This is a genomic window from Streptomyces sp. Ru62 (genome assembly GCF_002920615.1).
GTDB lineage: Bacteria > Actinomycetota > Actinomycetes > Streptomycetales > Streptomycetaceae > Streptomyces.
The window spans coordinates 56170-112023 of the sequence record NZ_PQSU01000030.1 but is presented as its reverse complement, the minus strand read 5'-3'; the positions used below and the strand labels follow the sequence as shown (position 1 = coordinate 112023).

51 protein-coding genes are annotated in these 55854 nt (G+C 71.4%); 4 read left to right on the top strand and 47 right to left on the bottom strand.

All coding sequences use genetic code 11. The features are described 5' to 3' along the window. Positions 1–33 precede the first annotated feature (33 nt). The 14 genes from C3492_RS33575 to pyrR all read right to left on the bottom strand — a co-directional run bounded on the left by C3492_RS33575 (position 34) and on the right by pyrR (position 16682). Positions 34–2181, bottom strand: a complete 2148-nt coding sequence (locus C3492_RS33575; RefSeq protein ID WP_103816414.1) for a primosomal protein N' — start codon at positions 2179–2181, stop codon at positions 34–36. A 114-nt stretch (positions 2182–2295) separates the two neighbouring features. Next, positions 2296–3504 carry a methionine adenosyltransferase gene (metK, locus tag C3492_RS33570; RefSeq protein ID WP_103816413.1) on the bottom strand — a complete coding sequence of 403 codons (1209 nt, stop codon included), beginning with the start codon at positions 3502–3504 and terminating at the stop codon, positions 2296–2298. A gap of 249 nt (positions 3505–3753) precedes the next feature. Continuing rightward, a complete protein-coding gene (coaBC, locus tag C3492_RS33565; protein ID WP_103816422.1) occupies positions 3754–4956 on the bottom strand; it encodes a bifunctional phosphopantothenoylcysteine decarboxylase/phosphopantothenate--cysteine ligase CoaBC in 1203 nt (400 codons plus the stop codon). A gap of 125 nt (positions 4957–5081) precedes the next feature. Then, positions 5082–5354, bottom strand: coding sequence for a DNA-directed RNA polymerase subunit omega (gene rpoZ, locus C3492_RS33560; RefSeq protein ID WP_003982715.1), 273 nt, complete (start codon positions 5352–5354; stop codon positions 5082–5084). 53 nt (positions 5355–5407) lie between these two features. Then, the gene (gene gmk, locus C3492_RS33555) at positions 5408–5965 is read right to left on the bottom strand and encodes a guanylate kinase (protein ID WP_030644746.1); all 558 of its coding nucleotides are present in this window, start codon (positions 5963–5965) and stop codon (positions 5408–5410) included. Between the two features lie 60 nt (positions 5966–6025). Continuing rightward, positions 6026–6349 carry an integration host factor gene (locus C3492_RS33550; protein WP_003977346.1) on the bottom strand — a complete coding sequence of 108 codons (324 nt, stop codon included), beginning with the start codon at positions 6347–6349 and terminating at the stop codon, positions 6026–6028. A gap of 298 nt (positions 6350–6647) precedes the next feature. Beyond that, positions 6648–7493: an orotidine-5'-phosphate decarboxylase gene (gene pyrF, locus C3492_RS33545; protein ID WP_181140684.1), complete on the bottom strand. Its 846-nt coding sequence runs from the start codon at positions 7491–7493 to the stop codon at positions 6648–6650. Continuing rightward, a complete protein-coding gene (locus tag C3492_RS33540; RefSeq protein WP_103816412.1) occupies positions 7490–8596 on the bottom strand; it encodes a quinone-dependent dihydroorotate dehydrogenase in 1107 nt (368 codons plus the stop codon). The genes pyrF and C3492_RS33540 overlap by 4 nt, the downstream gene beginning before the upstream one ends. Positions 8597–8742: 146 nt before the next feature. After that, positions 8743–12051 (bottom strand): carbamoyl-phosphate synthase large subunit, encoded by a 3309-nt coding sequence (carB, locus tag C3492_RS33535; RefSeq protein WP_103816411.1) that lies wholly within the window; start codon positions 12049–12051, stop codon positions 8743–8745. After that, entirely contained in the window at positions 12044–13186 is a 1143-nt protein-coding gene (carA, locus tag C3492_RS33530) for a glutamine-hydrolyzing carbamoyl-phosphate synthase small subunit (protein WP_103816410.1), read from the bottom strand. The genes carB and carA overlap by 8 nt, the downstream gene beginning before the upstream one ends. Next, positions 13183–13743 carry a hypothetical protein gene (locus C3492_RS33525; protein WP_103816409.1) on the bottom strand — a complete coding sequence of 187 codons (561 nt, stop codon included), beginning with the start codon at positions 13741–13743 and terminating at the stop codon, positions 13183–13185. Before C3492_RS33525 ends, carA begins: the two co-directional genes overlap by 4 nt. Next, positions 13740–15026: a dihydroorotase gene (locus C3492_RS33520; RefSeq protein WP_103816408.1), complete on the bottom strand. Its 1287-nt coding sequence runs from the start codon at positions 15024–15026 to the stop codon at positions 13740–13742. Before C3492_RS33520 ends, C3492_RS33525 begins: the two co-directional genes overlap by 4 nt. A gap of 5 nt (positions 15027–15031) precedes the next feature. After that, positions 15032–16009, bottom strand: a complete 978-nt coding sequence (locus C3492_RS33515; protein WP_103816407.1) for an aspartate carbamoyltransferase catalytic subunit — start codon at positions 16007–16009, stop codon at positions 15032–15034. 91 nt (positions 16010–16100) lie between these two features. Continuing rightward, a complete protein-coding gene (pyrR, locus tag C3492_RS33510; protein ID WP_103816406.1) occupies positions 16101–16682 on the bottom strand; it encodes a bifunctional pyr operon transcriptional regulator/uracil phosphoribosyltransferase PyrR in 582 nt (193 codons plus the stop codon). Between the two features lie 263 nt (positions 16683–16945). Between pyrR and bldD the strand changes: the two genes are divergently transcribed. After that, positions 16946–17449 carry a transcriptional regulator BldD gene (gene bldD, locus C3492_RS33505; RefSeq protein ID WP_014671524.1) on the top strand — a complete coding sequence of 168 codons (504 nt, stop codon included), beginning with the start codon at positions 16946–16948 and terminating at the stop codon, positions 17447–17449. 155 nt (positions 17450–17604) lie between these two features. Here bldD and nusB read toward each other — a convergent pair whose 3' ends face one another. The 13 genes from nusB to C3492_RS33440 form a co-directional block, all read right to left on the bottom strand. After that, positions 17605–18039: a transcription antitermination factor NusB gene (gene nusB / locus C3492_RS33500; protein ID WP_014671525.1), complete on the bottom strand. Its 435-nt coding sequence runs from the start codon at positions 18037–18039 to the stop codon at positions 17605–17607. A 2-nt stretch (positions 18040–18041) separates the two neighbouring features. Next, entirely contained in the window at positions 18042–18608 is a 567-nt protein-coding gene (gene efp / locus C3492_RS33495) for an elongation factor P (protein ID WP_030644726.1), read from the bottom strand. A 49-nt stretch (positions 18609–18657) separates the two neighbouring features. After that, a complete protein-coding gene (locus C3492_RS33490; protein ID WP_103816405.1) occupies positions 18658–19764 on the bottom strand; it encodes an aminopeptidase P family protein in 1107 nt (368 codons plus the stop codon). 107 nt (positions 19765–19871) lie between these two features. Next, entirely contained in the window at positions 19872–20774 is a 903-nt protein-coding gene (locus C3492_RS33485; protein WP_103816404.1) for a Pro-rich N-terminal domain-containing protein, read from the bottom strand. 163 nt (positions 20775–20937) lie between these two features. Then, positions 20938–22029: a 3-dehydroquinate synthase gene (gene aroB, locus C3492_RS33480; RefSeq protein WP_103816403.1), complete on the bottom strand. Its 1092-nt coding sequence runs from the start codon at positions 22027–22029 to the stop codon at positions 20938–20940. Continuing rightward, positions 22026–22508, bottom strand: coding sequence for a shikimate kinase (locus C3492_RS33475; protein WP_103816420.1), 483 nt, complete (start codon positions 22506–22508; stop codon positions 22026–22028). Before C3492_RS33475 ends, aroB begins: the two co-directional genes overlap by 4 nt. Positions 22509–22540: 32 nt before the next feature. Next, a complete protein-coding gene (gene aroC / locus C3492_RS33470; RefSeq protein ID WP_103816402.1) occupies positions 22541–23725 on the bottom strand; it encodes a chorismate synthase in 1185 nt (394 codons plus the stop codon). Positions 23726–23888: 163 nt separating this feature from the next. Continuing rightward, positions 23889–24728: a shikimate dehydrogenase gene (locus C3492_RS33465; RefSeq protein ID WP_103816401.1), complete on the bottom strand. Its 840-nt coding sequence runs from the start codon at positions 24726–24728 to the stop codon at positions 23889–23891. Continuing rightward, on the bottom strand, positions 24709–26355 hold the full coding sequence (gene mltG, locus C3492_RS33460) for an endolytic transglycosylase MltG (protein WP_258056050.1): 1647 nt from the start codon (positions 26353–26355) through the stop codon (positions 24709–24711). The genes C3492_RS33465 and mltG overlap by 20 nt, the downstream gene beginning before the upstream one ends. 121 nt (positions 26356–26476) lie before the next feature. After that, complete coding sequence (gene ruvX / locus C3492_RS33455) at positions 26477–26941, bottom strand: Holliday junction resolvase RuvX (RefSeq protein WP_103816399.1); 465 nt, start codon at positions 26939–26941, stop codon at positions 26477–26479. A gap of 14 nt (positions 26942–26955) precedes the next feature. Beyond that, positions 26956–29628 carry an alanine--tRNA ligase gene (alaS, locus tag C3492_RS33450; RefSeq protein ID WP_103816398.1) on the bottom strand — a complete coding sequence of 891 codons (2673 nt, stop codon included), beginning with the start codon at positions 29626–29628 and terminating at the stop codon, positions 26956–26958. Continuing rightward, positions 29628–29975, bottom strand: coding sequence for a hypothetical protein (locus tag C3492_RS33445; RefSeq protein ID WP_103816397.1), 348 nt, complete (start codon positions 29973–29975; stop codon positions 29628–29630). The genes alaS and C3492_RS33445 overlap by 1 nt, the downstream gene beginning before the upstream one ends. Before the next feature lie 16 nt (positions 29976–29991). Beyond that, a complete protein-coding gene (locus tag C3492_RS33440) occupies positions 29992–30429 on the bottom strand; it encodes a DUF948 domain-containing protein (RefSeq protein WP_086011507.1) in 438 nt (145 codons plus the stop codon). 162 nt (positions 30430–30591) lie between these two features. Between C3492_RS33440 and C3492_RS33435 the strand changes: the two genes are divergently transcribed. Further along, positions 30592–32763 carry a regulator gene (locus C3492_RS33435; RefSeq protein WP_181140683.1) on the top strand — a complete coding sequence of 724 codons (2172 nt, stop codon included), beginning with the start codon at positions 30592–30594 and terminating at the stop codon, positions 32761–32763. Between the two features lie 21 nt (positions 32764–32784). On the opposite strand, the gene rpsD is transcribed toward C3492_RS33435, so the two are convergent. From rpsD to C3492_RS33410, 5 genes are all read right to left on the bottom strand, one after another. Further along, the gene (gene rpsD, locus C3492_RS33430) at positions 32785–33399 is read right to left on the bottom strand and encodes a 30S ribosomal protein S4 (protein ID WP_014671539.1); all 615 of its coding nucleotides are present in this window, start codon (positions 33397–33399) and stop codon (positions 32785–32787) included. Positions 33400–33705: 306 nt separating this feature from the next. Continuing rightward, a complete protein-coding gene (locus tag C3492_RS33425) occupies positions 33706–35061 on the bottom strand; it encodes a replication-associated recombination protein A (RefSeq protein ID WP_014671540.1) in 1356 nt (451 codons plus the stop codon). A gap of 43 nt (positions 35062–35104) precedes the next feature. Then, positions 35105–35761, bottom strand: a complete 657-nt coding sequence (locus C3492_RS33420) for a vitamin K epoxide reductase family protein (RefSeq protein WP_103816396.1) — start codon at positions 35759–35761, stop codon at positions 35105–35107. A gap of 217 nt (positions 35762–35978) precedes the next feature. Then, positions 35979–37241: a histidine--tRNA ligase gene (hisS, locus tag C3492_RS33415; RefSeq protein ID WP_103816395.1), complete on the bottom strand. Its 1263-nt coding sequence runs from the start codon at positions 37239–37241 to the stop codon at positions 35979–35981. Positions 37242–37254: 13 nt separating this feature from the next. Beyond that, entirely contained in the window at positions 37255–37962 is a 708-nt protein-coding gene (locus C3492_RS33410) for an MBL fold metallo-hydrolase (protein ID WP_103816394.1), read from the bottom strand. Positions 37963–38131: 169 nt separating this feature from the next. On the opposite strand from C3492_RS33410, the gene C3492_RS33405 reads away from it, so the two are divergent. Both C3492_RS33405 and C3492_RS33400 read left to right on the top strand, forming a co-directional pair. Then, entirely contained in the window at positions 38132–38968 is an 837-nt protein-coding gene (locus C3492_RS33405; RefSeq protein WP_103816393.1) for a peptidylprolyl isomerase, read from the top strand. Between the two features lie 177 nt (positions 38969–39145). Further along, on the top strand, positions 39146–40375 hold the full coding sequence (locus C3492_RS33400) for a DUF349 domain-containing protein (protein WP_103816392.1): 1230 nt from the start codon (positions 39146–39148) through the stop codon (positions 40373–40375). 87 nt (positions 40376–40462) lie between these two features. On the opposite strand, the gene C3492_RS33395 is transcribed toward C3492_RS33400, so the two are convergent. From C3492_RS33395 to pgsA, 15 genes are all read right to left on the bottom strand, one after another. Further along, positions 40463–43000 (bottom strand): bifunctional (p)ppGpp synthetase/guanosine-3',5'-bis(diphosphate) 3'-pyrophosphohydrolase, encoded by a 2538-nt coding sequence (locus tag C3492_RS33395; RefSeq protein WP_103816391.1) that lies wholly within the window; start codon positions 42998–43000, stop codon positions 40463–40465. 288 nt (positions 43001–43288) lie between these two features. Continuing rightward, on the bottom strand, positions 43289–43828 hold the full coding sequence (locus C3492_RS33385) for an adenine phosphoribosyltransferase (RefSeq protein ID WP_103816390.1): 540 nt from the start codon (positions 43826–43828) through the stop codon (positions 43289–43291). Continuing rightward, complete coding sequence (gene secF / locus C3492_RS33380; protein ID WP_103816389.1) at positions 43825–44937, bottom strand: protein translocase subunit SecF; 1113 nt, start codon at positions 44935–44937, stop codon at positions 43825–43827. The genes C3492_RS33385 and secF overlap by 4 nt, the downstream gene beginning before the upstream one ends. Before the next feature lie 3 nt (positions 44938–44940). After that, on the bottom strand, positions 44941–46725 hold the full coding sequence (gene secD, locus C3492_RS33375) for a protein translocase subunit SecD (protein WP_181140682.1): 1785 nt from the start codon (positions 46723–46725) through the stop codon (positions 44941–44943). A 142-nt stretch (positions 46726–46867) separates the two neighbouring features. Then, on the bottom strand, positions 46868–47371 hold the full coding sequence (gene yajC / locus C3492_RS33370) for a preprotein translocase subunit YajC (RefSeq protein ID WP_103816387.1): 504 nt from the start codon (positions 47369–47371) through the stop codon (positions 46868–46870). A gap of 188 nt (positions 47372–47559) precedes the next feature. Beyond that, positions 47560–48654: a Holliday junction branch migration DNA helicase RuvB gene (ruvB, locus tag C3492_RS33365; protein WP_103816386.1), complete on the bottom strand. Its 1095-nt coding sequence runs from the start codon at positions 48652–48654 to the stop codon at positions 47560–47562. Positions 48655–48679: 25 nt separating this feature from the next. Next, complete coding sequence (ruvA, locus tag C3492_RS33360) at positions 48680–49285, bottom strand: Holliday junction branch migration protein RuvA (RefSeq protein ID WP_103816385.1); 606 nt, start codon at positions 49283–49285, stop codon at positions 48680–48682. After that, entirely contained in the window at positions 49282–49821 is a 540-nt protein-coding gene (ruvC, locus tag C3492_RS33355; RefSeq protein ID WP_103816384.1) for a crossover junction endodeoxyribonuclease RuvC, read from the bottom strand. Before ruvC ends, ruvA begins: the two co-directional genes overlap by 4 nt. A gap of 125 nt (positions 49822–49946) precedes the next feature. Beyond that, on the bottom strand, positions 49947–50699 hold the full coding sequence (locus C3492_RS33350) for a YebC/PmpR family DNA-binding transcriptional regulator (protein WP_103816383.1): 753 nt from the start codon (positions 50697–50699) through the stop codon (positions 49947–49949). Between the two features lie 65 nt (positions 50700–50764). Then, positions 50765–51364 (bottom strand): pyridoxal 5'-phosphate synthase glutaminase subunit PdxT, encoded by a 600-nt coding sequence (pdxT, locus tag C3492_RS33345; protein ID WP_103816382.1) that lies wholly within the window; start codon positions 51362–51364, stop codon positions 50765–50767. A gap of 13 nt (positions 51365–51377) precedes the next feature. Next, positions 51378–52283, bottom strand: a complete 906-nt coding sequence (gene pdxS / locus C3492_RS33340; RefSeq protein WP_103816381.1) for a pyridoxal 5'-phosphate synthase lyase subunit PdxS — start codon at positions 52281–52283, stop codon at positions 51378–51380. A 115-nt stretch (positions 52284–52398) separates the two neighbouring features. Continuing rightward, positions 52399–52941 carry a hypothetical protein gene (locus C3492_RS33335; RefSeq protein WP_103816380.1) on the bottom strand — a complete coding sequence of 181 codons (543 nt, stop codon included), beginning with the start codon at positions 52939–52941 and terminating at the stop codon, positions 52399–52401. A 178-nt stretch (positions 52942–53119) separates the two neighbouring features. Beyond that, positions 53120–54283, bottom strand: coding sequence for a glycosyltransferase family 4 protein (locus C3492_RS33330; protein ID WP_103816379.1), 1164 nt, complete (start codon positions 54281–54283; stop codon positions 53120–53122). Beyond that, positions 54280–55188, bottom strand: coding sequence for a phosphatidylinositol mannoside acyltransferase (locus C3492_RS33325; RefSeq protein WP_103816378.1), 909 nt, complete (start codon positions 55186–55188; stop codon positions 54280–54282). Before C3492_RS33325 ends, C3492_RS33330 begins: the two co-directional genes overlap by 4 nt. Then, entirely contained in the window at positions 55185–55850 is a 666-nt protein-coding gene (gene pgsA, locus C3492_RS33320; protein WP_103816377.1) for a phosphatidylinositol phosphate synthase, read from the bottom strand. The genes C3492_RS33325 and pgsA overlap by 4 nt, the downstream gene beginning before the upstream one ends. Between the last annotated feature and the right edge of the window lie 4 nt (positions 55851–55854).

Here is a 55854-nt window from a genome sequence, read left to right as displayed (position 1 = left end):
TGCCGGGGACTTCGCCCGCTCGGCGTTCGCCCGTCACCCGATGTCCGGCGGATCGATCCGCACCCGGACCGCCTCCCCACTCCCCCGCGCCATCCGCGCCGCCTGGGCGGCCTTCAGGGCCGCGGCCAGTGCGGAGCCGCTGCCCGGTGGCACACGGACCAGCGCCCGGTCCCAGTGTTCGCCGGGCGGCGGAGCGCCGGGTCTGCGTGCTCCGCCGGGCGGGGGCGGCGGCAGCGGCACCGGCCCCAGCACCTCGGCGTCCGGCGGCAGGTCGACCGCCGCCAGGAACTCGGCGACGGCCGCGGGCGGCCCGGACACGGCCGCCATCCGGGACACCGGCGGGAAGCCCAGCTCGGCCCGTTCGGCCAGCTCCCGCACGGCATGCCCGACGGGGTCCCACCGCACCAGCGCCTGGACGGGCCGCAGGGTCGGCTCGGCCACCACGACCACCGTGCCGCCCTCGCTCTGGGGCCGCACCAGCGCCCCGGCCGCGATCCACCGGCGCAGCGCGTCCTCGCCGGCCCGCAGGTCGGGGCGTACGAGCATGGCCCAGCCGTCCAGCAGCAGGGCCGCCGCGTAGCCGCCCTCGGCGACCGGTTCGGCGCCCGGGGTGCTGACGACCAGCGCGGGTGTGTCCGGGACGGTGTCCAGCACATGTTCGCGCCCCGAGGTGCGCACCGGTACGGCGGGGAAGGCCCGCCCCAGCTCCTCGGCGGTCCGGCGCGCGCCCACGACCTGGGCGCGGAGCCGGAAGCCGCCGCACTCCGGGCAGTGCCAGGAGCCCTCCTCGCGCCCGCACCACCCGCAGCGCAGGACGCCCGCGTCCTGTCCCTGGAGCGGGCCGGAGCAGTGCCGGCACCGGGCGGGTGCCCGGCACCGGGCGCAGGCCATGCGGGGCGCGTAACCACGCCGGGGCACCTGCACCAGCACCGGCCCGTGCCGCAGCCCCTCACGGGCCGCCTGCCAGGCGAGCGTCGGCAGCCGTGCGGCGCGGGCGGCCTCGTCGCGGGCGAGGTCGTCGTCCCCGACCGTGCGGACGAGGGGCGCGGTCCGGCGCACCTGCTCCCGCCCGGCGACCAGCGGCCGGGCCCAGCCGCTCTCGACGAGCTGGGCGGCTTCCACGGTGCAGCCCCAACTCCCCAGCAGGAAGGCGCACTTGTCGAGTGCGGCGCGCAGCAGGAGGACATCGCGGGCGTGCGGCTGCGGGGCGTGCGGTTCGCTGTGGCTGTCGTCCCCGTCGTCCCAGATCGCGACGAGCCCCAGGTCCTGGACGGGCGCGAACATCGCCGCCCGGGTCCCGACGACGGCACGCACGGAACCGCGCCGCACCGCCAGCCACTGCGCGTACCGCTTCTCGGGCCCGGCGTCGGCGGTGAGCAGCGCGTGCCGGCCGGTGCCCAGCAGCGCGGTGAGCGCGGCGTCCACGCGCGCGGCGGAGCGCCCGTCCGGTACGACGACGAGGGCGCCGCGTCCGGAGGCGAGGGTGGCGGCGACGGCCCGGGCCAGCTCCTCGCTCCACAGCGGTCCCGGGAGCGCGTTCCACACGGCCCTGGGCGCCCCTGAGGAGGCCAGGGCGTCGAGGAAGGCGCCCCCGTGCTCGTACCGGGCCCAGGTGCCGTGGTCCGGCGCCTGGGGCGGGGGCAGCGGCTCGGGGGACGGGCGCTGCTCGGCACGGGCGCTGCGCGGGGGCACGGCCAGCTGGAGGACATCGGCGAGGCTGCCCGCGTAGCGGTCGGCGACGGCCCGGGCGAGGCCGAGCAGTTCCTCGCTCAGCACCGGCTCGGGCGACACGACCTGGGCGAGCGCGGCCAGCGGTCCGGAGTAGTCGGACTCGGCGCGACGCTCGACGAGGAAGCCGTCGATGAGTCCGCCGCCCTCCCGGCGTCCGTCGCGCACCCGGTGCCGCCCGGCCCCGAACCGCACGCGCACGCGCACCCCGGGCCGGGCGTCCGCGTCCAGCTCCGCGGGCACGGCGTAGTCGAAGTACCGGTCGAGGTGCAGCACGCCCTTGTCGACCAGCACCCGTGCGACGGGCAGTTCCTCGGCGAGCGCGGCCCCGCGCCAGGTGCGGGGCTTGGCCCGCGGCACCTTCGCCTTCCGCACGCTCTCCCGGATGAGCGCGAGCTGCTCCGGCGGCGCCCCCTCGGCCCCGCCGTCCCCCGACCCGTTCTCGCTGCTCACGCTTGCATTCTTGCAAACCCCACTGACAACGCGGCCGGTCCGCCGGTCGACGGCGACGACGGGGCCCGGCCCCCCGAAGGGAGCCGGGCCCCGGTGACAGCGGGTGGGCCGGGGCTACAGGCCCGCGGCCTTGCGCAGGGCGTCGACGCGGTCGGTGCGCTCCCAGGTGAACTCGGGCAGCTCGCGGCCGAAGTGACCGTAGGCAGCCGTCTGGGCGTAGATCGGGCGGAGCAGGTCGAGGTCGCGGATGATCGCGGCCGGACGGAGGTCGAAGACCTCGTCGATCGCCTTCTCGATCTTCTCCGGCTCGATCTTGTGCGTGCCGAAGGTCTCCACGAACAGGCCGACGGGCTCCGCCTTGCCGATGGCGTAGGCGACCTGGACCTCGCAGCGCGAGGCCAGACCCGCCGCCACCACGTTCTTCGCCACCCAGCGCATCGCGTACGCCGCCGAGCGGTCCACCTTGGACGGGTCCTTGCCGGAGAAGGCGCCGCCGCCGTGCCGGGCCATGCCGCCGTAGGTGTCGATGATGATCTTCCGGCCGGTCAGGCCCGCGTCACCCATGGGACCACCGATCTCGAAGCGGCCGGTCGGGTTGACCAGCAGCCGGTAGCCCTCGGTGTCCAGCTTGATGCCGTCCTCCAGCAGCGCCTTCAGCTCCGGCTCCACCACGAACTCACGGATGTCCGGGGCCAGCAGCGACTCCAGGTCGATGTCGCTCGCGTGCTGGGAGGAGACCACCACCGTGTCCAGGCGGACGGCCTTGTCGCCGTCGTACTCGATGGTGACCTGCGTCTTGCCGTCCGGACGCAGGTAGGGGATCGTGCCGTTCTTGCGGACCTCGGACAGGCGCTTGGACAGCCGGTGCGCCAGGAAGATCGGCAGCGGCATGAGGGTCGGCGTCTCGTCGGACGCGTAGCCGAACATCAGGCCCTGGTCGCCCGCGCCCTGCCGGTCCAGTTCGTCCTCGTCACCCTCGACCCGGGCCTCGTACGCCGCGTCGACACCCTGCGCGATGTCCGGGGACTGCGCGCCGATGGACACCGAGACACCGCAGGAGGCGCCGTCGAAGCCCTTCTTGGAGGAGTCGTAGCCGATCTCCAGGATCGTGTTGCGGACGAGGGTCGCGATGTCCGCGTACGCCTTCGTCGTCACCTCGCCGGCCACGTGCACCAGGCCGGTGGTGATGAGCGTCTCCACGGCGACCCGGGAGGACGGGTCCTCGCGCAGGAGCGCGTCGAGAATGGTGTCGCTGATCTGGTCAGCGATCTTGTCGGGGTGACCCTCGGTCACGGACTCCGAGGTGAACAGGCGACGGGACACAACGCTCCCTGTGGTTGCAGCGGCTGCTGGCTGATCATTTACGGTCGACGCGGGGCTGCGCCTGGCGTCGACCGTGAACAGTTTATCGGTCGCACTCGACCGGCGGGCCACCGTCTCGCCTCTCGGGAGCGCTGTGACCTGCGGCACGGGCATTCTGCACAATGGCGAGCGGCCTTGGCCAGCGCTGCCACGCCAGATTTCGGCATGGCGCAATTCTGATGTCGAGTTCGCCCGAACGCCTGCCGGGGGTTAGTCCAGACGCCGTACGACCAAGTCCCAGACGGTGTCGGCCAGGGCCTCCTTGGGACCGTGGGGCACCGGGGTCTCACTGCCGTCGGCACCCAGGACGACGGCCTCGTTCTCCTCGGAGCCGAAGGTCTTGCGCTCCCCCACCTCGTTGACCACGAGCAGGTCGCAGCCCTTGCGGGCGAGCTTGGCGCGGCCGTTGGCGAGGACGTCGTCGGTCTCTGCGGCGAAGCCGACGACGACCTGCCCCGGCCGGGCGCGGTCGGCGGAGATCTCCGCGAGAATGTCCGGATTTCGCACCAGAACGATTGGTTCCGGGTCCTGGCCGTCCTTCTTCTTGATCTTGCCGGCGGCGTAGACGGCCGGGCGGAAGTCGGCGACGGCGGCGGCCATCACCACGGCGTCGGCGTCCGCTGCGGCCTTGAGGACGGCCTCGCGCAGCTGCACCGCGGTGCCCACCCGGACGACGTCCACGCCCGCGGGGTCGGGCAGGCCGGCGTTGGCGGAGACCAGGGTCACCCGGGCACCACGGGCCGCGGCGGTGCGGGCGAGGGCGTAGCCCTGCTTGCCGGAGGAGCGGTTGCCGAGGAAGCGGACCGGGTCCAGCGGTTCGCGGGTGCCGCCGGCGGAGACGACGACGTGCCGGCCCCGGAGGTCGGGCTCGGTGACACCGCGGGCCAGCACCCGGCGGCACACCTCGAAGATCTCCACCGGGTCGGGCAGCCGGCCCTTGCCGGTGTCGACGCCGGTGAGGCGGCCGACGGCGGGCTCGATGACGACGGCGCCGCGGCGGCGCAGCGTGGCCACGTTCTCCTGGGTGGCCGGGTGCTCCCACATCTCGGTGTGCATGGCCGGGGCGAAGACGACCGGGCAGCGGGCGGTGAGGAGGGTGTTGGTCAGCAGGTCGTCGGCGAGGCCGTGGGCGGCCTTGGCGAGCATGTCGGCGGTGGCCGGGGCCACGACGACCAGGTCGGCGTGCTGGCCGATGCGGACGTGCGGCACCTGGTGGACGTCGTCCCAGACCTCGGTGGCGACCGGGTTGCCGGACAGCGCGGACCAGGTGGCGGCGCCGACGAAGTGCAGCGCGGAGGCGGTCGGCACGACGCGGACGTCATGGCCCGACTCCGTGAACCTTCTCAGCAGCTCACAGGCCTTGTAGGCGGCGATGCCACCGCTGACCCCCAGCACGACCTTCGGCTTGTCCACCATGGCTCCTCGCATTCGAGAATCTGCACCACCCATGACACACCACAGGCCCGGCAGGGGCCCCCGGCGTTGGCTGGGGGAATGACTGCCGGGCCTGTGGATAAGTCAATCGCGATCTGGAAGCACTACTGCGCCGGGCCCTCGACGGCCTCGGAGGTCAGCAGACCGGCGTTGATCTCGCGCAGGGCGATCGACAGCGGCTTCTCGTGAACGTGGGTGTCCACGAGCGGACCGACGTACTCAAGGAGGCCCTCACCGAGCTGGGAGTAGTACGCGTTGATCTGGCGGGCACGCTTGGCCGCGTAGATCACGAGGCTGTACTTCGAGTCGGTCGCCTCGAGAAGCTCGTCGATCGGCGGGTTGATGATGCCCTCGGGCGCGGTGATGGAAGAGGACACGCTCTACCTTCCGATGGATGGGAAAGAATCAGACATCGTGATCACAGTCACGATCACACAACGTCCATCAAGGCTAGCAGCTCGCGGGCCACGTCCTCGACGGAGGTGTTGACCAAGGTCGTATCGAACTCCGGCTCGGCCGCCAGCTCGGTCTTCGCCGCCGCCAGGCGGCGCTCGATGACCTCGGGCGGCTCGGTCCCCCGGCCAGTCAGCCTGCGCACCAGCTCCTCCCACGAGGGCGGAGCAAGGAACACCAGCTGGGCGTCCGCCATCGACTCGCGGACCTGCCGGGCGCCCTGGAGGTCGATCTCCAGCAGGACGGGCTCGCCGTTTTCCAGCCGCTCCAGCACCGCCGCACGGGGGGTGCCGTAGCGGTTGCCGGCGAACTCGGCCCATTCCAGCAGTTCACCGTTGGCGATCAGCTTGTCCATCTCCTCGTCGGTGACGAAGAAGTAGTGGACTCCGTGCTGCTCGCCGGGGCGCGGCTTGCGGGTGGTCGCCGACACCGAGAGCCAGACCTCGGGGTGTTCCTTGCGCATATGGGCGACGACCGTGCTCTTGCCGACCCCCGAGGGGCCGGAGAGCACGGTCAGCCGCGGACGTTCACTCATGCAGCGATTATTCCAGCAATCCCGGAGTACCCGGGACTCCCGGTCCGCCGGGAGGCGGACTCAGGAGCCGGTGCTGCCGAACTCACGCTCCAGGGAAGCGATCTGGTTGGAACCGAGACCGCGCACGCGGCGGCTCTCGGAGATGCCCAGACGCTCCATGATCTGCTTGGCGCGGACCTTGCCCACGCCCGGCAGCGACTCAAGAAGGGCGGAGACCTTCATCTTGCCGATGACGTCGTTCTCCTGGCCCTGCTTGATGACCTCGTGCAGGGAGGCGCCGGAGTGCTTGAGTCGATTCTTGACCTCGGCCCGCTCCCGGCGAGCCGCGGCGGCCTTTTCGAGCGCGGCTGCGCGCTGTTCAGGGGTAAGGGGCGGAAGAGCCACGCCTACGTCACCTCGGATGTCGAACTGTCGGATACGGACCGGTGAGGAACCTAGTCGCCCCACACCTGGGGAGCCACGAGCAACACGCTGCCCGTTCTCCCCCACTGCCTGAGGGGCGCGGGAGGTGCCCCCACTGCTCGGAGACTAGCGGGCAAGTCCGCCAGAGTCAGCGAGAACAGCGGAAAAGTCCTGGTCAGCCTCCGTCAGGCCGGACATTTCAGACATACTGCCCCCGATTTGAGGATGTATTCACACTCAAGTCGGCGTGATCCCGCTCAGCGGAGCATCCGGCCGGGGCTCAGACGCCGTCGACGGCCGCCCGGATCTCCCCCGCGAACCGCTCGGCAGCCTCCCGCAACGCGCTGACGTCGGGACCGTGACGCAGAACACCCCGGCTGACGTTGGGCACGACGTTGCGGACGGCCGCCCCGAAGACCCGGGGAAGATCGGCCGGGGTCGCGCCCTGGGCACCGATGCCCGGCGCGAGGAGCGGGCCGCCCATGGCGAGGTCGTACGAGGACAGGTCGCCGAGCGTGGCGCCGACGACCGCGCCGAAGGAGCCCAGCGGCTCCTCCCCCGCGTTCTCGGCCGCCAGGTGGGCCAGCATGGTCGCCCCGACGGTCCGGCCGTCGGCGCGGACCGCGTGCTGCACCTCGCCGCCCTCCGGGTTCGAGGTCAGCGCCAGCACGAACAGGCCGGCCCCGCTCTCCCGGGCGAGCGCGACGGCCGGGCTCAGCGAGCCGTAGCCGAGGTACGGCGAGACGGTCAGGGCGTCGGAGAAGAGCGGGGCGCCGGGGCGGAGGAACGCCTCGGCGTAGGCGGCCATGGTCGAGCCGATGTCGCCGCGCTTGGCGTCCGTCACCACCAGGGCGCCGGCCGCGCGCGCCTCTTCGACCGACTTCTCCAGGACGGCGAGGCCGCGCGAGCCGAACCGCTCGAAGAAGGCGCTCTGCGGCTTCAGGACGGCCACCCGGTCGGCCAGGGCCTCGACGACCGTGCGGCTGAACCGCTCCAGGCCGGCGACGTCGTCGTCCAGGCCCCACTCGGCGAGCAGCGAGGCGTGCGGGTCGATGCCGACGCACAGCGGGCCCCGCTCGTCCATGGCGCGGCGCAGCCGGGCGCCGAAGGGCTCCAACGGGCTCATGCGGGCTTCCTCACGTCGGCGCCGACCGCGTCGGCGAGGGTGGCGTACGGGCTGGTGCGCAGGCGGGCGGCGAGGCCCTTGTGGATCGCGCGGCACCAGAAGGGGCCCTCGTAGACGAAGGCGCTGTAGCCCTGGACCAGGGTGGCACCGGCCAGGATGCGCTGCCAGGCGTCCTCGGCGGTCTCGATGCCCCCGACGCCCACCAGGGTGATCCGGTCGCCCACGCGCGCGTACAGGCGGCGCAGGACCTCCAGGGAGCGCTCCTTGAGCGGAGCGCCGGACAGGCCGCCGGTCTCCTTGACCAGCGCGGCGGAGGAGCGCAGGCCGAGGCCCTCGCGCGCGATGGTGGTGTTGGTGGCGATGATGCCGTCCAGGCCCAGCTCCACGGCGAGGTCGGCGACCGCGTCGACGTCCTCGTCGGCGAGGTCGGGGGCGATCTTCACCAGCAGCGGGACGCGCCGGTTCGCGACCGTCCGGTCGGCGGCCTCGCGCACGGCGGTGAGCAGCGGACGCAGGTGGTCCACCGCCTGGAGGTCGCGCAGACCGGGGGTGTTCGGCGAGGAGACGTTGACGACCAGGTAGTCCGCGTACGGCGCGAGGCGCTCGGCGGACTTCACGTAGTCGGCGACGGCCTCCGCCTCCGGGACGACCTTGGTCTTGCCGATGTTGACGCCGACCACCGTCTTGAAGACCGGCTCACGCGTGGCCAGACGGGCCGCCACGGCCAGGGAGCCGTCGTTGTTGAAGCCCATGCGGTTGATCAGCGCGCGGTCCGCCACGAGCCGGAACAGCCGCTTCCTGGGGTTGCCGGGCTGCGGCTCCCCCGTCACCGTGCCGATCTCGACGTGGTCGAAGCCCAGCATCGACATCCCGTCGACGGCGACGGCGTTCTTGTCGAACCCGGCGGCGAGCCCGAACGGGCCGTGCATGCGCAGCCCGAACGCCTCCGTGCGCAGCTCCTTGTGGCGGGGCGCGAGGGCGGCGGCGACGAAGGTGCGCAGCACCGGGACGCGGACGGCGAGGCGGATCCAGCGGAAGGCCAGGTGGTGGGCCCGCTCCGGGTCCATCCGGCGGAAGACCAGACGGAAGAAGAGGTGATACATGGAGGTGTCCTCACACGGAGGGGGGACACCGTTTCCGGAGTCCCCCCTCGTCGGCGGCTAGGGGCCCGCGCCCCCGAAGGGGCGCGGCGAACTGCGCGACCGGCCACAGCCGGCCCGCAGTGTGGTGTCGGCCTCTTCGCGGAGCGCTAGTCGCGGGCCGCGGTCAGGTGTTCCGCGTGTTCCTGGAGCGAGCGGACGCCCACGTCACCGTGGTTGAGGGCGTCGATGCCCTGGACGGCCGCCGCGAGCGCCTGGACGGTCGTCAGGCACGGCACGGACCGCGCCACGGCCGCGGTACGGATGTCGTAGCCGTCGAGGCGGCCACCGGTGCCGTACGGGGTGTTGACGATGAGGTCGACCTCGCCGTCGTGGATGAGCTGGACGATGGTCCGCTCGCCGTTCGGGCCGGTGCCCTCGGACTGCTTGCGCACGACGGTGGCGTTGATGCCGTTGCGCTTGAGGACCTCGGCGGTGCCGGAGGTCGCGAGCAGCTCGAAGCCGTGCGCGACCAGCTCGCGCGCCGGGAAGATCATCGAGCGCTTGTCGCGGTTGGCGACCGAGATGAACGCGCGGCCCTTGGTGGGCAGCGGGCCGTAGGCACCCGCCTGCGACTTGGCGTACGCCGTGCCGAAGACCGAGTCGATGCCCATGACCTCGCCGGTGGAGCGCATCTCCGGGCCGAGGACGGTGTCGACGCCGCGGCCGTGGATGTCGCGGAACCGCGACCACGGCATGACGGCCTCCTTGACGGAGATCGGAGCGTCCAGCGGCAGCTCGCCGCCGTCGCCGTTCTTCGGCAGCAGGCCCTCGGCGCGCAGCTCGGCGATGGTCGCGCCCAGGGAGATCCGGGCGGCGGCCTTCGCCAGCGGCACCGCGGTCGCCTTCGAGGTGAAGGGGACCGTGCGGGAGGCACGCGGGTTGGCCTCCAGGACGTAGAGGATGTCACCCGCCATCGCGAACTGGATGTTGATCAGGCCGCGCACGCCGACACCCTTGGCGATGGCCTCGGTGGAGGCGCGCAGCCGCTTGATGTCGAAGCCGCCGAGGGTGATCGGGGGCAGGGCGCACGCCGAGTCGCCGGAGTGGATGCCGGCCTCCTCGATGTGCTCCATGACGCCGCCGAGGTACAGCTCCTCGCCGTCGTAGAGGGCGTCGACGTCGATCTCGATGGCGTCGTCCAGGAAGCGGTCGACGAGGACCGGCCGGGAGGGGCTGATCTCGGTCGACTCGGCGATGTAGGAGGCGAGGCGGGTCTCGTCGTAGACGATCTCCATGCCGCGTCCGCCGAGCACGTACGACGGGCGGACCAGGACCGGGTAGCCGATCTCGTCGGCGATGGCCTTGGCCTCCGCGAAGGTGGTGGCCGTGCCGTGCTTGGGCGCCGGCAGGCCCGCCTCCGCGAGGACCCTGCCGAAGGCACCCCGGTCCTCGGCCGCGTGGATGGCCTCGGGGGACGTACCCACGATCGGCACGCCGTTGTCCTTCAGGGCCTGCGAGAGGCCCAGCGGGGTCTGGCCGCCGAGCTGGACGATGACGCCCGCGATCGGGCCGGCCTGCTGCTCCGCGTGGACGATCTCCAGCACGTCCTCAAGCGTCAGAGGCTCGAAGTACAGGCGGTCGGAGGTGTCGTAGTCCGTGGAGACGGTCTCCGGGTTGCAGTTGACCATCACGGTCTCGTACCCGGCGTCGGACAGCGCGAAGGAGGCGTGGACGCAGGAGTAGTCGAACTCGATGCCCTGGCCGATGCGGTTGGGTCCGGAGCCAAGGATGATCACGGCGGGCTTCTCGCGCGGCGCGACCTCGGTCTCCTCGTCGTAGGAGGAGTAGAAGTACGGCGTCTTGGCGGCGAACTCGGCGGCGCAGGTGTCGACCGTCTTGTAGACCGGGCGGAGGCCGAGGGCGTGCCGGACCTCGCGGACGACGTCCTCGCGCAGACCGCGGATCTCGGCGACCTGCTGGTCGGAGAAGCCGTGCCGCTTGGCCTCGGCGAGCAGGTCGCGGGTCAGCTCCGGGGCCTCGGCCAGCTCGTCCGCGATCTCCTTGATCAGGAAGAGCTGGTCCACGAACCAGGGGTCGATCTTCGTGTACTCGAAGACCTCCTGGGGGGTGGCGCCCGCGCGGATGGCCTGCATGACCGTGTTGATCCGGCCGTCGGTGGGCCGTACGGCCTCGCGCAGCAGGGTCTCCTTGTCGCCGGGCTCGCCGGTGAAGGTGAACTGGCTGCCCTTCTTCTCCAGGGAGCGCAGCGCCTTCTGGAAGGCCTCGGGGAAGTTGCGGCCGATGGCCATGGCCTCGCCGACCGACTTCATGGTGGTGGTCAGCGTGGAGTCGGCCTGCGGGAACTTCTCGAAGGCGAACCGCGGGGCCTTGACGACCACGTAGTCGAGCGTGGGCTCGAAGGAGGCCGGGGTCTCCTGCGTGATGTCGTTCGGGATCTCGTCCAGGGTGTAGCCGACGGCCAGCTTGGCGGCGATCTTCGCGATCGGGAAGCCGGTCGCCTTGGAGGCGAGCGCGGAGGAGCGCGACACGCGCGGGTTCATCTCGATGACGATCACGCGGCCGTCCTCGGGGTTCACCGCGAACTGGATGTTGCAGCCGCCGGTGTCCACGCCGACCTCGCGGATGATCGCGATGCCGACGTCGCGCAGCACCTGGTACTCGCGGTCGGTCAGGGTCATCGCCGGGGCGACGGTGATCGAGTCGCCGGTGTGCACGCCCATCGGGTCGAAGTTCTCGATGGAGCAGACGACCACGACGTTGTCGTGCTTGTCGCGCATCAGCTCCAGCTCGTACTCCTTCCAGCCGAGGATGGACTCCTCCAGGAGCACCTCGGTGGTCGGGGAGAGCGTGAGGCCCTGGCCGGCGATGCGGCGCAGCTCCTCCTCGTCGTGCGCGAAGCCGGAGCCGGCGCCGCCCATGGTGAAGGACGGGCGGACGACGACCGGGTAGCCGCCGAGGGTCTCGACGCCCTTGAGGACGTCGTCCATGGAGTGGCAGATGACCGAGCGGGCGGACTCGCCGTGCCCGATCTTCTTGCGGACCTCCTCCACGACGTCCTTGAACAGGTCGCGGTCCTCGCCCTTGTGGATCGCCTCGGGCTTGGCGCCGATCAGCTCGACGCCGTACTTCTCCAGGACACCGTTCTCGTGCAGCGAGATGGCGGTGTTCAGGGCCGTCTGGCCGCCCAGGGTGGGCAGCAGGGCGTCGGGGCGCTCCTTGGCGATGATCTTCTCGACGAACTCGGGGGTGATCGGCTCGACGTAGGTGGCGTCGGCGATCTCCGGGTCGGTCATGATCGTCGCCGGGTTGGAGTTGACGAGGACGACGCGCAGCCCCTCGGCCTTGAGCACACGGCAGGCCTGGGTGCCGGAGTAGTCGAACTCTGCGGCCTGGCCGATGACGATCGGGCCGGAGCCGATGACCAGGACGGACTGGATATCGGTGCGCTTAGGCACGCTGGCCCTCCATCAGGGAGACGAAGCGGTCGAAGAGGTAGGCGGCGTCGTGCGGGCCGGCTGCCGCTTCGGGGTGGTACTGGACGGAGAAGGCGGGCTGGTCGAGCAGCTGCAGCCCCTCCACGACGTTGTCGTTCAGGCAGACGTGGGAGACCTCGGCGCGGCCGAACTCGGTCTCGCTGACCTTGTCGAGCGGCGCGTCCACGGCGAAGCCGTGGTTGTGCGCGGTGACCTCGACCTTGCCGGTCGTACGGTCCTGGACCGGCTGGTTGATGCCCCGGTGGCCGTACTTCAGCTTGTAGGTGCCGAAGCCGAGGGCGCGGCCGAGGATCTGGTTGCCGAAGCAGATGCCGAACAGGGGCGTCTTGCGCTCCAGGACGGCGGTCATCAGCGCGACCGGGCCGTCGGCGGTCGCCGGGTCGCCGGGACCGTTGGAGAAGAACACACCGTCCGGCTCGACGGCGTAGACGTCGTCGGCCGTGGCGGTGGCGGGCAGGACGTGCACCTCGATGCCGCGCTCGGCCATGCGGTGCGGGGTCATGCCCTTGATGCCGAGGTCGATGGCGGCGACCGTGAACCGCTTCTCGCCGACCGCCGGGACGACGTACGCCTCCTGGGTCGCGACCTCCTCGTAGAGGCTCGCGCCCTTCATGTGCGGCTGGGCCTGCACGCGCTCCAGCAGCTCCGCCTCCGGGGCGATCGCCTCGCCGGAGAAGATGCCGGCGCGCATGGAGCCTCGCTCGCGCAGGTGGCGGGTGAGGGCCCGGGTGTCGATGCCGGAGATGCCGACCACGCCCTGCCGCTCCAGCTCGTCGTCCAGGGAGCGCTTGGCCCGCCAGTTGGACGGCACGCGCGCGGGGTCGCGCACGACGTAGCCGGAGACCCAGATGCGGCCGGACTCGTCGTCCTCGTCGTTCCAGCCGGTGTTGCCGATCTGGGGGGCGGTCGCGACGACGATCTGGCGGTCGTACGACGGGTCGGTGAGGGTCTCCTGGTAGCCGGTCATGCCGGTGGAGAACACGGCCTCGCCGAAGGTCTCCCCCACGGCCCCGTAGGCGCGGCCGCGGAAGGTGCGGCCGTCCTCCAGGACGAGTACGGCGGGAGCCTTCGCGGCTCCCCTGGTGGAGGTCGTCATCGTGCGCCTTCCGTGTCGTTGATCATCTGGTTCAGGGTGTCGACCCACTCGGTGTGCTCGGCCGCGTGGTCGGAGCGGAAGCCCGAGTCGATCAGTTTGTCGCCGAGCGCCCAGGTCACCACCAGCAGTCCGCCCTCGGTGAGGACCTTGCCGGCGATGCCCTTGTCCAGCCGGGCTCCGCGCAGGGCGGCGGCGGGGACGAAGAAGTCGGTCGCGCCGGGGCGCTCGACCTCCAGGCCCGCGTCGGTCAGGGTGAGCTCGGCCCGGCTGCGGGTGCCCAGGCCGTGGGCCACGATGCGGTCCAGCCACTGCCCGGCGGTGGTGGAGCCGTGGTAGCGGCCGCTCATGCTCAGTCTGGCGGGGCCGGTCTCCTCGGGCGCGGCGGGCAGCGGCGGCAGGCCCGCCTGGAGGGTGCCGCGCCACTTCCAGCCCTCGCGCATCAGCCAGTAGACCAGCGCGATGAACAGGGCCAGTCCGACGAGCCAGCCGATGCGGGCGCCCCAGTCGGTGACCTCGGCCGACTTCTTCGCCTCGGCCAGCAGGATTACAGGTGTCACGTGAGCTTCCCGTCGACGAGCGTGGCCTTGCCCCGCAGCCACGTGTGCGTCACACGGCCCGGCAGCTCGCGCCCCTGGTAGGGGGTGTTGCGGCTGCGCGAGGCGAAGCCCGCGGGGTCCACCTGGCCACGGTATTCCGTGTCGACCAGGGTGAGGTTGGCGGGCTCACCAGCCGAGACGGGACGGCCGTGGCCGGTGGCCTGTCCGATCCGCGCGGGCTTGAAGGACATGCGGTCGGCGACGCCGGCCCAGTCCAGCAGGCCCGTGTCGACCATGGTCTCCTGGACCACTGACAACGCGGTCTCCAGGCCGACCATGCCCATGGCGGCGGCGGCCCACTCGCAGTCCTTGTCCTCGTGCGGGTGCGGGGCGTGGTCGGTGGCGACGATGTCGATCGTGCCGTCGGCGAGCGCCTCGCGCAGGGCCAGCACGTCGCGCTCGGTGCGCAGCGGCGGGTTGACCTTGTAGACGGGGTTGTAGGTGCGCACCAGCTCGTCGGTGAGGAGCAGGTGGTGCGGGGTGACCTCGGCGGTGACCTGGATGCCGCGGGACTTGGCCCAGCGGACGATCTCGACGGAGCCGGCGGTCGACAGGTGGCAGATGTGGACGCGGGAGCCGACGTGGTCGGCGAGGAGGACGTCGCGGGCGATGATCGACTCCTCGGCGACGGCCGGCCAGCCGCCCAGGCCCAGTTCGGCGGAGACGACGCCCTCGTTCATCTGGGCGCCCTCGGTGAGCCGCGGCTCCTGCGCGTGCTGGGCGACGACCCCGCCGAAGGCCTTCACGTACTCCAGCGCGCGGCGCATGATCACGGCGTCGTCCACGCACTTGCCGTCGTCGGAGAAGACGGTGACGCCTGCGGCGGACTCGTGCATGGCGCCGAGTTCGGCGAGCTTCTTGCCCTCCAGGCCGACGGTGACCGCGCCGATGGGCTGGACGTCGCAGTAGCCGTGCTCCTGGCCGAGCCGCCAGACCTGCTCCACGACACCGGCGGTGTCGGCGACCGGGAAGGTGTTGGCCATGGCGAAGACGGCCGTGTAGCCGCCGCTCGCCGCCGCGCGGGTGCCGGTGAGGACGGTCTCGGAGTCCTCACGGCCCGGCTCGCGCAGGTGGGTGTGCAAGTCGACCAGGCCCGGCAGCAGCACCTTGCCGCCGGCCTCGACCACCTCGGCGCCCTCGGCGGACAGCCCGGTTCCGACCTCGGCGATGGTCTCGCCGTCGATCAGCACGTCCTGCGGCGCGCCGCCGAGCACCTTCGCACCACGGATCAGGATCTTGCTCATGTGTCTTACTTCTCCTCGGTACGGGAGTGGGTCACGGCAGGCTCGTTTCCGCCGAGCAGCAGGTACAGGACGGCCATCCGGATGGAGACGCCGTTGGCGACCTGCTCGACGGCGGTGCAGCGGTCGGAGTCGGCGACCTCGGCGGTGATCTCCATGCCGCGCACCATCGGCCCGGGGTGCATCACGATGGCGTGCTCGGGCAGCTTGGCCATGCGGTCGCCGTCGAGGCCGTAGCGCCGCGAGTACTCGCGCTCGGTCGGGAAGAAGGCGGCGTTCATGCGCTCGCGCTGGACGCGGAGCATCATCACGGCGTCGGACTTGGGCAGGGTGCTGTCGAGGTCGTACGAGACCGCGCACGGCCAGGAGTCGACGCCGACCGGCACCAGGGTGGGCGGGGCGACCAGGGTGACCTCGGCGCCGAGGGTGTGCAGCAGGTCGACGTTGGAGCGGGCGACCCGGCTGTGCAGGACGTCACCGACGACGGTGATCCGCTTGCCGGACAGGTCCTGGCCGAGCCCGGCGTCGCGGCCGATGAGCCGGCGGCGCATGGTGAAGGCGTCCAGCAGGGCCTGGGTGGGGTGCTGGTGGGTGCCGTCGCCGGCGTTGATGACGGCCGCGTCGATCCAGCCGGAGTTGGCCAGGCGGTACGGGGCTCCGGAGGCGCCGTGCCGGATGACCACGGCGTCGACGCCCATGGCCTCCAGGGTCTGCGCGGTGTCCTTCAGGGACTCGCCCTTGGACACCGAGGAGCCCTTGGCGGAGAAGTTGATGACGTCCGCGGACAGGCGCTTCTCGGCAGCCTCGAAGGAGATGCGCGTACGCGTGGAGTCCTCGAAGAAGAGGTTGACGATCGTCCGGCCGCGCAGGGTCGGCAGCTTCTTGATGGGCCGGTCCGCGACCCGGGCCATCTCCTCGGCGGTGTCGAGGATGTGGACGGCGTCGTCGCGGGTGAGGTCGGCGGCCGAGATGAGATGACGCTGCATCTGTCAGGCTCCGTAAGGCAGTTCATTCGGGAGATTTCGGGCAGGCGGGCGCGTGTGCACGGCACGCCGGAGCGGCCGTGCGCCCGACTTGCTACTGAGCGGCCGGCTTCACACCGAGCAGCACGGTGTCGCGACCGTCCTCCTCGGCGAGCTGGACCTTGACCGTCTCCCGCAGCGACGTGGGGAGGTTCTTGCCGACGTAGTCGGCACGGATGGGCAGTTCGCGGTGGCCGCGGTCGACCAGGACCGCGAGCTGCACCGCGCGCGGGCGCCCGATGTCGTTCAGGGCGTCGAGGGCGGCGCGGATCGTGCGCCCGGAGAAGAGCACGTCGTCGACGAGGACGACCAGCCGGCCGTCGATGCCGTCGCCGGGGATCTCGGTGCGGGCCAGCGCGCGCGGCGGGTGCATGCGCAGGTCGTCGCGGTACATGGTGATGTCGAGCGAGCCGACCGGGACCCCGCGGTCGGTGATCTGCTCCAGCTTGGCGGCGAGCCGCTGGGCGAGGAAGACGCCGCGGGTCGGGATGCCGAGGAGCACCACGTCGTCGGCGCCCTTGGCGCGCTCGACGATCTCGTGGGCGATACGGGTGAGCACCCGTGCGATGTCGGGGCCCTCAAGAACGGGCCGCGCATCGGACGCTTGCGGATGCGCAGGCGTGACGTGCTTGTCCATACGAAACGGACCTCCTTCTCCGCCTCACGGGACGGACCTTAAAGGACGTCGGAATTGCGCCATCCACCGTAGCAGGTCACCTGCCCGGCCCCGACCGCCCCCCTGTCACCCGCTTGGCCCAATCGGTCGTCACTACCACGGAAGAGTCGGTGTGGACCATTCGGCTTGACGCATCAGTGTCACGCTGCGTAACCTCACAGTGAGTTACCAGCCGCGCGGCGGGAAAGCAGCCGGCCGCGTCGACACAGTGTCCGGGGAGCTATATGTCCAGCGAATACGCCAAACAGCTCGGGGCCAAGCTCCGGGCCATCCGCACCCAGCAGGGCCTTTCCCTCCACGGTGTCGAGGAGAAGTCCCAGGGTCGCTGGAAGGCCGTGGTGGTCGGTTCCTACGAGCGCGGCGACCGTGCCGTGACCGTGCAGCGCCTGGCCGAGCTGGCCGATTTCTACGGCGTTCCGGTGCAGGAGCTCCTGCCGGGCACCACCCCGGGCGGCGCCGCCGAGCCGCCGCCGAAGCTGGTCCTGGACCTGGAGCGGCTGGCCACCGTGCCGGCCGAGAAGGCGGGCCCCCTGCAGCGCTACGCGGCGACGATCCAGTCCCAGCGCGGTGACTACAACGGCAAGGTGCTCTCCATCCGCCAGGACGACCTGCGCACACTCGCCGTCATCTACGACCAGTCCCCCTCGGTCCTCACCGAGCAGCTGATCAGCTGGGGCGTCCTGGACGCGGACGCGCGCCGCGCGGTTGCCACGCACGAAGAGGCGTAACGACCCTCACAGGCCTCAGCAGAAACGTGCCGCCGGGGTGGCCGGAACTCTACGGTTCCGGCCACCCCGGCGGCGTTTCAGCGGCGGTACGGCACACGCCGGAGGGCCCGCAGCACGGGCGTGCTGCGGGCCCTCCGGCGATGGCTGTCGGGCGGTTACGCCTCGTCCCGGCGCAGGGACGGCTTGAGCTCCTTCAGGCGGCCCAGCAGCCCGTTGACGAACGACGGCGACTCGTCGGTCGAGAACTCCTTGGCCAGCTGCACCATCTCGTCCAGGACGACGGCGTCCGGGGTCTCGTCGACCCAGATCAGCTCGTACGCGCCCAGCCGCAGGATGTTGCGGTCCACGACCGGCATCCGGTCGAGCGTCCAGCCCACCGCGTACTGGGCGATCAGCTCGTCGATCCGCTTCGCGTGCTCCGCGTAGCCCTCGACCAGCTGCATCGTGTACTCGCTGACCGGCGGCTGCCGGGTGTCGGACCGGGAGAGCCGGATCCAGTCCGCGAGGACCGTCAGGACGTCGGCGCCGCGCTGGTCACCCTCGAAGAGGATCTGGAAGGCGCGCTTGCGGGCCGTGTTGCGGGCAGCCACGGTTAGCTGTTCACCCGGCCGAGGTAGTCGCTGGTGCGGGTGTCGACCTTGATCTTCTCACCAGTGGTGATGAAGAGCGGGACCTGGATCTGGTGGCCGGTCTCCAGGGTGGCGGGCTTGGTGCCACCGGTGGAGCGGTCGCCCTGGACGCCCGGCTCGGTCTCCTGGATGGTGAGCTCGACGGCGGCGGGCAGCTCGACGAAGAGGACCTCGCCCTCGTGCTGCGCGACGGTGGCGGTGAAGCCCTCGACCAGGAAGTTCGCGGCGTCGCCGACGGCCTTCCGGTCGATGTGCAGCTGATCGTAGGTCTCCATGTCCATGAAGACGAAGTACTCGCCGTCCATGTACGAGAACTGCATGTCGCGCTTGTCGACAGTGGCCGTCTCGACCTTGACACCGGCGTTGAAGGTCTTGTCGACGACCTTGCCGGAGAGCACGTTCTTGAGCTTGGTGCGCACGAAGGCGGGGCCCTTGCCGGGCTTGACGTGCTGGAACTCGACGACGGACCAGAGCTGGCCGCCTTCGAGCTTGAGCACCATGCCGTTCTTGAGGTCGTTCGTGGAAGCCACGGTTGCGGAATCTCCTGGACTGACGTACGACCCCGGCGCACGCACCTGCCTAGAGGGCGAGCAGCTCCTTGGTCGTGATGGTGAGTAGCTCGGGTCCGCCGTCCGCCTCGGGGCGTACGACGAGCGTGTCATCGATCCGGACACCGCCCCGGCCCGGGAGGTGGACCCCCGGTTCGACGGTGACCGGCACGCAAGCGTCCAGTTTACCCATGGCCGCGGGCGCCAACTGCGGGTCCTCGTCGATTTCGAGTCCGACACCGTGTCCGGTCAGCGGTGGCAGGGCCTCCGCGTAGCCCGCGGAGTCCAGTACCTGGCGCGCCGCGCGGTCCACGTCGCGGTAGGCGGCGCCGGGTGCCAGGAACTCGCGTCCGGCCCGCTGGGCGGCGAAGACCAGGTCGTACAGCTCGATCTGCCAGTCGGCGGGTGAGGTGCCGATGACGAAGGTGCGGCCGATCTCGCAGCGGTAGCCGCGGTAGGTGGCGCCGAGACAGACGGAGAGGAAGTCGCCCTCCTCCACCCGCCGGTCGGTGGGGCGGTGGCCGCGGCGGCCGGCGTGCGGTCCGGTGGCCACGGAGGTGGGGAAGGCCGGGCCGTCGGCGCCGTGGTCGACCAGGCGCCGCTCCAGCTCCAGCGCGAGGTGCCGTTCGGTACGGCCGACCAGGATGGACTCCAGCAGCTCACCGAGGGCCTGGTCGGCGATCTCGGCGCCGATGCGCAGACAGGAGATCTCCTCCTCGTCCTTGACGACCCTGAGCTGTTCCACGGCCCCGCCGAGGTCGATGAGGCGGAGCTTCGGGGCGACGGAGGCGACGGCCCGGTGCCGGGTGACGGTGAGGTGGTGTTCCTCGACCGCCAGGGAGTCGGCACCCTGGTCGGCGGCGAGGCCGGCCGCGGCGACGGCGGCGTCGCCCTCGTTCGCCGGGAGGACGTGCAGGCGCAGGTTCTCGTCCGGCTGGCCTTCGTGGGGGCGGTCGTCCGGCGGACCGGCGCACACCAGGACGTCCTCGCCCCTGCCGATCAGCAGCACGGCGCCCCGCGGGGCCGCGGCGGCGAGGTAGCGGACATTGGCCGGGCGGGTGACGAGCGCTGCCGCGGTGCCCGCCGCGTTGAAGTGTTCCCTCAGCCGGGATCGGCGGTTCGCGTACACCTCTGACATGAGATGAGCGTAGGAGGTTTGTCCGGATTATGCCGATCGGCGGGGGCCGAGTGGGGCTGCGGAGCAGGTGGGGGGTGGTGCGGTGGTGTGCCGCAGGCACTCCCCGCTCACCAGCTCGGCGGACTCGCTATCGCCCTGGCCAGGACCTCGTCCAGCACGCGGGCCGTTCCCGGGACGTCCAGCTGGGAGTTGTCGATGATCGGGAGGCCCGAGCCGTACCAGCCGGCCATGCGGCCGTGGATGCGGGCCACCTCCTCGTCCGTGAGGCGGCGGTTGCCGCTGCGTTCGGCGTTGCGCTCCAGGACGACGTCGAGGCCCGGGAGCAGGACCACCGGGAGCAGGCCGGGACCCACGTGCCGCTTCCAGCCGCCGAGGCCGACGACCGGGCGGTCCGGGAAGACGGCGTCGTCCAGGATGCAGGAGATGCCGTTGGCCAGGAAATTGCGCGCGGCGAAGCCGCAGGTGCGACGGGCCAGGCGGTACTGGGCCTCCGAGTTGTCGTTCCAGCCGGACTGCGGGTCGGCGAAGCCCGAGCGGACCCATTCGCGGACGTCGTCCAGGCTGATGTGGGCCGTGGGGACCCGGCGGTGGTCCGCCCAGTACTTGGCGACGCTGGTCTTGCCCGCACCGGCGGGGCCGATGAGGAGGACGGCGAGGGTGGTCGCCGTCGGGTCCGGTGCCGTGGCCGCGGCGGGCGGGGCCGTGGGGGCGCCGACCGGACCGCCGGGTGGCAGGTGGACGTGTCCGGTGCCGTCGGGGGTCTGCGGTCCGCCGGTGTGCTGCGGCGGCGGAGGCGGCGGCACCTGGCCGGAGGGGGCCGGCGGCTGCTGCGGGGCCGGCGGCACCGGTCCGGGCGGAGCCGGGAAGCCCGGCGGCGGGGGGACGGGAGCGGGCCCCTGGGAGACTCCCGGGTGCGGGCCCGGGTGGTGTGCGGCCGACCCCCAGCCGGCGTGCGGGCCCTGCCCCGGCTCGTGGGGCGGCGGCAGCGGAGACCCCACTGCGTGCTGCATCCGTTGCCACTCCGTCTCGTACACACATCTGGCGCTGGCAGCGGGGGCCTGCCCCGCTTGCCACCGAACGGTACCGTCCCCGGCCGTCGTTCGGTGAAACGGCCCGGGGCGGTCCGAAGTGCCCGGCGGCGAAGGAAACCGGACGCGGGGAGCGGTCCGGGGCCTACTGGCCGACTTCGCCGTAGGCGGCGAGGAGGACGGCCGGGTCCGGCCCTTCCAGGACGGTCGGCTTGGCCAGGCCGTCCAGGACGATGAAGCGCAGCAGGTCGCCGCGGGACTTCTTGTCGACCTTCATGGCCTCCAGCAGCTTGGGCCACTGGTCGTAGCGGTAGTGCAGCGGCAGGCCGACGGATTCGAGGATGCTGCGGTGGCGGTCGGCCGTCGCGTCGTCCAGACGGCCCGCGAGGCGGCCGAGTTCGGCGGCGAAGTGCATGCCGACCGCGACCGCGGCCCCGTGCCGCCACTTGTACCGCTCGTTCTTCTCGATGGCGTGGCCGAGCGTGTGGCCGTAGTTGAGGATCTCCCGCCGGCCGGACTCCCTCAGGTCCGAGGAGACGACGTCGGCCTTGACCCGGATCGACCGCTCGATCAGCTCGGCCGTGTGCGGGCCCGCCGGGGTGCGGGCGGCCTCCGGGTCGGCCTCGATCAGGTCCAGGATCACCGGGTCGGCGATGAACCCCGCCTTGATGATCTCGGCCAGTCCGGAGACGTAGTCGTGCACCGGGAGGGAGTCCAGCGCGGCCAGGTCGCACAGCACACCGGCCGGCGGGTGGAAGGCGCCGACCAGGTTCTTGCCCTCGGCGGTGTTGATGCCGGTCTTGCCACCGACCGCCGCGTCGACCATGGCCAGCACGGTCGTGGGGATGGCGATCCAGCGCACCCCGCGCAGCCAGGTCGCGGCGACGAACCCGGCCAGGTCGGTGGTGGCACCGCCGCCGACACCGACGATGACGTCGGTGCGGGTGAAGCCGCACTGGCCCAGCGCCTTCCAGCAGTAGGCGGCGACCTCGGCGGTCTTGGCCTCCTCCGCGTTGGGCACCTGGATCGCCACGGCGTCGTAGCCCTGCCCGGCCAGGTCGGCGCGCAGCGCCTCCCCGGTGTCGGCCAGCGCCTCCGGGTGGATCACGGCGACCCGCTTGGCCTTCGCCCCGATGAGCCCGGCCAGCTCGTCCAGGAGCTGCCGGCCCACCAGCACCTCGTAGGGGTCGGTGCCCGCGGTGCCGGCGACCTGGATCCGGGTGACTGCCTCGCTCATACCTGCTTCAACTCCAGTGCGTCCAGCGCCGCCTGCGCGACCTCTTCCGGAGTGCGGCCGTCCGTCGCGACGACGGCGGTGGCGACCTCCTCGTACAGGTGCCGGCGCGCTTCCATCAACTCCCGCCACTGCTTGCGCGGGTTGACCGCGAGCAGCGGGCGGGCCACGTTCAGACCGGTGCGCTTGACGGCCTCCTCGACCTCCATCGAGAGGTAGAGCACCCGCTGCCCGGCCAGCAGCGCGCGCGTGTCCGGGTCCAGGACCGCCCCGCCGCCCAGCGCGACGACACCCCGGTGCTCGGCGAGCGCGGCCCGCACGGCGGCCTTCTCCAGGGCGCGGAAGGCGGCCTCGCCCTCGTCCACGAAGATCTCGGCGATGGTGCGGCCCTCGGCCGCCACGATGTCCTCGTCGGTGTCCCGGTAGCCGACGCCGAGGCGGTCGGCGAGCAGCCGGCCGACGGTGGACTTGCCCACGCCCATCGGCCCGACCAGGACGACCGCCGGTGTGCCGCTCACCGGATCGCCAGGTTGTCGAGGTACGACCGGACGTTGCGCCGGGTCTCCGGGACGGAGTCACCGCCGAACTTCTCGGCGACCGCGTCCGCGAGGACGAGCGCCACCATGGCCTCGGCGACGATGCCGGCCGCCGGGACGGCGGAGACGTCGGAGCGCTGGTGGTGGGCCTGGGCGGGCTCACCGGTGGTGACGTCCACCGTCCTGAGCGCGCGCGGCACGGTGGCGATCGGCTTCATCGCGGCGCGCACCCGCAGCAGCTCACCCGTGCTCAGGCCGCCCTCGGTGCCGCCCGAGCGGCCGGAGACGCGCCGGATGCCCTCCGGCGTGGAGACGATCTCGTCGTGGGCCTGCGAGCCGGGCACACGGGCCAGCTCGAAGCCGTCGCCGATCTCGACGCCCTTGATCGCCTGGATGCCCATGAGCGCGCCGGCGAGGCGTGCGTCCAGCTTGCGGTCCCAGTGCACGTGCGAGCCGAGGCCGACCGGGACGTCGTAGGCCAGCACCTCGACCACGCCACCCAGGGTGTCGCCGTCCTTGTGGGCCTGGTCGACCTCGGCGACCATCGCCTTGGAGGTGTCCGCGTCGAGGCAGCGCAGCGGGTCGGCGTCCAGCTTCTCGACGTCGGCCGGAGTGGGGTACACGCCCTTCGGGGCCTTCACCGAGCACAGCTCGACCACGTGGGAGACGATCTCGATGCCGGTCGTCTCCTTCAGGTACGACCGGGCGACCGCGCCCAGCGCCACCCGAGCCGCCGTCTCGCGGGCCGAGGCGCGCTCCAGGATCGGGCGGGCCTCGTCGAAGCCGTACTTCTGCATGCCCGCCAGGTCGGCGTGGCCGGGGCGGGGGCGGGTCAGCGGCGCGTTGCGGGCCAGGCCCGCCAGCACCTCGGGGTCGACCGGGTCGGCCGCCATGACCTGCTCCCACTTCGGCCACTCGGTGTTCCCGACCATGATCGCCACCGGGGAGCCCAGGGTCAGCCCGTGCCGGACGCCGCCGAGGAACGTGACCTCGTCCCGCTCGAACTTCATCCGCGCACCGCGGCCATAGCCGAGCCGCCGCCGCGCCAGGTGGTCCGCCACCATCTCCGTGGTGATCGGCACGCCGGCGGGAAGACCCTCCAGCGTCGCGACAAGTGCGGGACCGTGGGACTCCCCCGCGGTCAGCCAACGCAGCCTGCTCAACGGTGCTCCTCAGTGCTCGCGCCCGGTACTGCCCGGCGTACGCGCGTCCTCGCGTACGGCGACGGCGCTGCCGGGTGCGCGACCCCGGTACGCCACCTCCGATCCTCCCACGTCCCAGAGCGCGGACCGGCCGCCGGTCCAGCAGGCGGACGCGCGCGGGGCGTCAGCGGGCCGCGAGGGCCTGCTCGCCGGCGTGCCGCATGGCCTCCAGGGGGCCCGGGGCATGCCCGGTCATCTGCTCGAACTGGAGCACGGCCTGGTGGACCAGCAGGTCCAGGCCGCTGACCACGGCACCGCCGAACATGGACCAGCGGGCCGCCAGCTCGGTGGGCCAGGGGTCGTAGAGCACGTCGAAGAGGGTGGCGGGGCGTTCGGGTACGGCGGCGGCGAGGGCGTCGGTCGTGCCGGCGGGCGTGGTGGCGACGACCAGCGGGGCGCGCAGGGCCTCGGCCGCGTCCGCCCAGTCCGCCGTGCGGACCTCCACGTCGAGCCGTTCGCCCCACTGCCGCATCTCGGCGGCGCGGGCCTCGCTGCGGACGTAGGCGACGACCTCCCCGGTGCAGATGCGGGCCAGCGCGGCGAGCGCGGAGGAGGCGGTGGCGCCGGCGCCGAGGACGGCGGCGGAGTCGACCTGTTCGATGCCGTGCTCGCGCAGGGCGGCCACCATGCCCGGGATGTCGGTGTTGTCGCCGAGCCGGCGGCCGTCCTCGGTGAAGACGAGCGTGTTGACCGCGTCGACCGAGGCGGCCGTGTCGCTGATCTCGTCCACCAGCGGGATGACCGCCCGCTTCAGCGGCATGGTCAGCGACAGCCCCGCCCACTCCGGCCCGAGCTTGTCCAGGAAGCCGGGCAGGGCGGCCTCGTCGACGTCGAAGCTGTCGTACGACCAGCCGGTGAGTCCGGCCGCCTCGTACGCGGCCCGGTGCAGCACCGGGGAGAGGGAGTGGGCGATCGGTGAACCGAGCACGGCGGCACGACGGCCGTCAGTTGCCCGCGTTGGCATTGAACTTGTCCTTGAGCTCTAGGAATTCCGAGTACGTCTTGGCGAACTCGGTGTTGTTCGTTCCGTCCGTCGCCACGAAGTAGATCCAGCCGTCGTGCGTCGGATTCAGCGTGGCCTTCAGCGCGTCCTCGCCGGGGTTGCCGATCGGGCCGGGCGGAAGTCCCGGGTGGCGGTACGTGTTGTACGGACTCGGGTTGCTGTTGATCTCCTTCTCGGAGATGTGGATGTTGCTCGTGCCCTTGAGGTAGTTGTAGGTCGAGTCGAACTGCAACAGCCGGTTGGTCTCGGTGTTGGTGGGCTTGAGGCGGTTGTAGACCACCTCTGCCATCTTGCGGAAGTCGTCGTGGGTCTTGCCCTCGGCCTGCACCAGGCTCGCGACCGTGACGAGTTCGAAGGCGTTCTTCAGGCCGAGCGCCTTGGCCTTCTCGGTCAGGCCGTAGGCGGCGTACTTCAGCTTGGCCTGGGTGACCATCTGCTTCAGGACGGCGTCGGGCTTCATGCCCTTGGCGGCCGGATAGGTGCCCGGGAAGAGGAAGCCCTCCAGCGGGTCCTTGAGGTCGCTGTTGTTCTGGGCCCAGGCCGGCAGGCCGAGGCTCTTGTAACTCTTCTCGGCGACCTTCTTGGTGGTGCCCGCGGACACTTCGAGTTTCTTGTCGATGGCCGCGTAGACACCGGAATTGCGCTCGCCGGGGGTGACGATCACATTGTTCTGGCTGCGCGGGTCCATCATCAGCCGGACGGCGCTGGCGGCGGACATCTCCTTCTTCAGGAGATAGGCGCCGGCCTGGATTCCGTCGCCGCCCGGTGTCGTGGTCTGGGCGTGGACGAACGCCTCGGCGCTCTTGACGACCCCGGCCTCTTTCAGGCGACGGCCGATCTCCCAGCCGCCCGCGCCCTTCGGGATCTCGACGGTCACCGACTCGCTGGTGCCGTCGCCCGCGTAGTCCGGAGCCGTGCCGAAACGATTTTGGTAGAACTTGTAGCCGAAATACCCGACACCGCCGAGGCCACCGCCGAAGACCAGGACGACCACCATGCAGGCGCAGCCGGTGCGCCGCTTCCTGCTCTTGACGGGCTTCTTCCCGCGCCGCTCACGCCGGCTCTGGAGCTCGTGCTCCTCCTCGTCGTCCGCACCGCCGCCTCCCGCGAAGAAGGCGTGCTCCTCCTCGCTCGCCGCCTCCGGCTCGGGCTCGGGCTGCCGGCGGCCGGGCGGCTCCGGCGGCGGGTAGGCGTCCTCGGTGGGGTAGAAGTCGGGCTGCTCAGCGCCGTAGGCCACGGGCTGCTGGCCGTACGGGTCGCCGGGGTCGGCGGCGTAGGGCACATGGCCGTGGGTGCCGGTCGCGTCCCAGCCGCCCTGGTGGAACTGCTGCTGGGTCTGGTGGGCGAACCGCTGGTCGTACTCGGGCCGGCCCGCTCCGTCGTGGTACTGGTGCTGCTGCCCGTCGTACCCGGGCTGCTGTTCCTGGCTCCAGTCGCCGTGCTGCGGCGCCTGCGGATAGTGCTGCGGCTGGCCGCCGTAGGGAGACTGCGGGCCCGCCTGGGCCTGCCGTCCCCATCCGCCGTCCCCGTACAACGGGTCCTCCGGATGCCACGGTTCGGAGCCTTGGCCCCGGCCATACTCAGTCATCGATCCCCTAGAGCCGCGAGGCCGGCGGTCACGCGGCCGGGGGCCGGCTTCCGCTCCGCCTCTTGCTGTGCCCCGGCTGTTCGAACACCGGCGCATCGCGCGGAACGTTACCGTATCGCGATCAGATGACCACTTCGACGCCTTCGCCGGGTGGTTCACCTGACACCCGTTCGGATTCCAGGGCCTGCTGCAAAATGATGACGGCGGCGGCCTGGTCGATGACCGCACGGCCCTTCTTCGACCTCACGCCCGAGGCGCGCAGTCCCTGACTGGCCGTCACCGTCGTCATCCGCTCGTCCACCAGCCGCACCGGCACCGGCTTGATGCCCTTGGCCAGCTCCTGGGCGAAGGCGCGGACCTTGACCGCGGCCGGGCCCTCGCCCCCCTTGAGGGAGCGGGGCAGGCCGACGACGACCTCGATCGGTTCGTACTCCTCCACCAGCTGACGCAACCGGCGGTGGGCGGCGGGGACGTCCCGGCCCGGGACGGTCTCCACCGGGGTGGCGAGGATCCCGTCGGGGTCGCACGAGGCGACCCCGACCCGGGCGTCCCCGACGTCGATCGCGAGCCGACGTCCTCTGCGCATGTCTCGGCCGTCTCCTACTTGGCGGTCTCGGCGACCAGGCGCTCGACGGCCTCGACGGCCTCGCCGACGGCGGCCGGGTTCTGGCCGCCGCCCTGGGCGACGTCCGGCTTGCCGCCACCGCCGCCCCCGAGCGTCTTGGCGGCCGTACGGACCAGGTCACCGGCCTTGAGGCCGCGCTCGCGGGCGGCCTCGTTGGTGGCGATCACCGTGAGCGGCTTGCCGTTGTTGACGGTGAACAGGGCCACGACGGCGGCCCGGCCGCCCTGGATCCGGCCGCGCACGTCCAGCACCAGCTTGCGCAGGTCGTCCGGGGTGGTGCCGTCCGGGACCTGGCCGGTGACCAGGGCGACGCCCCGCACGTCCTTGGCGGACTCGGCGAGGCCGGCGGCGGCCTGGAGGACCTTCTCGGCGCGGAACTTCTCGATCTCCTTCTCGGCGTCCTTCAGCTTGCCGAGCATGGCGGAGACCTTCTCCGGCAGCTCCTCCGGGCGGCCCTTGAGCAGCTCGGTCAGCTGGTTGACGACCGTGTGCTCGCGGGCGAGGAAGTTGTAGGCGTCGACGCCGACCAGGGCCTCGATACGGCGCACACCGGAACCGATGGAGGACTCGCCGAGCAGCTTCACCAGGCCCAGCTGCGCGGTGTTGTGCACGTGCGTGCCGCCGCACAGCTCCTTGGAGAAGTCGCCGATGGTCACGACACGGACCCGCTCGCCGTACTTCTCGCCGAACTCGGCGATGGCGCCCTGCTTCCTGGCCTCGTCGATGCCCATGATGTCGGCGCGCACGTCGAGGTCGCGGGCGAGCACCTCGTTGATCTTCTGCTCGACGTCGGTCATCACGGCCGTCGGCACGGCGGACGGGGAGCCGAAGTCGAAGCGGAAGCGGCCGGGCTGGTTCTCGGAACCGGCCTGGGCGGCCGTCGGGCCGAGGGCGTCGCGCAGGGCCTGGTGCGTGAGGTGGGTGGCCGAGTGGGCGCGGGCGATGGCCGTACGCCGGCGGGCGTCGATGGCGGCGTGGGCCTTGGCGCCGACGGTCACCTCGCCGACCTGGACGACGCCCTTGTGGACGTACACGCCCGGGACCGGCTTCTGGCAGTCGCGGACCTCGATGACGGCCCCGGAGTCGACCTTGATCCGGCCGGTGTCGCCGATCTGGCCGCCGCCCTCGGCGTAGAACGGGGTGCGGTCGAGGACGACCTCGACCTCGTCGCCCTCGGTGGCGGCCGGGGAGGAGACACCGTTGACCAGGATGCCGACGATCGTGGACTCGCCCTCGGTGTCGGTGTAGCCGATGAAGTCCGTCTCACCGGCGGCGTCGGCGATCTCACGGTAGGCACCGAGGTCGGCGTGGCCGGTCTTCTTGGCCTGGGCGTCGGCCTTGGCGCGCTCCCGCTGCTCCTTCATCAGGCGGCGGAAGCCCTCCTCGTCCACGGAGAGGCCCTGTTCGGCGGCCATCTCCAGGGTGAGGTCGATCGGGAAGCCCCAGGTGTCGTGGAGCAGGAAGGCCTTGTCGCCGGGCAGGACGCTGGAGCCGGCGGCCTTGGTCTCGGTGACGGCGGTGTCGAGGATGTTGGTGCCGGCCTTCAGCGTCTTGAGGAAGGCGTTCTCCTCGGCGACGGCGACCTTCTCGATGCGCTCGCGGTCGGTGACCAGCTCGGGGTACTGCTGGCCCATCATCCGGATCACGACGTCGATCAGGTCCTTGACGACCGGACCGGTGGCGCCCAGCAGGCGCATGTTGCGGATGGCGCGGCGCATGATGCGGCGCAGCACGTAGCCGCGGCCCTCGTTGCCGGGGGTGACGCCGTCGCCGATGAGCATGGTGGCGGTGCGCATGTGGTCGGTGACCACGCGGAGGGAGACGTCCGAGGCGTGCGAGTCGCCGTAGTGGACACCGGTCAGCTCGGTGGCGCGCTTGATGACGGCCATGGAGGTGTCGATCTCGTACATGTTCTGCACGCCCTGCAGAATCATGGCGAGCCGCTCCAGGCCGAGGCCCGTGTCGATGTTCTTGCTCGGCAGGTCCCCGAGGATCTCGAAGTTGTCCTTGCCGGTGCCCTCGCCGCGCTCGTACTGCATGAAGACGAGGTTCCAGATCTCCACGTACCGCTCGTCGTTGACGGCGGGGCCGCCCTCGACGCCGAATTCGGGGCCGCGGTCGTAGTTGATCTCGGAGCAGGGGCCGCAGGGGCCGGGGACGCCCATGGACCAGAAGTTGTCCTTCATGCCCAGGCGCTGGATGCGCTCCTTGGGCACGCCGACGACCTCGTGCCAGATCTGCTCGGCCTCGTCGTCGTCCTGGTAGACGGTGATCCACAGGCGCTCGGGGTCGAGGCCGTAACCGCCCTTGTCCTGAGGGCTGGTGAGCAGCTCCCAGGCGAGCTTGATGGCGCCTTCCTTGAAGTAGTCGCCGAAGGAGAAGTTGCCGCACATCTGGAAGAACGTGCCGTGGCGCGTGGTCTTGCCGACCTCTTCGATGTCGGGCGTGCGCACGCACTTCTGCACGCTGGTGGCGCGCGGGAAGGGCGGCTTGACCTCACCCAGGAAGTAGGGCTTGAAGGGCACCATGCCGGCGGGGACGAGGAGCAGAGTCGGGTCGTCCGCGATGAGCGACGCCGAAGGGACGACGGTGTGCCCGCGCTCCTCGAAGAAGCTCAGCCAGCGGCGGCGAATCTCGGCCGACTCCATCAGTGGTCCTCATTCCGGTTGTACGAGTACGTCGTGTTCTCGATGTACTGCGGGTTGTTGCGGTTGTTCTCGATGGCGGCGTACCGCCGGGGCTCCGTGAGTCCGGGGCTCTCCTGGATGCCGAGCGCCTCCTCCAGCTCGGCCTCCCGCTGGGCCATGTTGTCGCGGACGTCGAGCGCGAAGCCGACCGCGCGGTCCTTCAGCCGCTGACCGGTCTCCAGGGCCTTGTTCGCCGCGGTGGCGGCCAGGCTCTCCGGGGTCAGCTGCTTCAGCTTGCGGTTGACCTTGGTGGTGGCCCACACACCGGCGGCGACACCCGTGCTGAACCAGAACGTACGGCGGAACATCGCTCGGTCTCAGTCCTTACTTCCGCTTGCGTCGTGCGGCAGGGACCGTCCGGCCCACGATCACCGTACGCCGGGGCGACTTCCCGGGCACGTCCTCCTCCTTGCGGCCACCGAGCGCCCGGCGGACGCCGTAGCCGAAGGCCGCGACCTTCACCAGCGGGCCGCCGAAGGTGGAGGCGACGGTGGTGGACAGCGCGGAGGCGTTCGACGTCACCTCCTGGACGTCGGAGGCGATCGCGTCGACCCGGTCGATCTGCGTCTGCGCGGAGCGCACCGCCTGGGAGGCGTCGGCGAGCAGCGGGACCGCCTGGTCGGTCACGTCCGCCACGAGCTTGGTGGTCGCCTTGAGCGTCTGGGCCAGCCTCGCGAGTGCGACCGCGAGGAAGGAGACCAGGATCGCCCAGAACACGGCCACCAGGATCCCGGCCACCTCACCACCGGACACTGTGCGCACCCGCTCCCTTAAACGTGCTCTGAACATCGGAACCATGAAAAAGCAGTGTCCCGAGCCTATCGCGCCGGGGCGGAGGCTCCGTACCGGATTACCGGGTGGGGCGGGCGGAGTTGCGGGAAGCGATTGTACGCGGTGAACACGGTTCAGTACGCTCCGTGTCCCATGCGAGGTCCTCACAGCCCCGGCTCCTGGGCGGACGGCGATCCGCCCCTCGAACTCACCGCTTTCGTCGGGCGCTCGGCGGAGGTGGCCGAGCTGACGACGGCGCTCGGTCAGGCGCGGCTGGTGACCGTGACCGGGGTGGGCGGGGTCGGCAAGTCCCGGCTGGCCGCGCGGGTGGCGGCGCGCTGGGCGTCCGGCGGCGCGGCGGGCGCCCCGGGCCGGGGGCGGGTGGAGCTGGCGGCGGTGCGGGATCCGCAGTTCGTGGAGTACGCGGTCGTGGAGGCGCTGGGGCTGACCGACCACACCACGCGCCTGCCCCGGGAGACGCTGCTGGAGCATCTGGCCGGGCGGCGGGCGCTGTTGGTGCTGGACGGGTTCGAGCACCTGGTGGCCGCCTGCGCCGATCTGACGGCGGAGCTGCTGCGCCGGCTCCCGCAGCTGCGGGTGCTGGCCGTGGGCCGGCGCCCGCTGGGCCTCGCGGGCGAGCGGCTGTTCCCGCTGGCGCCGCTCGGTGAGGACGAGGCGGTGGAGCTGTTCACGGACCGGGCCCGGGCGCAGGGCGTGCCGGTGGCCGACGGCGCCGAGGTGCGGGAGCTGTGCCAGCGGCTGGAGGGCATCCCGCTGGCGCTGGAGCTGGCGGCCGGGCGGCTGCGGGCGCTGTCCCCGGCGCAGCTGCTGCGGCGCCTGGACGACCGGTTCCGGCTGCTGACCGGTGGCGGCCGGGACGTCCTCCCCCGCCACCAGACGCTGCGCACGGCGATCGGCTGGAGCCACGAGCTGTGCTCGCCGGCCGAACGGCTGCTGTGGGCCCGGCTGTCGGTGTTCGCGCACTCCTTCGACCTGGAGGCGGCCGAGTACGTGTGCAGCGGGGACGGACTGGCCGCCGAGGACGTGCTGGATGTGCTGTCGGAGCTGCTCGCCCAGTCGGTCGTCTCCCGCGAGGAGACCCCGGCGGGCCCGCGCTACCGGATGCTGGACACGGTCCGGGCCTACGGCGCCGAGTGGCTGGAGGCGACCGGGGACGCGGGCCGGCTGCGCAGACGGCACCGTGACTGGTACCTGGGCCTCGCCACCATGTGCGAGCTGGACTGGTTCTCGCCCCGGCAGCGGGAGGTGGCCGCGCGGGTCGAGGCGGAGCTGCCGAATCTGCGGTCCGCGCTGGAGTTCTGCCTCACCGAGCCCGAGGAGGCGCACCTCGGCCAGCATCTGGCGGGTTCGCTCTGGTTCTGCTGGGTGGGGTGCGGCCGGCTCGCGGAGGGGCGGCGGTGGCTGGAGCGCAGCCTGGAGCTGGACTCGGAGTACGAGCGGTCCCGGCTGAAGGCGCTGTGGGTGCTCGGCTATGTGGCGATCCTCCAGGGCGACACCGTACCGGCGCTCCAGGCGCTGCGGATGTGCCGCGAGCAGGCGGAGCGGTCGGCCGATCCGACGGCGGTGGCGTACGCCGAGCACCGCACCGGCTGTCTCGCCCTGGTCACGGACGACATGGCCCGCGCGGAAACGCTGCTGCGGTCGGCGCTGGACCGCTACCAGGAGATCGGCGAGCTGAACGGCAACGTCCTGATGGGCCAGGTGGAGCTGGCGATGACACGGGCGTTCCAGGGAGACCTGCCGGACGCGGTGCGGCTGTGCGAGGACGTGCGCCGGGTCTGCGAGGACCACGGGGAGCGGTGGGCGCGGTCGTACGCCCTGTACGTGCTGGCGTACGCGGCCTGGCAGGGCGGTGACGTGGCCCATGCGCGTGAGCTGCTGGCGGACTGCCTGGACAACGCGCACGGCTTCCACGACCTGCTGGGCACGGTGCTGTCGGTCGAGCTGCTGGCCCTGGTGACGGTGACGCAGGGCGATCCGGTGGAGGCTGCGGTGCTCCAGGGCGCCGCCGGGCGGATGTGGCCCTCGGTCGGGCTGCGGCTGTTCGGCTCGGCCTACTACAACGCCCCGCACGAGCAGTGCGAGGCCATGGCCCGGGAGGCGCTGGGCGACGAGCGCTACGAGGAGTGGGTGCGCCGGGGGGCGCGGCTCGACCGGGAGACCACGGTGGCCCGCGCGCTGCGGAAGGACGGACGGCCGCTGCCGGCGCTGCCCGCACCCCGGGGACCGGTCCCGCGCACCCGCCCCGGACAGCGCGAACCCGCCGCCTCGCCCACCCGGAAGGGCGGGGAGACGGCGGGCTGAGGACTTACGCCGTGACGGGGGTCAGCGGGCGTAGTACTCGACGACGAGCTGCTCGTCGCAGATGACCGGAACTTCCTTGCGGTTCGGCTCGCGGTCCAGGCGGAACGCCAGGGCCTTGAGGTTCACCTGGAGGTAGCGCGGGGTCTCGCCGTCGGGGGCGAAGCCACCCTCACGGGCGATCTGGAAGAGCGTCTTGTCCTTGGAGCGGTCGCGGACCTGCACGACGTCGTCCGGGCGGACGCGGAAGGACGGCTTGTCGACCTTCTGGCCGTTGACCTGGATGTGGCCGTGCACGACCATCTGGCGGGCCTGGTAGATCGTGCGGGCGATGCCCGAACGCAGGACCAGCGCGTCGAGGCGGCGCTCCAGCTCCACGATCAGGGCCTCGCCGGTCTTGCCCTGGACCTTGGACGCGCGCTCGTAGGCGCGGACCAGCTGGCGCTCGGAGATGTCGTACTGAGCGCGCAGGCGCTGCTTCTCCAGCAGACGGACCTTGTAGTCCGAGTTCTGCTTGCGGCCGCGGCCGTGCTCACCCGGCGGGTAGGGGCGGGCCTCGAAGTACTTGACGGCCTTCGGGGTCAGCGCGATGCCGAGGGCACGCGACTTCTTGACCTTGGGGCGGGACTGGTTCGCCACTGTCTTTCGTCTCTTTCGTAGTGTTCGGCTCGTCAGTGTTGAGGGAGGTCGCATCCGCAGCCGGGAAAACCCGCCGGGTCCGCAGGGGACCTGCCGGGCAGCCGCTTCCCTGGTCTGGGCACATACGTGCAGCACGCGAGTGGCCCACCGACCGTCCCCGGGACTCCGGGTGGTGGTGGGCTGCCCGCGACACCGTTCGACGGTGCGCGACGCTCCTGGAGCCGGTCCGCGCGGGACCGGTTCTCCGGCTGGTTGTCCCGCTCTGACAGCACGGGACTCAGCACTTCGGGGCAGTCTACAGGGTGCTCAGGACCGCTTGCGACCGAGGCGCTTGCGGGTCCATTCCACGGCGTCCGCGTATCTGGCCTCGGCGCCGTGCCGGCTCGGCGTGTAGTACTCGCGGTCCTTCAGGGCGTCCGGCGCGTACTGCTGCTCGGCGATGCCCTCGGGCAGGTCGTGCGGGTACACGTACCCCTGGGCGTGGCCGAGCTTGGCCGCGCCCTTGTAGTGCCCGTCGCGCAGGTGCGGCGGCACCGGGCCGGCCAGGCCCTTGCGCACGTCCTCCAGGGCGGCGCCGATCGCGGTGGTCGCGGCGTTGGACTTGGGGGCCAGGGCCAGGGCGATCGTCGCGTGGCTGAGGGTGAGCGCGGCCTCCGGGAAGCCGATCATGGCGACGGCCTGGGCGGCGGCCACGGCGATGGGCAGCGCGTTCGGGTCGGCGAGGCCGATGTCCTCGCTGGCGGAGATCATCAGGCGGCGGGCGATGAACCGCGGGTCCTCGCCGGCCTCGATCATGCGGGCCAGGTAGTGCAGGGCCGCGTCGACGTCGGAGCCGCGGATGGACTTGATGAGGGCGCTGGCGACGTCGTAGTGCTGGTCGCCGTCGCGGTCGTACTTCACCGCGGCCCGGTCGACCGTCTGCTCCAGCGTCCGCAGACCGATCTCGCTCTCGCCCTGGTCCAGGGCGGCCCCGGCGGCGGCCTCCAGGGCGGTCAGGGCGCGGCGGGCGTCGCCGCCGGCGATGCGGAGCAGGTGCTCCTCGGTGTCCTCGGGGAGGGCCACGGCCTCCTTGAGGCCGCGTTCGTCGCTCAGCGCGCGCCGGAGCAGTGAGCGGATGTCGTCGTCGGTGAGCGGTTCGAGGGTGAGCAGGAGGGAGCGGGAGAGCAGCGGGGAGATCACCGAGAAGTACGGGTTCTCGGTGGTGGCCGCGATCAGGGTCACCCAGCGGTTCTCCACGGCCGGGAGCAGGGAGTCCTGCTGGGCCTTGCTGAAGCGGTGGATCTCGTCCAGGAAGAGGACGGTCTCCTTGCCGAAGGCGCCGGTGGCGCGGCGGGCGCCGTCGATGACCGCGCGGACCTCCTTGACGCCCGCGGTGATCGCGGACAGCTCCACGAACCGCTTGTTCGTCGCCTTCGAGACGACGTAGGCCAGGGTGGTCTTGCCGGTGCCGGGCGGGCCCCACAGGATCACCGAGGACGGGCCGGCCGGGCCGCCGTTGCCCTCGCCGACCAGCCGGCGCAGCGGGGATCCCGGTCCGAGCAGATGCTGCTGGCCCACGACCTCGTCGAGGGTGCGCGGGCGCATGCGTACCGCCAGGGGGCTGGCTGCCGGATCCTTCTCCTGGCGTTCTTCTGCTGCTGCGGTGAAGAGGTCGGGTTCCACGCTGAAACCCTAGAACACCGCACTGACAATCCGGCCGGGACGGTCAGCTGGTCCAGAAGTCCCACCAGCGGGTGAGGACCAGCATGCCGATGACGCCGACGTGCAGGACCGGCAGCACCCAGGTGAACTCGCCGAAGAAGGACTTCAGCCAGCGCGGGGACGGCAGGAAGTCGTTGCGGATGTTGAACGAGGTGACGTACCAGAACATGGTGATCGTGGCGACCCAGGCCAGAGAGCACCACAGGCACAGCGCGTTGATCCGGTACAGGGACTGGAACTGCAGCCAGGTGCAGAAGGCCACGCCGAAGAGCGTGCCGAAGTTGAAGGTCAGCCAGTACCAGCGGGGGAACCGGGCGCGGGCCAGCAGGCTCATGCCGACGCAGACGACGATGCCGTAGGCGACCAGGCCGAGCATCGGGTTGGGGAAGCCGAAGGCGGCGGCCTGCTTGCTCTCCATGACGCTGCCGCAGGAGACGACCGGGTTGAGGCTGCACCCGGGGGTGAACGTCTTGCCGGCGACCTTGGCTTCCAGCAGCTTGAACTTGTCGATCGTGATGACCCAGGCGGCCAGCAGTCCGGCCGCGCCGGTGATCACCAGCAGGATGGCGAAGGCGCGGCTGCCGCCGACCGCGCGCGGGGCGTCGGCGGCGCGCTCCGGGCCGGGCTCCGCGGAGACGTCTTTGACTGTCGTCTTGCTCATCACGCCGATTCCGTCACTTGAGACTGGACCATCTTCGGGCACGGGTCATTGTGCCGCACACGCGTGTGTGCGCACCGTTCGCTCCGCATAAGGATGTACGTACGACGGGTACCGCCTGTTCGGTTCCGGACAGCGCCGGCCGCCTCGCGCGGTACGTACGCCGAAGGCGCCGGACGCCCCTCGGGAGAGCGTCCGGCGCCCACGCGCGCGTGTGCCGTCAGCCGAGCCGCGATTCCAGCTCCGCCACGATCTCGTTCACGCCGATCGCCGCCTGCTCACCGGACTCCATGTCCTTGAGCTGGACGACGCCCTCGGCGAGGTCGCGCTCACCGGCGACGAGGGCGTAGCGGGCACCCGAGCGGTTGGCGTTCTTCATGGCGCCCTTCAGGCCCTTGCCGCCGTACGCGAAGTCCGCCGCGATGCCCACCTTGCGCAACTCGGTGACCTTGGCGAACAGCACCCGGCGGGCCTCCTCGCCGAGCGGGACGGCGTAGACGCTGGTCGAGGCCGGGATGTCCGGTTCGACGCCCTCGGCCTCCAGCGCGAGGACCGTGCGGTCGACGCCCAGGGCCCAGCCGACGGAGGGCAGGGCGGGGCCGCCGATCATCTCGGACAGGCCGTCGTACCGGCCGCCGCCGCCCACGGCGGACTGCGAGCCGAGGCCGTCGTGCACGAACTCGAAAGTGGTGCGGGTGTAGTAGTCCAGACCGCGCACCAGCTTCGGGTCGTCCTCGAAGGAGACGCCCGCGGCGGTGATCAGCTCACGGACCTCCTCGTGGTACGCCTTGCACGCGTCGCACAGGTAGTCGCGCAGCAGCGGCGCGCCGGTGAGCTGCTTCTGGACCGACTCGCGCTTGTCGTCGAGGACCCGGAGCGGGTTGATGTCGACGCGGCGGCGCGTGTCCTCGTCCAGGTCCAGGCCGCGCAGGAACTCCTGCAGTGCCGTCCGGTACACCGGGCGGCACTCCTTGTCGCCGAGGCTGTTCAGCAGGATGCGGAAGTTCCTGAGGCCCAGCGAGCGGTACGCCTGGTCGGCCAGGATGATCAGCTCGGCGTCCAGCGCCGGGTCCTCGGCGCCGATCGCCTCCGCGCCGACCTGGGAAAAGTGCCGGTACCGGCCCTTCTGGGGGCGCTCGTAGCGGTAGTAGGAGCCGGAGTACCAGAGCTTGACCGGGAGGTTGCCCGACTTGTGCAGGTTGGCCTCCAGGGCCGCGCGCAGCACGGACGCCGTGCCTTCGGGGCGCAGGGCGAGCCTGTCGCCGCCCTTGGTCTCGAAGGCGTACATCTCCTTGGTCACGATGTCGGTGGACTCGCCGACACCGCGCGCGAAGAGTTCGACGTTCTCGAAGCCGGGGGTCTCGATGTAGCCGTAGCCGGAGTTGCGCAGCGGCGCGGCGATCGCCTCGCGGACCGCCAGGTACTTCGCCGAGTCCGGCGGGATCAAATCGTAGGTGCCCTTGGGGGCCTGGAAGGCGCTCACGGAAGGTCTCTCGTCACATTCCTCGTCGGGGAGCCTCGGCGGCTCCCTGGCCGGCCGCCACCTGCCGCAGGTAGGGATTGGTGGCGCGCTCCTGGCCGATGGTCGTCTGGGGGCCGTGGCCGGACAGCACCACGGTGGAGTCGTCGAGGGGCAGGCACACACGCGCCAGCGACCGCAACATGTCCTCCATGGATCCGCCCGGCAGGTCGGTGCGTCCGATGGAGCCGGCGAACAGCAGATCCCCGGAGAAGAACACCGACGGGACGTCGGCGGTCTCGGGCATCCGGAAGGTCACCGACCCCCTGGTATGGCCCGGCGCGTGCGCGACGGAGAACTCCAGGCCCGCCAGTTCGAGACCGGCGCCGTTCGTCAGCTCCCTGACGTCGTCCGGCTCGCCCACGGTCAGCTCGCCCATCAGCGGCATGCCGATGGAGCGGCCGAGCGCCTTCTCGGGGTCGCTCAGCATGTACCGGTCCTCGGGGTGGATCCAGGCCGGGACGTCGTGCGCCCCGCAGACCGGGACGACCGAGGCGACATGGTCGATGTGGCCGTGGGTGAGGACGACGGCGACGGGCTTGAGCCGATGCTTCTTGAGCGCTTCCTCGACGCCTTCGGCGGCCTGGTGGCCGGGGTCGATGATCACGCACTCCTCACCGGCGGCGGGGGCGACGAGATAACAGTTCGTCCCCCAGGCCCCGGCGGGGAACCCGGCAATGAGCACGATCGTCCTTCGTTGTGTCGATTACGGGCGGCTTCCGCTGCAGTCAGAGCCTACCGGCGCTGCCGTTTCCTCAGCGAACCCATATACGGTACGGGGCTACACGCAGCGGTCGGATCACGAGGACGCACGCGTACCGCCCGACACACGACACGCATGAGGAGAGAACCCGGTGGTCAGCCAGGAGCAGCGGCGGCGTCAGCTCGCCCGGGAGAAGTTCTTGCGGCAGCAGCAGCGGCGCACCGAGGCGCGGCGCAAGGCCCGCCTGCGCAACTCCGTGATCGCGTCGGTACTGGGCGTGGTCGTGATCGGCAGCGTCGCCCTGTACACGACCGGGGTGCTGAAGGACGACGGCGACAAGAAGGAGAACGCGAGCGCCGAGGTCACCCCGGGCGCCAGCCCGAGCTCCGCGCCGACCAGCAAGGCCCCGGACCCGTGCGAGAAGCCGGCGGCCGGCTCGGTGGAGAAGCTGAGCTGGAAGAAGGAGCCGGCGATGACGATCGACACGTCGGCTAAGTACACGCTGAAGCTCGCGACGACGTGCGGTGACATCGGCATCGCGCTGAAGACGTCGGCGGCCCCGCACACGGTGAACTCGTTCGACTTCCTCGCGGGCAAGGGCTACTTCGACCACACGAAGTGCCACCGCCTGACCACCCAGGGCATCTACGTCCTGCAGTGCGGCGACCCGCAGGGCACCGGCACGGGCGGTCCGGGCTACACGCTCCCGGACGAGAACCTCAAGGACAGGAGCCTGAAGAACAACACCTACCCGGCGGGCACGGTGGCGATGGCCAACACCGGCCAGAAGCACACCGGCGGCAGCCAGTTCTTCCTCGTCTACAAGGACAGCCCCCTGCCCCCCAGCTACACCCCGTTCGGCACGATCGACGCGGCGGGCATGAAGGTGCTGAACAAGATCGCGGCGGCCGGCGAGAACACGGGTGCCGGTGACGGTGCGCCGAACGCGACGGTCGTGATCAACAAGGCGACCGTCAGCAAGTCCTGAGGCCGGCCGTCACCAAGTCCTGAGGTCAACGGGGGCAGGGAACGGCGGACTGCCGAATTTCGGTCGCGCTGGATGCGGACAGGCAACCCGCTGGTCGCCTATGTTGGCCGTGACGAAACTGTGGACGATGCCCGGGGGTGCTGAGGCCCCTCGCAGGCATCATGTGGAGGAGGCGCTGTGAGCAGCGACCCGTGGGGCCGCGTCGACGAGACGGGGACCGTGTACGTGCGTACGGCCGACGGCGAGAAGGTCGTCGGTTCCTGGCAGGCCGGCTCCCCCGAGGAGGCGCTGGCCTACTTCGAGCGCAAGTACGAGGGCCTGGTTGTCGAGATCGGCCTCCTCGAGAAGCGAGTGCGGACCACCGACCTGTCGGCGAAGGACGCCCAGGCCGCCATCGACCACCTGCGCGAGCAGGTGGACGCGCACCACGCGGTCGGCGACCTGGACGCGCTGCGGGGCCGGCTGGACAAGCTGGTCGAGACCGTCGAGGCGCGCCGCGAGGAGCGCAAGCAGCAGCGGGCCCGGCAGTCCGACGAGGCCCGCAAGGCCAAGGAGGACCTGGTCGCCGAGGCCGAGCAGCTGGCGCAGTCCGACCAGTGGCGGGCCGCCGGGGAGCGGCTGCGGGCGCTGGTGGACACCTGGAAGGGGCTGCCGCGCCTCGACCGCAAGTCCGACGACGAGCTGTGGCACCGCTTCTCGCACGCCCGGTCCGCGTTCTCCAAGCGCCGCAAGGCGCACTTCGCGCAGCTCGACGCGCAGCGCGAGGAGGCCCGCCGGACCAAGGAGCGGCTGGTCGCGGAGGCCGAGGCGCTGTCGGACTCGACGGACTGGGGGCCCACGGCCGCCCGGTACCGCGAGCTGATGGCGGAGTGGAAGGCCGCGGGCCGCGCCCAGCGCGAGCACGAGGACGACCTGTGGAACCGCTTCCGCGGCGCCCAGGACGTGTTCTTCGCCGCTCGCAGCTCGGTCTTCGCCGAGCGGGACGCGGAGCAGTCGGAGAACCTGAAGCTGAAGGAGGAGCTGGCCGAGGAGGCCGAGAAGCTCCTGCCGATCACCGATCTGAAGGCCGCACGGGCCGCCTTCCGCTCGATCAACGAGCGCTGGGAGGCCATCGGTCACGTCCCGCGGGACGCCCGGCCGAAGGTCGAGGGCCGGATGCACACCGTCGAGCGGGCGATCCAGGAGGCCGAGGAGGCCGAGTGGCGCCGGACGAACCCGGAGGCACGCGCGCGTGCGGAGGGTCTGACCGGTCAGCTCCAGGCCGCCGTGGACAAGCTCAGGGCGCAGATCGAGCAGGCGCGCGCCCAGGGCAACAACGCCAGGGCCGACAAGCTGGAGAAGGAACTGGAGGGCCGTCAGGCGCTCCTGGACCAGGCCCTGAAGGGCCTGCAGGAGTTCGGCGGCTAAATCCCCCCGCCAAGCACCGGAGGGCCCCGTACGAGGCGTACGGGGCCCTTCCCTGTGCCGGGGGCTCGGGGCGGGGCCGGAGCCGCCCTACGAGCGGCTGCGGCCCGACGTCACGCGGTAGACGTCGTACACGCCCTCCACGCCCCGGACGGCCTTCAGGACGTGGCCGAGGTGCTTCGGGTCGCCCATCTCGAAGGTGAAGCGGGAGGTGGCCACGCGGTCGCGGGACGTCTGGACGGCCGCCGACAGGATGTTGACGTGCTGGTCGGACAGGACCCGCGTGACGTCCGACAGCAGCCGGGAGCGGTCCAGCGCCTCGACCTGGATGGCGACCAGGAAGACCGAGGACTGGGTGGGCGCCCACTCGACGTCCAGGATGCGCTCGGGCTCACGGGACAGGGAATCCACGTTGACGCAGTCGCTGCGGTGAACCGACACACCGCTGCCGCGCGTGACGAAACCGATGATCGGGTCGCCGGGCACGGGCGTACAGCAGCGGGCCAGCTTGACCCACACGTCCTCGACACCCTTGACGACGACCCCCGGGTCGGCGCTGGAGCGGCGCTTGCGGCCCCGGGTGCGCGACGGCGGGACGGTCTCGTCGATCTCCTCGGTGGCGGCCTCCTCGCCGCCGAGCGCCTGGACGAGCTTCTGCACGATGTTCTGCGCGGAGACATGGCCCTCGCCGATCGCCGCGTACAGCGCGGAGATGTCCGAGTAGCGCATCTCGTGCGCGAGCGTGACCAGGGAGTCGCCGGTGAGGATCCGCTGGATCGGCAGGTTCTGCTTGCGCATGGCCCGCACGATGGCGTCCTTGCCCTGCTCGATCGCCTCGTCCCGGCGCTCCTTGGAGAACCAGGCGCGGATCTTGTTGCGGGCCCGGGGCGACTTGACGAAGCCGAGCCAGTCCCGGGAGGGGCCGGCGCCGACCGCCTTGGAGGTGAAGACCTCCACCAGGTCGCCGTTGTCCAGGGTGGATTCGAGCGGTACGAGGCGGCCGTTGACCCGCGCCCCTATGGTGCGGTGGCCGACCTCGGTGTGGACGGCGTACGCGAAGTCCACCGGGGTGGCACCGGCCGGCAGCGCGATGACGTCGCCCTTGGGGGTGAAGACGAAGACCTCGTTGCGGGACAGGTCGAAGCGCAGGGACTCCAGGAACTCGCTGGGGTCCTCGGTCTCCTTCTGCCAGTCCAGGAGCTGCCGCAGCCACGCCATGTCGTTGATGGCGTCCTTGTCCTTGGCGGACGTCTTCGGCGCGTCGGTGCGGATCTTGGAGGCGCCGGCGACGGCCTCCTGCTTGTACTTCCAGTGCGCGGCGATGCCGTACTCGGCGCGGCGGTGCATGTCGAAGGTGCGGATCTGCAGCTCGACCGGCTTGCCGTTGGGGCCGATGACCGTCGTGTGCAGCGACTGGTACATGTTGAACTTGGGCATCGCGATGTAGTCCTTGAACCGGCCGGGGACCGGGTTCCATCGCGCGTGCACCGTGCCGAGGGCGGCGTAGCAGTCGCGGACCGTGTCGACGAGGACGCGGATGCCCACCAGGTCGTAGATCTCGGCGAAGTCACGGCCCCGCACGATCATCTTCTGGTAGACGCTGTAGTAGTGCTTCGGGCGGCCGGTGACGGTCGCCTTGATGCGGGCGGCGCGCAGGTCGGCCTGGACCTCGTCGGTCACTATGGCCAGGTACTCGTCACGCTTCGGTGCCCGCTCGGCCACCAGCCGTACGATCTCGTCGTACATCTTGGGGTAGAGGATCGCGAACGCGAGGTCCTCCAGCTCCCACTTGATGGTGTTCATGCCCAGGCGGTGGGCGAGCGGCGCGTAGATCTCCAGCGTCTCGCGCGCCTTCTTCTCCTGCTTCTCGCGCTTGAGGTAGCGCATGGTGCGCATGTTGTGCAGGCGGTCGGCGAGCTTGATGACCAGGACGCGCGGGTCCTTGGCCATGGCGACGACCATCTTGCGCACGGTCTCGGCCTGCGCGGCCTCGCCGAACTTGACCTTGTCCAGCTTGGTGACGCCGTCGACCAGCAGGGCCACGACGTCGCCGAAGTCGCGGCGCAGGTCCTCCAGCCCGTACTCGGTGTCCTCGACGGTGTCGTGCAGCAGCCCGGCCATCAGGGTGGCCGGGTCCATGCCCAGCTCGGCGAGGATGGTGGTGACGGCGAGCGGGTGCGTGATGTACGGGTCGCCGCTCTTGCGCTTCTGGCCGCGGTGCCAGCGCTCGGCGACCTGGTAGGCGCGCTCGATCTGGCGCAGCGTGGAGTTCTCGATCTTGGGGTCGTTGCTGCGCACTATCCGCAGCAGCGGCTCCAGGACCGGGTTGTACGGGTTCGCGCGCTGCACGCCGAGGCGGGCGAGGCGGGCCCGGACACGGTTGGAGGAACCGGTGCGGGTGGGCGGCGTGACCGGCTGGCGGACCACGGGCGGCTGCGCCGGGCGCTCCGGAGGGGCCGGCTTGGGGCGCGAGGACTCGGCGCTCTTCTCGACGGGCGCGGACTGGGCACGCTGGACCGTCCCGCGGGTGTCGTTCTTCACGTGCGAAGCGTTCGGCGCGGGCTTCGCCGCGGGGGCCGAGGCGGGCTCGGGCTTGGCGGCGGTCAGTGGCTGGGCCTCGTCTGGCAAGAGGGCTCCTCGTGCGCGATCCGGGTCCCCCGGTCAGGCTCCGGAAACCCCATGGTAGCGATCCTGCGCCCGGTCATCGCCTGCAGGCGGATGTGAGGACCGTGTATCCGTGCAACGCGGGGGGCCACCGGGGGATTCCGGGAGGTGTCCTCCGGGGGGTGTTCGGGTGTGCGGCGCATGTCCGTAGGGCGACGGCCGGCGCGGTGAGCTCAGCCCCGTATACGACGGCCGCCCCGGTGGTGTCCGGGGCGGCCGTCGCGCTGTGCGGATCGGTCGGACCTTGAGCGGTCAGACCTGGAGGAGGGCCGTCAGCGGGGCTGTGCCGAGGGCCGGTTCCAGGCGGGAGCGGCCGTCCAGGAAGCCCAGCTCCATCAGGACCGCGAGGCCGCAGACCTCGGCGCCCGCGCGGTGGATGAGCTGGATCGCGGCCTCGGCGGTGCCGCCGGTGGCCAGGACGTCGTCCACGATCAGGACGCGGTCGCCGGTGACCAGGTCCTCCGCGTGCACCTCGATCTCCGCCGAGCCGTACTCCAGGTCGTACGCCTGGCGCAGGGTGGCCCCGGGCAGCTTGCCCGCCTTGCGGACGGGAATGAAGCCGAGTCCGGCGCGGACGGCGACCGGGGCGCCGAGGATGAAGCCCCGGGCCTCCAGGCCGACGACCTTGGTCGCGCCGGTGTTGGCGGCGATCTCGGCCAGTTCGTCGGTGAGCGCGGTGAAGGCCGCCGGGTCGGCCAGGAGCGGGGTGATGTCCTTGAACATCACCCCGGGCTCCGGGTAGTCGGCGACGTCACGGATGCGGCTGAGCAGCAGCTCCTGGATGTCGGTCATCGGCGCTTCCCGGAGGTCCGGCCGCGGCCACGGCCACGGGAGGCGGGCTGGTTGCGCGGGCCCACCACGGCGGGAGCGGCGTCGTCGGCGTCGTCACCGGTGCCGGTCGGGGTGTCCGCGGCGAGGTCGCCCTCCGAACCGGCCTGGGCGCGCTTGGCCAGGACCCGCTTGGTGAGGGCCTTCATCGCGGGCTCGCGCTCCTTGAGGTCGGCGACGAGCGGCGTGGCGATGAAGATCGACGAGTAGGCACCGGCCGCGAGGCCGACGAACAGCGACAGGGAGATGTCGTTGAGCGTGCCCGCGCCGAGGAAGCCGCCGCCGATGAAGAGCAGACCGGCGACCGGCAGCAGGGCGACGACCGTGGTGTTGATGGAACGGACCAGGGTGCCGTTGATCGACCGGTTGGCGATCTCGCTGTAGGTGAACCGGGTCTGCTTGGTGATGTCCTTCGTCTGCTCCTTGAGGCTGTCGAAGACGACGACCGTGTCGTAGAGCGAGTAACCGAGGATGGTCAGCAGACCGATGACCGTACCGGGCGTGACCTCGAAGCCGACCAGGGCGTAGATACCGGTCGTGATGGTGATGTCGTGGATCAGGGCGACGAGCGCCGCGATGGCCATGCGCCATTCGAAGGCGATCGCCAGGTAGATCACGACGAGGACCATGAAGATCGCCAGGCCCTCCCAGGCCTTGTTGGCGATCTGCTCGCCCCAGCTCGGGCCGACCAGGTCGGCGGCGAGCTTCTCGGGGTCGAGGTTCAGGTCCTTGGCCAGCTCCTGCTTGATCCTGTCGGACTGGTCGGTGTCGATGCCGGCGATCTGGATGCGCAGGCTGCCGTTGCCCAGCTTCTGCACGACCGCCTGGTGGCCCGAGGCGTCGTTGGCGTACTCCTCGGCCTTGGCCACCGAGGTGCTCATCTTGGTCGGCGTGGTGAAGACCGCGCCGCCCTGGAACTCGATGCCCATGTTCAGGCCGCGCACCGCCAGGCCGACGATGGCCGTGATGGTGATCAGGATCGAGATGCCGTACCAGATCTTGCGCTTGCCGACGAAGTCGTAAGAGATCTCGCCGCGGTGCAGTCGAGCGCCGAGGTTGCCGAGTTTCGACATCGCTCACGCCTCCTTCGGGTCGACAGGGCCGGCGACGGGACCGGCGGGACGGCGGGTGCGGCGCAGCGGCGGCTTGGCACCCAGGCTCTTCGGGTCCAGTCCGGACCACTTGTGGCCGCCCGCGAAGAACTGGCGGCGGGCCAGCAGCGTCATCAGCGGCTTGGTGAAGAGGAAGACGACGACCACGTCGAGGAGCGTGGTGAGGCCCAGGGTGAAGGCGAAGCCCTGCACCTTGCCGACCGTGACGATGAACAGCACCGCGGCGGCGAGGAACGACACGAAGTCGGAGACCAGGATGGTGCGCCGGGCGCGCGGCCAGGCCCGCTCGACGGCGGGACGCAGCGTGCGGCCCTCGCGGATCTCGTCCCGGATGCGTTCGAAGTACACGATGAACGAGTCCGCGGTGATACCGATGGCGACGATGGCGCCGCACACGGCGGGCAGGTTCAGCGCGAAGCCGATGGCCGGGCCGAGCAGCGACATGATCACGTAGGTGAGGATCGCGGAGACCACCAGGGACGCCATGGCGACGACGGACAGGCCGCGGTAGTAGACCACCAGGTAGATCACGACCAGCGCGAGACCGATCGCGCCGGCGAGCAGACCGGCGTGCAGCTGCTCACCGCCGAGCGCGGCGGTGACGGTCGTGACGGACTGCTCCTGGAAGGACAGCGGCAGGGCGCCGTACGACAGCATGTTGGCGAGGCTCTGCGCCTCCTCCTGCTTGAAGCTGCCGGAGATCTCCGCCTGGCCGCCGGTGATGGCCGAGCTGACGTACGGGCTGGAGACGACCTCGCCGTCGAGGACGATGCCGAACTCGTTCTGCGGGGGCTGGTTCTTGGCCAGCTCGCCGGTGATGTCGGAGAACTTCTTGGCACCGCTGCCCGTGAAGGTCATCTGGACCTGCCAGCCGGCGGCGCCCTGGGTGTCGAAGACCGCCTGGGCCTTCTTCACCTCGGTGCCGTCCACGGCGGCGGGGCCGAGCAGGTACTTGTACCAGGCCTTGTCGATCTCGCCGCAGGCCACGGTGGACTCGCCGGGCTTGGCGTTCTTGCCGGCGTTGGCGCGGTCGGTGGCCTTGCTGCAGTCCAGGGCCGCGTACTGCGCCTGGAGCTTGGAGTCCGTGCCGCCGCTGGGGGTGGCCGAAGGGGTGGCCGACGGCTTGCCGCTGCCGGAGGCGGAAGCGCTCGGCGAGGGGGTGGAGTCGGCCTTCAGCGCGTCGGTGACGGCGCGGCCCTGGGAGGTCGCCGTGGCCGAGGGGGACGCGGAGCCGGACGAGGAGGCCTTCTGCGACGAGGAGGCGCTGGACGACGGGCTCGTGCTCGGCTTCGACGAGGCGCCGCCGCTGGGGGACGCGCTCGGCGAGGGGCTCTGCGCGGCGGCGCCGCTGGGCTCGCTGGCCAGGACCGGCCGGAAGTACAGCTTGGCGGTGGTGCCGACCTGCTCCTGGGCCTCCTTGGAGTTGGTGCCCTTGGGGATGTTGACGATGATGTTGTCGTTCCCCTGGGTCTGCACCTCCGCCTCGGAGACGCCGAGGCCGTTGACACGGCGGTTCATGATGTCGACCGCGGTGTCCATGTTGGCCTTGTTGATCGCGGACCCCTGGTCGGCCTTCGCCTTGAGCGTGATGCTCGTGCCACCGGCGAGGTCGATACCGAGACGCGGAGTGGTGTGCCCGGAGAGGAACATCCCTCCGGTGAGCGCCACGATGGCGATCAGGATGAGGGCCAGCGAGCGCCCTGGCTTGCTCTGGGCGCTCGCGCTTCGGCCCCTCTTAGGTGCTGCCACCTTCTCGTACTCCCTCTCGGGCCGCCCCGCGCCCCGTCGGCGCGGTCGGCCATGACATGGTGTCGGGCTCCCGTGCGGGAAACAGACGCGCCCGGGATGCGCGGGGCGTCATCATGCCGCCGTCGCGCCTCCCGGGGCGTGACTACTTCGCGTCGGAGTCGCCGTCGGTCTTCTTCGGTTCGTCCTCCGCCTTGGCGTCGGCGGCACCGGCCGCGCCCGCGTCCTCGGCGGCGTCCTTCTTACCGAGGTCGATCTTGTCGTCGGAGGCGGCGGCAGCGGCGGCAGGCCCGTCGGTCTCGTCGGTCTCGGTGAGGGAGGAGGCGTCGTCCGGGACGAGGCCGGCGTCGGACTTCAGGTCGTGCTCGATGCCGTGGACGATGCGGTTGTACTCGTCGTCGGTGAGGACGGCGCCGATGGCGTTCTTGGCGAAGAGGAGCTCGACGCCCGGTCCGGCGTCGAGGAGGACGGTGTCCTCGTTGACCTCCTTGACCGTCGCGTACATACCCCCGATCGTGCGGACACCGGAGCCGGGCTGCATCTCGTTCCGCATCTGGGCGGCCTGCTGCTGCTTCTTCTTGGCCGAACGCGTCATCAGGAACATCGCCGCGATGAGCACGATGAACGGGAGAAGGGTATAGGCATTCACGGGACGGAATTTCCTTCGCGCGACCGCGCGGGTGAGCGGCCTGTTGATGGGGGTGTGGTCGGCGCCGCCCGCAAGGGCGGCATCGGCGGAGTCTAAGCGAGTCCGCTCTCATGGAACAACGCTCAGCATGGCACTCGGGTTCCTGCCCGGGCCACCACCCTCGCCGGGCTGTGGCCATCCCGTGGCCGTCACGCCCCGAACAGGTCCTGTTGTCCGTTTCCCGTGCCGGACGAGCGCGGTGGGGTGAGGCCCAGATGCGACCACGCCGCGGGCGTGGCGACCCGCCCGCGCGGGGTGCGGGCGAGCAGACCCTCGCGCACCAGGAAGGGTTCGGCGACCTCCTCGACGGTCTCCCGCTCCTCCCCCACCGCGACCGCGAGGGTCGACAGGCCGACCGGTCCGCCGCCGAACAGCTTCAGCAGGGCCTGGAGGACCGCGCGGTCGAGCCGGTCGAGGCCGCGCGCGTCGACCTCGTACACGGCGAGGGCGGCGGCCGCGATGTCGCGGGTGATCACTCCGTCGGCCTTGACCTGCGCGTAGTCGCGGACCCGGCGCAGCAGACGGTTGGCGATGCGGGGCGTGCCCCGGGAGCGGCCGGCGATCTCGGCGGCGCCGTCCGGCTCGATCTCGACGTCCAGCAGGTGCGCCGAGCGGTGCACGACGCGCTCCAGCTCGTGCGGTTCGTAGAACTCCATGTGCGCGGTGAAGCCGAAGCGGTCGCGCAGCGGGGGCGGCAGCAGGCCCGCGCGGGTGGTGGCGCCGACCAGGGTGAACGGCGGCAGCTCCAGCGGGATCGCGGTGGCGCCGGGGCCCTTGCCGACGATGACGTCGACGCGGAAGTCCTCCATCGCCATGTACAGCATCTCCTCGGCCGGCCGGGACATGCGGTGGATCTCGTCCAGGAAGAGGACCTCGCCCTCCTGGAGGGAGGAGAGGATCGCGGCGAGGTCGCCGGCGTGCTGGATGGCGGGGCCGGAGGTGATGCGGATCGGGGCGCCCATCTCCGCGGCGATGATCATCGACAGGGTGGTCTTGCCGAGGCCCGGCGCGCCGGAGAGCAGCACGTGGTCGGCGGTGGCGCCGCGCGCGCGGGCGGCGCGCAGGACGAGGTCGAGCTGTTCGCGGACCTTCTCCTGGCCGATGAACTCGCCGAGGTCCTTGGGGCGCAGGGCGGCCTCGACGGCCTGGTCCTCCCGGTCGGCGACAGAGCCCACCAGCCGCTCCTCGGCGGGCCCGACGAGCCGCTCCTCGGCGGCGCCGTCGGTCGTGTCGTCCCAGTTCACGAAGTTCTCCTAGCGGTGGCGCAGGTCAGCGGGCGCGGTTCAGGGTCTGCAGGGCGGCCTTGAGCAACTGCCCGACCTGGGGTGTGCCGCCCGCGGCCTCGGCCTGCGGGGCGACGGCGGCGACCGCCTCGTCGGCCTCGCGGGTGGCGTAGCCCAGGCCGATCAGGGCCGCGTGCAGCTGGTCGCGCCAGCCCTGGCTGACCGGGGCGCCGACGGCGGGAGCGCCGACGGGCGCGCCGAGCCGGTCCTTCAGCTCCAGCAGCAGCTTCTGGGCGCCCTTCTTGCCGATGCCGGGGACGGCGGTGAGGGCCTTCTCGTCACCGGTGGCGACCGCGCGGCGCAGCGCGTCCGGGGTGTGCACGGCGAGCATCGCCTGGGCCAGGCGCGGGCCGACGCCGCTCGCGGTCTGCAGCAGTTCGAAGACCTGGCGCTCGTCGTCGTCGGCGAAGCCGTACAGGGTGAGCGAGTCCTCGCGGACGACGAGGGAGGTGTGCAGCTTGGCCGCCCGGCCGATCCGCAGCGTCGACAGCGTGTCGGGGGTGCACTGGACGGCCATGCCGACGCCGCCGACCTCGACGACCGCGGCGTCGGGGGCGAGCGCGGCGACCGTGCCGCTGACGAAGGCGATCATGCCGTACGGCCTTTCGTTGCGTGGACTGCGTGCCGGGCGACGGCCTGCTGGAGCCGGTTCTGGGCCGGGGCACGCCAGATGTGGCAGATGGCGAGCGCGAGGGCGTCGGCGGCGTCGGCCGGCTTGGGCGGCGCTGCGAGCCGGAGCAACCGGGTCACCATGGCTCCGACCTGTGCCTTGTCGGCGCGCCCGGTGCCGGTGACGGCGGCCTTGACCTCGCTGGGGGTGTGCAGGGCGACGGGGATGCCGCGCCGGGCGGCGCACAGCATGGCGACCGCGCTGGCCTGGGCGGTGCCCATGACCGTGCGCACGTTGTGCTGGCTGAAGACGCGCTCGACGGCGACGAACTCGGGGCGGTGCTCGTCCATCCACTGCTCGATGCCCTGCTCCACGGCGAGCAGCCGGTGGCTGAGGTCGGCGTCCACGGGGGTCCGGACGACCCCGACGCCGAGCATGGTGAGCGGGCGGCCCGCGACCCCTTCGACGACACCGACCCCGCACCGGGTCAGCCCGGGGTCCACCCCCAGTACGCGCACGCGCGCCCCTCCCTCCGATCACCCCGTCGCCTGTCCGTGCAGGCTATCGGGTGCCACTGACAACGCCGTACAACGCGACGGGCCGACGGGGGTGTCCCGTCGGCCCGGTCAGCCAGCTCTGGGCGTTACGCGTCGACCTTCTCCATGATCTCGTCGCTCACGTCGAAGTTGGCGAAGACGTTCTGCACGTCGTCGCTGTCCTCCAGGGCGTCGATCAGCTTGAAGATCTTCTTCGCGCCCTCCTCGTCCAGTTCGACCTGCATGGTCGGGACGAAGTTGGCCTCGGCGGAGTCGTAGTCGATGCCGGCCTCCTGGAGCGCGGTGCGGACCGCGACCAGGTCGGTGGCCTCGCTGATGACCTCGAAGGTCTCGCCGAGGTCGTTGACCTCCTCGGCGCCCGCGTCCAGGACGGCCATGAGGACCTCGTCCTCGGTCAGCTCACCCTTGGGGACGATGATGACGCCCTTGCGGTTGAACAGGTACGACACCGAGCCCGGGTCGGCCATGGAGCCGCCGTTGCGGGTCATGGCGACGCGGACCTCGGAGGCGGCGCGGTTGCGGTTGTCGGTGAGGCACTCGATGAGCACCGCGACGCCGTTCGGGCCGTAGCCCTCGTACATGATCGTCTCGTAGTCGGCGCCGCCGGCCTCCAGGCCCGCGCCGCGCTTGACCGCGGAGTCGATGTTCTTGTTGGGGACCGACGACTTCTTCGCCTTCTGGATGGCGTCGTAGAGTGTCGGGTTGCCCTCCGGGTCCGCGCCGCCCATCCGCGCCGCGACCTCGATGTTCTTGATGAGCTTCGCGAAGAGCTTGCCGCGCTTGGCGTCGATCACGGCCTTCTTGTGCTTCGTCGTGGCCCATTTAGAGTGGCCGGACATCTGCCTGTCTCCTTCGCGTAACCCATCCAGATACGAACGCCAGAGATCCTACAAGGACTCTCGTCCTACTCCGGTGTCCGGTGCGCGCGCACCATGTCGACGAAGAGGGAGTGCACGCGGTGGTCGCCCGTCAGTTCCGGGTGGAACGACGTGGCGAGCGCGCTGCCCTGGCGTACGGCGACGATGTGACCGTCGTGCTCGGCGAGCACCTCGGTCCCGGCGCCCACCGACTCCACCCACGGGGCGCGGATGAAGACGCCCTCCACAGGATCGCCCGGGACGCCCTTGACGTCGACCGCGGCCTCGAACGACTCGTTCTGCCGTCCGAAGGCGTTGCGGCGCACGATCATGTCGATGCCGCCGACGGTCTCCTGGCCCGAGCGCGGGTCGAGGATCTTGTCGGCGAGCATGATCATGCCCGCGCAGGTGCCGTAGACCGGCATGCCGGCGCGCACGCGCGCGCGGAGGGGGTCCATCACTCCGAAGAGGATGGCCAGCTTGGAGATGGTGGTGGACTCGCCGCCGGGCAGGACGAGGCCGTCGACCTCGGCGAGTTCCTCGGGGCGCCGCACCGGCCTGGCCACGGCGTCGGCCGCGGCCAGGGCGATGAGGTGCTCCCGCACGTCGCCCTGGAGGGCCAGGACGCCTATGACGGGGGTGTTCATGGGTTCCAGTGCCTTACCAGCCGCGGTTCGCGTAGCGCTCGGTCTCGGGGAGGGTGTCGCAGTTGATGCCGACCATGGCCTCGCCGAGGTTGCGGGAGGCGTCCGCGATGATCTTCGGGTCGTCGTAGAAGGTGGTGGCCTTGACGATGGCGGCGGCGCGCTTGGCGGGGTCGCCCGACTTGAAGATGCCGGAGCCGACGAAGACGCCCTCGGCGCCGAGCTGACGCATCAGGGCGGCGTCGGCCGGGGTGGCCACACCGCCGGCGGAGAACAGCACCACCGGGAGCTTGCCCAGCTCGGCGACCTCCTTGACCAGCTCGTACGGGGCGCGCAGCTCCTTGGCGGCGGCGTACAGCTCATGGTTGTCGTAGCCGCGCAGGCGGGCGATCTCGTTCTTGATCTGGCGCAGGTGGCGGACGGCCTCGACGACGTTGCCGGTGCCGGCCTCGCCCTTGGAACGGATCATCGCGGCGCCCTCGGCGATGCGGCGCAGGGCCTCGCCCAGGTTGGTGGCGCCGCAGACGAAGGGGGTGGTGAAGGCCCACTTGTCGGAGTGGTTGACCTCGTCGGCCGGGGTGAGCACCTCGGACTCGTCGATGTAGTCGACGCCGAGGGACTGGAGCACCTGGGCCTCGACGAAGTGGCCGATGCGGGACTTGGCCATGACCGGGATCGAGACGGCGTCGATGATGCCCTCGATCATGTCCGGGTCGGACATGCGGGCCACGCCGCCGTCCTTGCGGATGTCGGCCGGGACCCGCTCCAGGGCCATGACGGCGACGGCGCCCGCGTCCTCGGCGATCTTCGCCTGCTCCGGCGTGACGACGTCCATGATCACGCCGCCCTTGAGCTGCTCGGCCATGCCGCGCTTCACGCGGGCGGTGCCGGTCTCGGGAGCCTGGTTCTCGATGGTGGACACGGGTGACCTCACTGAAGGGGAAGAGGGTTTTCTGCACCGATGAGGAAACGTGAGTGGACCAGGCCACAGCAAGGGCCAATGACAAGCCGGTGGATCCTTTTGGTCCGTCTGCCGGTCAGGCGGCCCTCTCGACCAGGGCCGCGGGCGGCTCGTCGTCCATCTCGAAGGCCAGCGGGAAGGGGGCGTGGCCGGCCAGCCGGAACCAGCGGACCTTGCGGTGCTCACGGAGTCTGCGGGCGGCCCCCACGGCGTCGTTGTGGAAGCGGCGGGCCATCGGCACCCTGCGGACGGCCTCGGCCAGCTCACGGGCGGCCTCCTCGCCGCCGGGGGCCTCCCGTACCGCCTCCACCTGCGCCGGGTCCTCGAAGACCGCCCGCAGCGCCTGGCTCAGCTCGCTCTCGGCGACCTCCCGCTGCTCCTCCTCGGCCTGCCGGGCCGCGTGCGCGGCCTCGTAGAGCACGATCGAGGCGGCCGGGTCCAGCACGCCCGAGGTCGCCAGTTCCTGCGCCACGGAGGCCCGCCGCAGCAACTGGGCGTCGAGAGCGGCCCGGGCGGCGTCCATCCGCACGTGCAGCCGGTCCAGCCGCCCGGCCGTCCAGCTGAGGTACACGCCGACGACGAGGAGCGCGACGAGGATCCAGATGAGGGTTGCGGTCACGCCGGAAGGCTATCGGCTGCGCGGACCGCCGCCACGAGCCAGTGCCACGCCTCCGGACACGGCCCGGGAGCGGCTCCGGCCAGTCCCCCGCGGCTCAGCTCGCACAGCCCGCGCGTCCCGGCTCGGCGCTGCGCAGCCCGCTCCCGTCCAGGTTCACGCGGGACCGCGGAACCCCGCCTCAGTCCCGCGCCAGACCGAACCGTGCTCTCAGGCCCGTCGTGCGTTCGTCCGCGGCCACCGCCGCCGCGCCCGCCGTGACCGTCTCGTAGACGGACAGGATGTCCGCGCCGACCGTGGACCAGTCGAACCGCCGTACATGGGCGCTGCCGCGCTCGCGCAGTTCGGTCCGGCGGGCCGGGTCCTCCAGCAGGCGCACGGCCGCCTCGGCCAGTGCGTCGGCGTCCTCGTTGGCGAAGACCTCGCCGGCCTCCCCCTGGTCGAGGACCTGCACGAACGCGTCCAGGTCGGAGGCGAGCACGGGGGCGCCCGCGGACATCGCCTCGACCAGGATGATGCCGAAGCTCTCCCCGCCGGTGTTGGGGGCGACGTACAGGTCGACGCTGCGCAGCAGCCGCGCCTTGTCCTCGTCGCTGATCATGCCGAGGAACTCGACGCGGGAGCGCAGCTCCTTCGGCAGGTCCTCGACGGCCGCTTCCTCGTCGCCGCGGCCGGCGACCAGCAGCCGGGTGCGGGGGCGGGCGGCCAGGATGCGCGGGAGGGCCCTCATCAGGACCGGCAGGCCCTTGCGGGGCTCGTCGATGCGGCCGATGAAGCCGATGGTGTCGCCCTGCCACTCCGGCTTGGGCTCGGCCCCGGCGAAGAAGTCCACGTCGACGCCGTTGGGGATGACCACCGCGTCCCCGCCGAGGTGCTCGACCAGGGTGCGGCGGGCGTACTCGCTGACCGCGATCCGCGCGCTGATCTTCTCCAGCGCGGCCTGGAGGATCGCGTACGCGGCGATCATCGCGCGCGAGCGCGGGTTGGAGGTGTGGAAGGTGGCCACGATCGGGCCGGACGCCGCCCAGCAGGTCAGCAGGCCGAGCGAGGGCGAGGTCGGCTCGTGGATGTGCACCACGTCGAAGGCGCCCTCGTGCAGCCAGCGCCGTACCCGCGCGGCCGACAGGAAGCCGAAGTTCAGCCGGGCCACCGAGCCGTTGTACGGCACCGGGACCGCGCGGCCGGCCGAGACGACGTACGGCGGCAGCGGGGTGTCGTCGTCGGCCGGGGCGAGGACGGACACCTGGTGGCCCAGCCGGAGGAAGTACTCGGCGAGGTCGCGGATGTGGAACTGGACGCCACCGGGCACGTCCCAGGAGTACGGGCAGACGATCCCGATTCTCACGCGCGTCCCTTCGCGGGGTCGAGGTCGGCGAGCCACAGCCGCTGGAGCATGTGCCAGTCCTCCGGATGGTCGGCGATCCCGGTGGCGAAGGCGTCGGCCAGCGCCTGTGTCATGACAGACGTCTTCTCGGCCCGGGTACCTGACCGGGGGACCTCGATCGCCGGGTGCACCCGGCCCTTCATGACGGGCGTTTCGTCGTACCAGAGGGTGACGGGCAGCAGCAGCGCGCCGGTCTGCTGGGCCAGCAGGGCCGGTCCGGCCGGCATCCGGGCCGTCTCGCCGAAGAAGTCGACCTCGACGCCGGAGGCGGACAGGTCGCGGTCGGCCACCAGGCAGACCAGGCCGCCGTCGCGCAGCCTGCGGGCCAGGGTGCCGAAGGCGGAGCCGCCGCTGTGCGGCAGCACCTCCATGCCGAGGCCCTCGCGGTAGGCGACGAACCGGTCGTACAGCGTCTCGGGCTTCAGCCGCTCGGCGACCGTCGTGAACGGCGTCTTCAGCTCCGTGGTGACCCAGGCGCCGGCCAGGTCCCAGTTGGCCAGGTGGGGCAGGGCGAGTATCACGCCCCGGCCGGCGGCGAGGCCGTCGGTCAGGTGGTGCACGTCCTTGGGGTCGAAGCCCGTCCGCACACGCTCCGCGCTCCAGGCCGGCAGCCGGAAGGACTCCATCCAGTAGCGCAGGTAGGAGCGCATGCCCGCGCGGGACAGCTCGGCCAGTCGCTCGGCGGTGGCGCCCGGCACCACGCGCGCGTAGTTGGCCTCCAGCCGCCGGACGCCCTTGCCGCGCTGCTTCCAGGCGAGGTCGGCGATGCTCCGGCCGAGGCGCACCGCGACCGGCTCCGGGAGCTTCTTGACGGTGCTCCAGCCGAGCCCGTACAGCGTGTCGGTGAGCCGGTCGGCGGCGCTCACTGCGTCGCCTCGCTCGTGCTCTGCCGGGCCGCCGCCTCCGCCTCGGCGGACTCGCGGCGGACGGTGACGACCCGCTGGACCAGCGTGACGAGGCTGCCGACGGCGACGATCCACAGGGCGATGGGCAGCAGCCACTGGATGCCCGGCACGCCGAACTTGTGCAGGCCCGCGAAACCGGCCGCGACCAGCGAGATCACCAGCCGCTCGGCACGCTCGACGAGTCCGTTGACGGCGACCGGCAACCCGATCGACTCACCGCGCGCCTTGGTGTACGACACCACCTGGCCGCTCGCCAGGCAGAAGATCGACACCGCGCACAGCACGTTGTCGTTCCCGTTGCCCGCGTACCAGAGCGCGAAGCCGCCGAAGATCGCTCCGTCGGCGACCCGGTCCAGGGTGGAGTCCAGGAAGGCACCCCAGCGGCTGGAGCGGCCGAGCTGGCGGGCCATGTTGCCGTCGACCAGGTCGGAGAAGACGAACAGGGTGATCACGACCGTGCCCCAGAAGAACTCGCCCCTGGGGTAGAAGACCAGCGCCCCCGCGATCACCCCGGCCGTGCCGATGAGCGTGACCGTGTCGGGGCTCACGCCCCGGCGGATGAGAAACGCGGCGAACGGTGTGAGGACACGCGTGAAGAATGCACGCGCGTACTTGTTCAGCATGGCC

Bases quoted from the DNA above. Each gene is read 5' to 3' on its own strand.
- gmk (WP_030644746.1), bottom strand. From the start codon at position 5,965: ATGAGTGAACGTCCGCGGCTGACCGTGCTCTCCGGCCCCTCGGGGGTC.
- pyrF (WP_181140684.1), bottom strand. From the start codon at position 7,493: ATGAGCCCGTTGGAGCCCTTCGGCGCCCGGCTGCGCCGCGCCATGGAC.
- C3492_RS33540 (WP_103816412.1), bottom strand. From the start codon at position 8,596: ATGTATCACCTCTTCTTCCGTCTGGTCTTCCGCCGGATGGACCCGGAG.
- carA (WP_103816410.1), bottom strand. From the start codon at position 13,186: ATGACGACCTCCACCAGGGGAGCCGCGAAGGCTCCCGCCGTACTCGTC.
- C3492_RS33520 (WP_103816408.1), bottom strand. From the start codon at position 15,026: ATGAGCAAGATCCTGATCCGTGGTGCGAAGGTGCTCGGCGGCGCGCCG.
- C3492_RS33515 (WP_103816407.1), bottom strand. From the start codon at position 16,009: ATGCAGCGTCATCTCATCTCGGCCGCCGACCTCACCCGCGACGACGCC.
- pyrR (WP_103816406.1), bottom strand. From the start codon at position 16,682: ATGGACAAGCACGTCACGCCTGCGCATCCGCAAGCGTCCGATGCGCGG.
- bldD (WP_014671524.1), top strand. From the start codon at position 16,946: ATGTCCAGCGAATACGCCAAACAGCTCGGGGCCAAGCTCCGGGCCATC.
- C3492_RS33490 (WP_103816405.1), bottom strand. From the start codon at position 19,764: ATGTCAGAGGTGTACGCGAACCGCCGATCCCGGCTGAGGGAACACTTC.
- C3492_RS33485 (WP_103816404.1), bottom strand. From the start codon at position 20,774: ATGCAGCACGCAGTGGGGTCTCCGCTGCCGCCGCCCCACGAGCCGGGG.
- aroB (WP_103816403.1), bottom strand. From the start codon at position 22,029: ATGAGCGAGGCAGTCACCCGGATCCAGGTCGCCGGCACCGCGGGCACC.
- C3492_RS33475 (WP_103816420.1), bottom strand. From the start codon at position 22,508: ATGGGCGTGGGCAAGTCCACCGTCGGCCGGCTGCTCGCCGACCGCCTC.
- C3492_RS33465 (WP_103816401.1), bottom strand. From the start codon at position 24,728: ATGCCAACGCGGGCAACTGACGGCCGTCGTGCCGCCGTGCTCGGTTCA.
- mltG (WP_258056050.1), bottom strand. From the start codon at position 26,355: ATGACTGAGTATGGCCGGGGCCAAGGCTCCGAACCGTGGCATCCGGAG.
- ruvX (WP_103816399.1), bottom strand. From the start codon at position 26,941: ATGCGCAGAGGACGTCGGCTCGCGATCGACGTCGGGGACGCCCGGGTC.
- alaS (WP_103816398.1), bottom strand. From the start codon at position 29,628: ATGGAGTCGGCCGAGATTCGCCGCCGCTGGCTGAGCTTCTTCGAGGAG.
- C3492_RS33445 (WP_103816397.1), bottom strand. From the start codon at position 29,975: ATGTTCCGCCGTACGTTCTGGTTCAGCACGGGTGTCGCCGCCGGTGTG.
- C3492_RS33435 (WP_181140683.1), top strand. From the start codon at position 30,592: ATGCGAGGTCCTCACAGCCCCGGCTCCTGGGCGGACGGCGATCCGCCC.
- C3492_RS33420 (WP_103816396.1), bottom strand. From the start codon at position 35,761: ATGAGCAAGACGACAGTCAAAGACGTCTCCGCGGAGCCCGGCCCGGAG.
- C3492_RS33385 (WP_103816390.1), bottom strand. From the start codon at position 43,828: ATGACCGACATCCAGGAGCTGCTGCTCAGCCGCATCCGTGACGTCGCC.
- secF (WP_103816389.1), bottom strand. From the start codon at position 44,937: ATGTCGAAACTCGGCAACCTCGGCGCTCGACTGCACCGCGGCGAGATC.
- ruvA (WP_103816385.1), bottom strand. From the start codon at position 49,285: ATGATCGCCTTCGTCAGCGGCACGGTCGCCGCGCTCGCCCCCGACGCC.
- C3492_RS33350 (WP_103816383.1), bottom strand. From the start codon at position 50,699: ATGTCCGGCCACTCTAAATGGGCCACGACGAAGCACAAGAAGGCCGTG.
- pdxT (WP_103816382.1), bottom strand. From the start codon at position 51,364: ATGAACACCCCCGTCATAGGCGTCCTGGCCCTCCAGGGCGACGTGCGG.
- pgsA (WP_103816377.1), bottom strand. From the start codon at position 55,850: ATGCTGAACAAGTACGCGCGTGCATTCTTCACGCGTGTCCTCACACCG.